Genomic DNA, 50,105 nt, shown 5'->3' with positions numbered 1-50,105 from the left:
GACCGGCCTGGCGCGGTCGAAACTGGTGGGAGGGGGCTTGCCCCCGATAGCGGCAGGTCAAGTGACAAATGTATCAACTGGCACTCCGTGATGGGGCAGACCCTCCCACATTTGTTTGTATTCCAGGCATAAAAAAACGCCGCGTACCTTGCGATACGCGGCGTTCCTCACATCAACACCTTAGGCTTGAATCACCGGGATGTTGGCGCTTGCAGCGATCTTGCGGAACTCGGCGATCTGGTCGAAGTTCAGGTAGCGGTAGACGTCGCTGGCCATGGTGTCCAGCTTGGCCGCGTAGCCCATGTACTCTTCGACGGTCGGCAGGCGACCCAGCGTGGAGGCGACTGCCGCCAGCTCGGCCGAGGCCAGGTAGACGTTCGCACCATCACCCAGACGGTTCGGGAAGTTACGGGTCGAGGTCGACACTACGGTCGAATTCGGCTCAACACGTGCCTGGTTACCCATGCACAGCGAGCAGCCCGGCATTTCCATGCGTGCGCCGGCCTTGCCGTAGATGCCGTAGTAGCCTTCTTCGGTCAGTTGGTGAGCGTCCATCTTGGTCGGCGGCGACAGCCACAGACGGGTGGGCAGCTGACCCTTGACCTGTTCCAGCAACTTACCGGCAGCGCGGAAGTGACCGATGTTGGTCATGCACGAACCGATGAACACTTCGTCGATCTTCTCGCCGGCAACGCTGGACAGCAGACGGGCGTCGTCCGGGTCGTTTGGTGCGCAGAGGATCGGCTCGTTGATTTCCGACAGGTCGATCTCGATGATTTCGGCGTATTCCGCGTCGGCATCGGCTTCCATCAGCTCAGGGTTGGCCACCCAGGCTTCCATCGCTTGAGCACGACGTTCCAGAGTGCGTGCATCACCGTAGCCTTCGCCGATCATCCAGCGCAGCAGGGTGATGTTGGAGTTCAGGTACTCGGTCACGGACTCTTTGGACAGCTTGATGGTGCAACCGGCGGCTGAACGTTCGGCCGAGGCGTCGGACAGCTCGAAAGCTTGTTCCAACGTCAGGTCGTTCAGGCCTTCGATCTCCAGGATGCGGCCGGAGAAGGCGTTTTTCTTGCCTTTCTTTTCTACGGTCAACAGACCCGATTGGATCGCGTAGTAAGGAATGGCATGAACCAGGTCACGCAGGGTGATGCCAGGTTTCATTTTGCCTTTGAAGCGCACCAGGATCGATTCCGGCATGTCCAGTGGCATTACGCCAGTGGCTGCGGCGAACGCGACCAGACCGGAACCGGCCGGGAACGAGATGCCCATCGGGAAACGGGTGTGGGAGTCACCACCGGTGCCGACGGTGTCCGGCAGCAGCATGCGGTTCAGCCAGCTGTGGATGATGCCGTCGCCTGGGCGCAGCGATACACCGCCACGGGTCATGATGAAGTCAGGCAGCGTGTGGTGGGTGGTCACGTCGATCGGCTTCGGATAGGCCGCGGTGTGGCAGAAGGACTGCATCACCAGGTCGGTCGAGAAGCCCAGGCACGCCAGGTCTTTGAGTTCATCACGGGTCATCGGACCGGTGGTGTCCTGGGAACCCACGGTGGTCATCTTCGGTTCGCAGTAAGTACCTGGGCGAACGCCTTTGCCTTCCGGCAGACCGCAGGCCTTGCCGACCATTTTCTGTGCCAGGGTGAAGCCTTTGCCGGTGTCGACAGGCGCTTCAGGCAGCTTGAACAGATCGGTTGGGCCAAGACCCAGCTCGGCGCGAGCCTTGTCGGTCAGGCCACGGCCGATGATCAGCGGGATACGGCCGCCGGCGCGGACTTCGTCCAGCAGCACCGGGGTTTTCATTTCGAAGGTGGTCAGGACTTCGTCGGTGCCGTGTTTGCAGACTTTGCCAGCATGCGGGTACAGGTCGATCACGTCGCCCATGTTCATGTTGGTCACGTCGAATTCAATCGGCAATGCACCGGCATCTTCCATGGTGTTGTAGAAGATTGGCGCGATCTTGCTGCCGAAGCAGAAACCGCCTGCGCGCTTGTTCGGCACGTAAGGAACGTCATCGCCGAAGAACCACAGTACGGAGTTGGTCGCCGATTTACGCGACGAACCGGTACCGACCACGTCACCGACGTAGGCGATCGGGAAGCCTTGGCCGCGCATCTCTTCGATCTGCTTCATCGGGCCGGTTTTGCCTTGCTCGTCCGGTACGATGCCTTCGCGGGCCATTTTCAGCATGGCCAGGGCGTGCAGCGGGATGTCGGGGCGGGACCAGGCGTCCGGGGCAGGGGACAGGTCGTCGGTGTTGGTTTCGCCGGTGACCTTGAATACGCGCAGGCTGATCTTGTCGGCCAGGGTTGGGCGGTTGCGGAACCACTCGCCGTCAGCCCAGGACTGGATCACGCCTTTGGCGTGTTCGTTGCCGTTGCGGGCTTTTTCAGCCACGTCGTGGAACGCATCGAACATCAGCAGGGTGTGCTTGAGTTGGGCGGCGGCGACAGGCGCCAGCGTGGCGTCGTCCAGCAGCTCGACCAACGTCACGATGTTGTAGCCGCCCTGCATGGTGCCCAGCAGTTCAACGGCGCGTTTCTTGTCGATCAGGGGGGAAGTGGCTTCGCCCTTGGCCAGGGCGGACAGGAAACCGGCCTTGACGTAGGCAGCTTCGTCAACGCCTGGTGGAATGCGGTTGGTGATCAGGTCAACGAGGAATTCTTCTTCGCCAGCCGGGGGATTTTTCAGCAGCTCGACCAGGCCTGCGGTTTGTTCGGCATTAAGCGGCTGGGGAACGATACCCAGTGCTGCACGCTCTTCGATATGTTTGCGGTAGGCTTCAAGCACAGTTATTACCCTCATCAGTGGTCCCACGGGACGCTCATCCAGAAATGAACGGCACGCATGCGCTCGGGGGCTTTTTGGGCCGCAAAGCCAGCGCTGCCGGCATTCCTTACAGAAGCTGCTTTCAAAGTTTTACGCCTGCAGAACGGAGCTGATGAGGGTTGGCGCGGTTTTTGACCTACCGGGGTCAATCCCGCGCCAATACCGTTCTGAAGGAACGACTGTGCTCGTGACGCTTTGAAAACAGCTTCCAGCGGATTATTGGCGCCTTACAAGGCCGGATGATTCTACGGCAAAAAAATTCTAAAGGTAAGTTGCCACCGCAAGTTTGCTGGATGATCAACCTTAGACAAAGGGCTAACATGGCAGACTGTTTCGCTGATTTGCGTGTCGTTGCCCATGCCCAACCAAACCATCAAGACCCCCTGCGTCGGCCTGTGCTCCACGGTTTACGGCGATCTCGTGTGCCGTGGTTGCAAGCGTTTCCACCATGAAGTGGTCCAGTGGAATGGCTATGACGAAGAACAAAAACGCGCGGTGTGGCTGCGGTTGGAGCAGCTGTTGGTGCAGGTGATGGCCGGCAAAGTGGAGATTTTTGACCCGAGAACCCTGCGTAGCCAATTGGAACAGCGCAAGATCCGCTTCGTGCCGCACCAGTCCCCGTATTGCTGGGCGTACCAGTTGATCGCCCGCGGAGCGCGGGTGATCAATAACCTGGAGGCGTACGGGATGGTGCTGTTGCCGGAGTTTCGCGACTGGCCCCTGCCGGACCTGCGCGATGCGATCGACCGTGAGTTCTTTATCCTGTCCGAGGCGCATTACCAGCGCTATATCGCGCCGGGGTTTCTGAGAGATGCGCTCGCCGACTGACAACACGAGTCCAGAATGTGGAAGGGGGATCAGCGTCAGGCTTTGTTTGCCAGCTCTTCCAAGTGATCCATCAGCGTCTGCGGCTTGAGCACCAGTACGTCGCCTTCTACCTTGTCGAGCACCACTTCCGCCGTATTGCCGATCAATGCGCCGGTCAGGCCGGTGCGCGCCACGGTGCCGATGATGGTGACGGCCGCCTGGTATTTGTGCGCCGCAAAGGGAATCAGCACATCCGCCGGGCCTTCCTCGATATGCAAGTGGCTGTCATCCACGTCGAACTCGGCCTGGAACGCTCTGCACTGCTCGCGATAACGCGCCTCGATGGTTTCCTTGAGTTGAAACGTCGGGTCCGCCGCCGACAGCATCGGCGACGGATGGGCGCTGATCACGTGCAACTGCGCCTTGGCCAGGCTGGCAATGTCAAAGCCGTGATCAATGATCGAGTTGTGCAGCGAGCGGTGCTCACCGTCGGTGTTGCCCACGTCGATCGCCGCCAGGATGACCCCGCCGGCCCAGGGCGTGGCGGTCTTGACCAACAGCACCGCCGTCGGGCAATAACGCAACAACTTCCAGTCCGCCGGCGTCAGCAGCGCCTTTTTCAGCGGGCTGTCGGGAAAGTGCTGCTTGATCACCAGGCCGCAACCTTCAGCCTGCTGCACATCGATGATGGTTTCATGCAGGCTTTCATTCCATGCCTGCTCGGTGGTCACGCTGTAACCGTCCTCCTGCAAACCGGCCTTGAGCAGGCTCAACAGCGCCGAATGCTCATGCTGCTTGTCGCAGACCAGCAAGTGCAGGTGTGCACCGGTCACCCCGGCAATCAACTTGGCGCGCTTGAGGGCCAGGCTTTCGGAATGTTCAGGCTCGATGACCACCAGGATGCTGCGGATGGCTTGCATGGTCGGGATCTCCAAAAGGGGGGGGCGTGGAATAACTATAGTTGCTGCCCGCGGCGCGTCATGTTGATGCACATCAAGGCCGGTGGCTGGTGGTCTGCCGCGTGGTCGGTATAATCGCCGGCCTTTTGTGATCCTTTGCCCGTGAGCCCGATGAACCTGCCCGAAATCCACGAATTCCTCGGTTGCCGCACCCCCGACGCCTGGGTCCAGGCCGCGCTGGCCGATCAGGAAACCCTGCTGATCGACCACAAGAACTGCGAATTCAAGGCCGCCAGCACCGCCCTGAGCCTGATCGCCAAGTACCATGGCCACGTCGACCTGATCAATATGATGTCGCGCCTGGCCCGGGAAGAACTGGTGCACCACGAGCAAGTCATGCGCCTGCTGAAAAAGCGCAAGATCGAGCTGCGCCAGCTGCACGCCAGCCGTTATGCCTCGGGTTTGCGCAAAGTGGTGCGCAGCCACGAACCGGTGAAGCTGGTGGATACTCTGGTGGTCGGTGCCTTTATCGAGGCGCGCAGTTGTGAGCGCTTCGAGGCGCTGGTGCCGCATTTGGATGAAGAACTCGGCAAGTTCTACTTCGGTTTGCTCAAAAGCGAAGCTCGGCACTTCCAGGGCTACCTGAAGCTGGCTTATCAGTATGGCGAGGCCCGGGATATCGCCCAGGTAATCGAGCGGGTGAGGGCGGCCGAGCAAGCGTTGATCGAGTCGCCCGATGTCGAGTTCCGCTTTCACAGTGGCGTGCCGGCCGTTTAAAAAAAATGTAAACGAATCCGTGCAAGCGCTGTTGCATTTTTATCAAGTGGAGTGGGTTATGCCGCAGTTGTTTTTTGAGCCTTCCTTCTGGAGTGCTACTGTGCTGATTTGTTGTTTAACGCCGAGTTTATGTGGGATGCTTTTTGGAACACCTAAAGGGCGTTTAAGAGAACGGGTTTGGCTTTACCGTGGAGCGGGTGTTGAAATTCTCTTCGTACTCCTACCGTTTGTATTTTACGGTATTGGGAATTCGTTAAACGGTTCGTATGCTCAGTTTATGGCAAGTCCGGAATTGCCAATGGCCGCAATGGTTCTTTTCGCCATGACCATATTTTCAATGTTAAAAGGTATTTATGCTTCCCAAGGAAGGGTCGCAATAGAAGCATTCTTGATAGGCACAGTTTTGTCGGTTTTTCTAATGATGTCCTGTGGTGCATATATATCTTGGCTCGCCTTTCGAGATTATGTATCTCCATGGTTTGGTGTCGTTAATAGTGTCTTGATCGTTGTGGCGGTTCTGTTTTCTTTTGCTATCACCGCGTCGATGTCCTTTTTAGCCAAATCACCAGAAAGCTTCGGCGCAGCAGGTGAAACGTGACGTTTTTGCGCATAGCACCCTGTGGATGACATTAAAAAACGCAGTTTATTTGTTAAAAGCGCTTTAAAACATGCAGCGTCGTCGACTGCTGCTGGACCGTTGATTCAGTTGTTCAGTTTGCTACCTATAATTCCCCGCTCTTCTATCCGCGACTGCACACTGAAAATACATGGAAAACATGGGGCCTGTCTGGTGCAGCAGGTATCGCAATGGCATGGCGGGCAGGTGCATGCTCTGGATTCGGAGTTGGGCGGGGCCTCGTTTCGGATGACGTGGGCGTATGCAGGCCCGCTGTGACGGTGTAGATATTGATCATTTTGCGACCGCGCACCTTTAAGCTCTTGGCATCGCCGCCCAGATTGATCGCATAGCCGCCACCGCCCTGGGTCTTGCGGCAGATCGAGCAGTAACAGCGCTGATAAGGGTAGGGGCGCGCACTGATGAGGCTGAATGTCACGGCGCCGCAATGGCAGGATCCTTCGAGCTGCATGGGAGGTCTCCACTGGCAAGGTGACTGTTAAGCCTAGATGTTTTTACGGCTGGGCGGCCGGGGATTTCTCACTCGCCCTTGAAGCGGATTGCCCGATAACGCGGCGCCGCCAGGTGCCAGGCAATATTGCCGCGCCACTGGTTATGCAGGGCCTGGGCGCAGACCTGCGCCTGTTCCTGGCTGCGCTCGTCAAATCCCAGCGTTGCAAGCCGTTCAGGCAATATGGCCTGGGCTTGGGAAAAGCGTTCAGCCCATTGCTCAATGCGTTGGGACACATCCTCAGTGGCCTGTTGCGCGGTAAACCCGCGAGTGTGTCTGAGGTGAGTCAGCAGGTTGAAAATATCCTCGTTGGGATCTTCCATGGTTGGGAACGAGATGACATCGTTGACCGCTTTGAACAGGTTCAACGCCAGGCTGCGAAGCTCCTGCCAGGGGGAGCTGTAGTAGAGGGCGCTGGGCAAGTTGATATTTTGTGCCAGGTAAGTGAACTCCAGGCACACCTGAAATCCACCGGCGTTTTGCCAAAGGCTTTCATAGCCGTCGGCACCCGGTTGAGTGTGGTGCAGCCGATGCACGAGCGCGACGGCGCACGGGGCGAGGTAATTGGCGTATTGCTCCGCGACGCGTTGTTTCCAGATCGGCGGCATCAGGCGGGCGGCCCTGTGCACGATATCGGCGAGTGCGCAGGCGAGTGGTTCGCGGCTCGCCGTGTTCGAGGTGAACGCTCGGGTGTACACGCCGCGAATCAGGCGTTCGAGGATGTCCGGGTCCTTGCAGTCCTCATCGGCGAGGTCGTCCTGGCAACTGAACCAGCCCACCAGATCGGACAGGATCAGCAGGATGTCCGCAGGCGCATCACTCCACATGTAACCGGCATAAGTGCCCGGTACGTAGATATCCAATTGATGGGCCGCATGAGGCGTGGCTTCCAGCCCCATACGGTTTAGCCACTGACGCGTATGGCTTTGTGCTTCGTCCGTGTATGGGCTCAATGGGAAAGCCGTTCCGCCAGACAATAACCCTGTCATCTCGTGTACCCGGTGACGCATGAAAGACGCTGACAGTTATTAACGTAGATGAGTCCGCGACCGGGCGTTATACGAATTTTGAATGGCGATGCGGCGGGCGCGGCGCAATAGTTCTGTGCGCTATGGTTGCAGTTTTTTATTGCCAAAAAAAAGCATGCGTGGCGCGTACGCCGCTAAGGTTAAAGGCAAGGAAGCAATGTCGAGGTAATGCGGTGGCCAGGTTGTGCGGTGGGTCTTTTACCGGTGAGTAAACTCATAGTGTTGAAGGATACCCATGAATAGCCCCGTCGCCGCATCGATGCCACCCGATATGCGCATGCCAAATCCCAGTGGATTGAGCCGTTCGCTTACCAGACCCAGTTCCATGGAAAACTCATTCGCACCGAGCTTGCCTGGGCGCTCGCCATGTTCTTTGGCGTCCCCTCGACGCAAGCGAGTGTGCTGTGCGAGGCGGTTGAGCTGATGAATACCGCTTCGTTGATACACGACGATGTGTTCGATGGAGATCACTTGCGGCGGGGGCAACCCTCGGTATGGTCAACGTACGGCGCGAACGTGGCAATTATTTCAGGCATGCACGGCTACCTGGCAGGCCTTCAGCATCTCGCCGTCCTGGATAACGTCACTGTCATGAATGCCGGCCTGCAGAGTCTTGAAGCCCTGCACATCGGTCAATACCTGGATGTTTCAGCGAGTGAAGGCAGTGTGTTGCCGACGCTGGACGAGTACAGGTTGATTGCTCAAGCCAATACGGGCTGCTTTTTGGTTTTCATCTTGGACGTCTGTCAAAGTTTGAGACCGTTGGATGCCCTGATCTATGGAACCCTGAAAACCTTGTTGTATGAGCTGGCTGTCTACTATCGGTTCGTCAATGATTATTGCGATGTAAATCACATCCCGCATTTTGCCAAAAAAGGCTTCGCAACGGACCTGGAAGGTGGCCCCAAGTCATTTCTAATGATACTCGCCAGGCGATCCTTGGCTAAAGCGAAGAGGTCTTCTGACGAAAAGAACGAAATCATCCGCGCCTGGGGTGATGCGGGCGTACTTGACCTGGCGCTGGCATTGATGGAAGGCGAATACGACCAGTTACTCCAGAACCTGGACCTCGTTCGACGGCATTGCGCCAAGCGCAACACCCAGCGGCTGGAAGCGTTTATCCGTGATATCCACTTCCAGCCTGAACCTGAAGACGATTACTACAAGCGCATCCTCAGGTAGCGGCTTATTGGTCCAGTGCACTCAGGATTGCATGCGCCACCTTCACCCGCTCGGCATTCGGGTAGTTCTTGTTCGCCAGGATGACCACGCCGATGTCCTTGCTCGGGACATACGCTACATAGGCACCAAAGCCGCCGGTAGAGCCGGTTTTGTTGAACAGCATATTGGCGGGCTGCACCTGGGGTTTGGCCAGCCAGTTGGCTTTGTGCGGCTCCATCGCCATGGGGGTCGAGTTACCGTCGGTCAACGCTTGCAACGTGATCGGGTAAGAGTAGTACTCCCAGCCCAGGGCCTGGGTCATGTCGTTGACGGTGTAATGACCGGTGTGGGTGGTGTCGATGGCCTGCTGCAAGGGTTTTTCCAGCGTGTCGGGGTGCATGTTGACCATCACGTAGTGCGCCAGGTCCTGGGCGCTGGTCTTGAGGCCATAGGCTTCGCTGTCCAGTGCGCCAGGGCTTACGCGCACCGGTTTCTGGTTCTTGTCATAGCCCTGGGCGTACAGCCCGGCCTTGTCGGCGGGGACGCTGACATAGGTGTTCTTCAGGCCCAGCCTTGGCAGCAGGGTCTTCTCCATGGCGACCTTGAACGGCTGGCCCATGCTTTGCGCCGTCAGGTAGCCGAACAGGCCGATGCTCGGGTTGGAATACAGGCGCTGCGCGCCCGGCGCGTAGGTGGGTTTCCAGTGCTGGAAGTAGTTGAGCATGCGGTCGGCGCTGTCGGCCGAGTCGGGAAACTGCAAGGTCAGGCCGCCGGGGGTGTAAGTGGCCAGTTGCAGCAGGCTGATCTGGTCGAAGGCACTGCCTTTCAAGGCGACAAGTGCTCGCTGGCCTTGTCCGATAGCTTGAGTTTGCCGGTGGCCTGGGCATAACCGCCGAGGGTTGCCGTGAACGTTTTGCTGACCGAGCCGATTTCGAACAGTGTGTCCTGGCTGACGGGTTGCCGAGTGTCCCTGGAGGCTACGCCGTAGTTAAAGTATTGCACTTGGCCCCTGTTCACCACGGCGACGGACAGGCCGGCGATGCCTTGTTGCTGCATCAGTGGTTCGACGTTATTGTCCACGACCGCACGCAGGTCGGTGGCGGCGACGCAAGACCCGGCACCGAGTAATAATGCGTAAAATAGGACGATTCGTGCATTGATAAAGGATTTTTCGTACATACAATCTGGCTTCCATATAAGTGACGGGCCGATGACCAAGGTCTTCGCGAACGACGCAAATCTAGGCAGAGTGCGACCCTTCGACAACCGATGATATCTCGCACCAGCCATTAGAAAAACTAAGGTTAAGACATGCTGCGATCCCATCTGCCCCTCAATGCCCTGCGGGCATTCGAAGCCTCGGCCCGGCATTTGAGCTTTACTCGGGCAGCCATCGAACTGTGTGTGACCCAGGCGGCGGTCAGCCATCAGGTCAAGAGTCTGGAGGCGCAGTTGAATGTCATCCTGTTCAAGCGTTTGCCCAGAGGGCTGATGCTGACCCGTGAAGGCGAAACCCTGCTGCCGGTGGTACACGAGTCTTTCGACCGCATCACCAACACCTTAGACCAGTTCGAAGGCGGGCATTATCGGGAGGTGCTCAGCGTGGGGGCGGTCGGCACCTTCGCGGTGGGCTGGTTGCTGCCGCGCCTGCCGGATTTCCAGAGTCGCAACCCGTTTATCGATCTGCGTCTGTCCACCCACAACAACCGTGTGGACGTGGCTGCCGAAGGCTTGGATTACGCGATTCGTTTCGGTGCGGGCGCCTGGCACGGCACTGACGCCTGCCAACTGTTGGTGGCGCCGTTGAGCGTGCTCTGCGTGCCGTCAATCGCCGAGCAACTGCGCACGGCGGACGATCTGTTGAAACACACCTTGCTACGCTCTTACCGCGCCGATGAGTGGAACCTGTGGTTCCAGGCCGCAGGGTTGCCCGCCGATACCGTGATGCCGCGCAGCATCGTGTTTGATTCCTCGTTGGCGATGATGGAAGCGGCATTGCAAGGGATCGGCGTGGCGTTGGCGCCGGCGATGATGTTCCCCCGGCAGCTGTCCACCGATGTGATTCGCCAACCGTTCGATGTGACTATCACCACGGGCAGCTATTGGTTGACGCGCCTTCAGTCGCGGGCGCAGACGCCCGCGATGGCGGCTTTCAAGGACTGGTTGCTCGAAGCGTCTTCGCTTTAGCTCAGATATTTGCGAAACCAGCCCAGTGTGCGCTCCCAGGCCAGGTTCGCCGCCGCTTCGTCATAGCGCGGCGTCGAATCATTATGGAACCCGTGATTGGCGCCCTTGTAGATGAATGCCTCATAGGTCGTGCCTGCCGCTTTCAACGCTTGCTCATAGGCCGGCCAGCCTTCGTTGATCCGTGTATCCAGCTCGCCGAAGTGCAGCATGATCGGCGCCTTGATCCGCGGCACGTCCTGGGCCTGCGGCTGGCGCCCATAGAACGAAACGGCCGCGCCCAGCTCGGGATAGGCCACCGCCGCCGCGTTGGTCACGCCGCCGCCGTAGCAGAAGCCGGTGATGCCGACTTTGCCGGTGCTGCTGTCGTGCTGCATCAGCCATTCGATGGCCGCGAAGAAGTCGTTCATCAGTTTGGTCGGGTCGACGGTCTGTTGCAGGGCCACGCCTTTTTCATCGTTACCGGGGTAGCCGCCGACCGAGGTCAGGCCGTCGGGGGCCAGGGCGATAAATCCAGCCTTGGCCAGGCGTCGGGCGACGTCTTCGATATACGGATTCAAGCCACGGTTTTCGTGGACCACCACCACCGCCGGCAACTTGCCCGCAGCCTTGGCCGGGCGCACTAGATAGCCGCGTACCGTGCCGTTACCTTTGGGCGAGGGGTAGGTGATGTAGTCGGCGACAATGTCCGGGTCGGTGAATTTAACCTGCTCGGCCAGGGCATAGTTGGGGCTCAGCGCCGCCAGCAGTGCCGAGGCGGTCAAGCCGCCGAAGGTGAACAATGCCGCGCGGTCGAGAAACTCGCGCCGGTTGAGCTTGCCGTGGGCATAGCCGTCGTAGAGTTCCAGCAGTTCGGGGGCAAAGTCCTTCGCGGTGAGACGAGTCATCGGTGCAATCCTCGATTGGCGGTGGCAATCAATGTAGACCAGGTTCAGCCGTTGCGGCCATGGGCGGCGGCGGCCAGCTGCCCGGTGTCGACGCGCACGAACACCGAATCACCGATTGCGGTGAGCACGTCGCCCGCGTATACCTCGCAGATCACGCGGGTTTTGCGCCCCACGTCGCCTTCGACCCGCGCGCGCAGGGTCAGGGGGACGCCCATGGGGGTGGGTTTGATGAATTTGATGCCCAGGTTACCGGTGACGCAATCGATACGCGGCAGGCTGCCGGGTTCGCGGTGTTCGGCCTGGTAATGGCAGGCCATGGCGGTCCAGTTGGAATGGCAGTCCACCAGCATGGCGATCAGGCCGCCATAGACCAGGTCCGGCCAGCCGGTGTACTGGGCGTCGGGTTGGTACTCGGCGATGACGTGGATGCGGTCTTCATCCCAGCGGCTCTTGAGGTGCAGGCCGTGGGGGTTGCTGCTGCCGCAGCCGAAGCAAATGCCTTCCGGGGCCGTGATGTCTTGTAGGGACGGGACGTGCATGCAAAGTCCTTGTGGTGGTGGGTGGCTACTCTGTTTAGCAGGACAAGCGCCGGATGGGAATACAGTCAACCTTTTGCGGAGCGGTGCATGAAACGTCGAATTTTAGCGGTTGCCCTGGCTTTGGGTTGTATCGCCAGCGCTCAGGCCGTGGAGTACAAGGACGTCAACCCCACCGCCAGTCAGATCAGCTTTACCTACATGCAATTGGGGCAGCGCGTGTACGGCACGTTCGGCCAGTTCGAGGGCACGTTGACCTTCGACACGCAGAAACCGGAGGCGGCGCATGCAGTGCTCAAGATTCAGCTCGCCAGCATCAATGCGGGCAGTGACGAGGCCAATGACACCCTGCAACGCCCGTCCTGGTTCGATACGGCGACCTATCCGGTGGGCGTGTATGAATCCACCGGGGTCAAGGCGCTGGGCGGCAGTCGTTTTCGTATCAGCGGCAACCTGACCATCAAGGGCGCCACGCGCCCGGTGGATGTGCAGGTGCTGCTCAAGGAGCAGGATGGCATCGGTGTCTTTGACGGCGAGTTCATCCTTGACCGTGGCGACTTCAAGATCGGCGAGGGGGAGTGGGCCGGTAACAGCGTGGTCTCCAACGACATCCACATCAAGTTCAAGATGGTTGCGCCACAGCGCTAGCGGGCGAAGCGCTTGGCGCCGGCCACGCAGCCGATCACGGTAACGGTCACCAGTACCATGCCCAGGCTCACCTGTTCGTGCAGCAGGCCCGCCGCCAGCGCCAGGCCGAAGAACGGTTGCAGCAATTGCAACTGGCCAACGGCGGCAATGCCGCCCTGAGCCAGCCCGCGATACCAGAACACAAAGCCGATCAGCATGCTGAACAAGGCTACATAAGCCAGGCTGAGCCAGGCCGGCAGGCTGATGCCGGTAAAGTCGGACGGTGCCAGCACCAGGCTCAGCGGCAGCACCACCGGCAGCGACACCACCAGCGCCCAGCAGATCACTTGCCAACCGCCCAGGCTGCGCGACAGCGTGGCGCCCTCGGCGTACCCCAAGCCACACACCAGCACCGCCAACAGCATCAACAGGTCGCCGGCGGGCGCGGCGCTCAAGCCCTGGGCGACCGCGTAACCCATCACCAGTGCGCTGCCCAGTATCGAGAACAGCCAGAACACCGGACGCGGCCGCTCGCCGCCACGCAGTACGCCAAAGAGCGCGGTGGCGAGGGGGAGCAAACCGATGAACACGATGGAGTGCGCGGAGGTCACGTATTGCAGCGCCAGGGCGGTGAGCAGCGGGAAACCGATCACCACGCCGAGGGATACGATCACCAGCGGGCCCCATTGACGGCGTGTGGGACGCTTCTGCTTGAACAGCCACAGCCCCAGCAGCCCCAGCACGGCGGCGATGGTGGCACGGATCAGGGTGAGAAATACCGGGTCGAATTCCATCACGGCCAGGCGTGTCGCGGGCAGCGAGCCGCTGAAAATCAGCACGCCGATAAAACCGTTGATCCAACCCTGGGTGCTGCTGTCCAGGCTGCCGAGGGGGGAGGTGCGTTCCATGGTGGGCGTCCGAAATAAGAAAAGATTGCGTAAGAGCCATCCTAGGATTGAAGATTAAGACAATCAAAAAATTGTCATGGATACAGTGCCCATGCCCCGCGCCCGCTACAAACGGCTGGTTGACGCCTTTGCCGAAGCCATCCGCTCGGGGCAAACGCCCGCCGGCACGCGTCTGCCCACTCATCGCCAATTAGCGGCCGAGCATGGCCTGGCCCTGGTCACCGCCAGTCGCGTGTACACGGAGCTGGCGGCCATGGGCCTGGTCAGCGGTGAAACCGGGCGTGGCACCTTTGTGCGCGAGATCTCGCTGCCGCCGGGGCAGGGCAGCGGGCAGATGGCGGTGGCGGCCGGCATGCTCGACCTCAACTTTAATTACCCCGCGTTGCCGGGCCAGGCCGAGTTGCTGCGCACGGCGTTGCGCCAGTTGGCGCTGTCCGGCGACCTGGAGGCACTGCTGCGTTATCAACCCCATGCCGGTCGTTTGCATGAGCGTGTGGCGATGGCTCGGCACTTGTCATGCCGGGGTCTGAGTGTGGAGGCCGCGCAGGTGCTGGTGGTCGGCGGCGCCCAGCATGGTTTGGCGGTGACCTTGATGGCGCTGCTCAAGCCGGGGGATGTGATCGCCGTGGACGCGTTGACGTATTCGGGGTTCAAGGTGCTGGCCGAGACCCTGCACCTGGAAATCGTCGCCATCCCCGTGACCGCTCAGGGGCCGGACCTGGATTGCTTGCACGCCCTGTGTCGCAAGCGCCCGGTGCGCGCGGTGTACAGCATGCCGACCTTGCACAACCCATTGGGTTGGGTCATGGACCTGGCGCAGCGCGAACGACTGGTCGCCATCGCCCGTCAGCATAACCTGATGATCATCGAGGATGCGGCCTACGCCTTTCTGGCCGAAGACGCACCGCCACCGCTGGCGAGCCTGGCACCGGAGCGCACGGTGTATGTGGGCGGGTTGTCGAAGAGTGTCGCCACCGGGCTGCGGGTGGGGTTTGTCGCCGCGCCGATTGCCTGGGTAAAACAGCTTGAGCGCGCGATCATGGCCACCACCTGGAACGTGCCCGGTGTGATGAGTGCCATTGCGGTGGCCTGGCTCGAAGATGGCACGGTGGCGCAGTTGGAGGCGCAAAAGCGCCAGGACGCCCAGGCGCGTCAGGCGTTGGCGGCGCAGGTGCTGAAGGGGCTGACGTACATCAGCCACCCGTCATCCTACTTTTTGTGGTTGCCGTTGGCGGAGGACGCCCGCGCCGATCAAGTCGCCATGGCCCTGCAGCGCGAGGGGGTGTGCGTGTCCACCGCCGAGCCATTCGCCGTCTCGGCCCATGTGCCCCACGCACTGCGCCTGGCCTTGGGCTCGGTGGACATGCAGGCGCTGCGCGGGGCGTTGCTCAAGGTGCGCCAAGGGGTGGCGTGGTGATCTCGCTGACGATCAGAATTTGAACGCCTGGCGACCGATCAACAGCCAGTGGCCTTTCTGCTTCTGCCAGACCTGAAAGTTCTCGATGTCGGTGGGCACTTCGACGCCACTGTTTACCGCCTGGGCATGAAAGTGGTTGCGCACCAGGGCGGTATCGCCTTGCAGAGTGATGGTCTGTTTTTGCATTTCCAGGGTCTTGAAGCCACTGCGACCGGTCTCGATATCGGCAATGAACTCCTGTTTGTTCTGGATCTTGCCGCTGGAGTGGCCGTAAGTCAGCTTCTCGGCGGTGAGGGCCTGCAGCTGTTTGATGTCTTTATGCAGCATGGCTTGGGTCAGGTGGTCGACCGCTTGGGCGACGTCTTGATCGGCAGGAGCGGCGGCCACGTAGCCGCTGAACAGGCACAGAAAACCGATCAGCGCTTTGACGTTTTGCATGGAGGGTTCCTTATTGTTGTTGGGGGTGTGCGACCGTTTTGGTCGTCGTACAACCATGCAATATTTTATTGTTAGAAGGAAAGTAAAATTTGAAATAACCGGTAAAGTCGCGTTTTTTATTCTTGTACGATGTCTCAACACACTGAGAATTTTCATCAAAGCCAGTGCTGGCACTTCCTGACGATCTGGCCACTGGCTATGCTGGTGCCGAGATTAAAACTGCCCGAGCACACAAATGGATTTTGACTGGCACAGCAACCCCATCACCCGCGCCACGCCGGTGACCCCTGGCTATAAAAATACCCAGAACGTACGCCGCTTCATGCTTTTGCACTGTGGCCCCACGTTCAAATTCGATCGCCCGTTCATGGCGTGGATTCGCGACGAAACGCCCAAGACGCTGGGTGACGTGGTGGATGAGTGGCTACGTCGCAATGCGGACTCAGGGGCGTGATGACGTCCGCCCTCGGCGTGCTGGTCAACTACCTTCTTCATCTGCTGCCTGGCCTGCTGTTATTTGGCGTGTGGTGGGCGCTTACGCCACGCTCATTGGCGGCGATGCGTATCCTGATCTTGCTGGCGGCGTTTGTGCTGATGCGCGATGCGATGACGCCGTTGGGGCTGTGGGCGCTCGGCAGCGACCTACAGATCGCCTTTTCGGCCAATACCCTTGTGTTGGGCGCATTGGGTTGCCTGGCGCTGCTATTGATTGTGTTGCTTGCAGGGGTGGCGCCCGAATTGTGGCGACTGGTTGTGTGGGTCAAAGGGCGTGGACTGGCAGGCGTGGTGGTTGGCCTGGCGGTCGGCTGTCTGATTGGCGTGCCGCTGCGGCTTTATCAGGCGATCGATGGCGCGGCGATCCCCGGTTACTGGGCGTGGTTGCCCGGCATGGTGGTGCTGGTCTATGGCGCCAACGCGTTGGAAGAGGTGCTGTTTCGCGGTTTTTTGCAGGGCTATCTCGAGCAGCAGGTGAAACCCCTCAGGGCTGCCTTGATCAGTGGCGTGGCCTTCGCGGCTTGCCATGCCTTCCTGGCGCTGAGTGTTACTCAGTTGGGGTGGCCAGTGTTGCTGTTTACCCTGCTGGAGGGGTTGGCCTGCGCCTTGGTGGGTATGCGCTACGGTGTGCTGGCGTCAACGCTGACCCACGGTACGGCAATCCTGTTGATTGCCGTGCCCTATAGCAGCTGATTTGAAATCCACTCAAGCCTGTGTAGATACCCCTGCCCATCGCAGGCAAGCCCGCACACCTGCGGATCGCGTTTATTCCTCTGCCAACGGCGGTGTGCGCGGTGGCACCAGGCGCTTGCTGCCGGTCGCTTCAAACGCCGCCGCAAAACGCAACAACGCCGAATCATCATAAGCACGCCCGGCAAACGTCAGCCCCACCGGCATGCCGATATCCGCCATCACGCCCATCGGCACGGTGACGGTGGGCACGCCCAGGTGGCGGATGGCGAGGTTGCCGTTGGCCACCCAGATGCCGTTGCTCCAGGCAATGTCGGCGCTGGCTTCGTTCACGTCGGCGTCCGCCGGGCCGACGTCGGCGACGGTGGGGAAGAGCACCGCGTCCAGGCCCAGTGTGTCCATCCAGTCTTCCAGGTCGATGCGCCGGGTTTGCTCCAGGCCGTGCAGGCCGTCGGGAAGGCTGCTGATATCGTTCCACGGCGTGATGCCGCGCTGCGCCATGCGCACGTACTCGTCCATGCCGGCGGCGAGGTCGTCTTCGCGGTTGGGCAGGGTGCCGGGGTCGTGGGGGAAAATCTGCGGGCCGTCCACATCCGCCAGGCGATTGAGCGCCGGGTCGTTGTTGGCGCGCAGGAAATCGTCGAACGCCCAGGCTGACAGTTCCCATAACTCATCGTGCAGGAATTCCTTGGACACCAAACCACGGGTAAATACCGTCGGCGCGCGGGACGGTCGCCTTCGCAGTTGGACACCAGCGGGAAGTCCACTTCAATGACGTTGGCGCCGGCAGCTTCCAGCGCCTGGCGCGCGGCTTGCCACAAGTCGATCACGCTGGCGCGGGTGTTGATCTTCTGCCCGGTCGGCCCGCCGATGCCGGGGTGTTCGCTGGTGCCGGCGTCGGGGTCGGCATTGATGTACATGCGCGGCACGCCGAAGCGTTTACCGGCGAGGGCTTTAGCGCCGACAGCCAGCTCGGCATAAGAAGCCGGGCGCACCGAGGCGACGCTGGGGATCGGCACCCAGGGTTGCAGGCGCCACAGGTCACCACGGGTGTCCGGGTCTTCGGCGACCACCACGTCGAGCACTTCCAGCAGGTCGGCCATGGTGCGCGCGAACGGCACCACCACGTCCATGGTCGGAGTCAACGGCCAGTTGCCGCGCACCGAAATCACCCCGCGCGACGGGGTATAGGCGCACAGGCCATTGTTGGACGCCGGGCCACGTCCGCTCGACCAGGTTTCTTCCGCCAGACCGAACGCGGCAAAGCTGGCCGCCGTTGCGGTGCCAGCGCCATTGGACGAGCCAGAGGCAAACGGCGCGGTGAGGTAGCGGGCGTTGTAGGGGCTTTCGGCGCGGCCATACACGCCGCGCTGCATACCGCCGTTGGCCATCGGCGGCATATTGGTCTTGCCCAGGCAGATCGCGCCGCCGGCCCGCAGGCGTTCGATGGTGAAGGCGTCGCGATGCGCAACGAGCTTGGCAAACGCCGGGCTGCCGGAGGCCGCGGTCAGGCCTTTGACCAAGTAGCTGTCTTTGGCGGTGTAGGGAATACCGTCCAATGGCCCCAGGATTTCGCCCTTGGCGCGGCGCGCATCGGACGCCTCGGCTTCTTCAAGGGCCTGCGGGTTGCGCACCACCACGGCATTCAACGCGGTGGCGGTCTGCGGGCCGTCGTAGGCATCGATCCTGGCCAGGTAAGCCTTGACCAGTTCAACCGCGGTGGTCTGGCCGGATTCAAGCGCAGCGCGCAATTGGGCAATGGAGACTTCGGTAACTTGCATGACGTTTTCTTCGCCGCCTTCAGTTGTGATATCCCCGCAGTCTACGTACAGATATTTCACAAAACCAGCGCGGCATAATCGGCGTAGGCGCCGCGCATCACCTGCCAGGTCGCGTCGTCTGCGGGAATCAGGTGCTCGATGCGCAACGAGGTCAGGGTGATGTCCTGAGGCATACCGAAGGTGGTGAAGGTCGACAGAAAGCTGAACTCGCCCCGGCTTGAGCGGATGCGTGTGAGTACCAGCGGCGGCATTTCATCGGGCAATTCGGTGTGGGTGGGCTGCGGCAGGTTCGCCAGCAACGCGGCCAGTCCCGGATTGCTCAGCGCTTCGCGGGTTGCCCGTTGCCAGGCCAGGGTGCGGATCTCTTCGGCGTTGAGCAGGTGATCACCCAGGCCGCCCGGCTGCAGCAAGGTAGTCAGCAGGTTCAGACCATCGGCCGCCTGCGCCGGGATCCCTACCAACTCAAACAGCACAGCGGTGCCGGCGTTCGCCGCCAGCACCTGCCACTCGCTGCCCAACAGGATCGCCGGCGCGGGGTTATTGGCGTGCAGCACATGGCTGAGCGCTTCGCGAATCGCAGCCATGGCCGGCGAGGCGAGCGGGGTGGTGGTGTAGCGGGGGGCGTAACCGGCGGCGAGGAACACGCGGTTGGCGTATTCCAGTGGTGTGTCCAGTGCCGTCAACAGCGTGTGCAAGGTAGCCGCGCCAGCCTTGGCGCGGCCGGTCTCGATGCAGCTGAGATGGCGCTGGGAAACCCCAGTGATCAAGGCCAGGTCGCGTTGGCTCAACGTGGCCTGTCGGCGTAACTGGCGCAGGTATTCGCCGGCGGTAACAGGGTTGTCCATGGCGTGTCGATGACCTCCGAGGTCATTGCGAGGGGCCAAACCTTATCACTAAGGTGGGCCTCGATCACCTCAAGGAACAGACCATGCCCAGACCCTCTATCGCTCTGGCCGCTTTGCTCGGGTTTTCGCTCTACACCCTGGTTACGCTGCTCACCGCCGAGCAATCGCTGTTGGCCTTTGGATGGGCGTTGATGTCACGGCCGGACACCGCGCAGGTGGTGATTGACCTGTACCTGATGGCGATACTGGCGTGTGTCTGGATGTACCGGGATGCACGGCGGCGAGGGCGGTCGGTGGCCTCGGTGGTGCCATACTTTGTGTTGACGGCGGTGTTTGTGTCGGTGGGGCCATTGCTTTACATCGTGGTGAACGGGGTTCGGGATGAATGACCCGTCCTATCCACCCACCGAATACCGTGATTGCCGGCGTTGCGCAGGCACCTTCGGAGCATTATTGGCGAATGGCCGTTGAGGCGCTCAAGCACCGTCCAGCGGCACCGTCACACGAAACACGGTGCCGTGTTGGCTGTCCGACTCGACCTCGATCAAGCCCTGGTGGGCCGCGACGATTTCGGAGGCGATAAACAGACCCAGCCCCAAGCCTTCGGTCGGGCCATGCTCAATCACCGAACGTTGGGAAAAGCGCCCCATGGGGTTGAAAATGAAGGGCAGTACGTCCGTCGGGATCGGATTGCCGTGGTTGTGCACGCTGAACACGCAGGTGTCTTGCGTGACGGTCAGCGTCACCTTGATGGGTGAGTGCCGATCGCCGTGATGCACGGCGTTGCTGATGAGGTTGGAGAACACCTGCTCCATGCGTGCGCCGTCGAACCGTCCAGCCACCGGGGCGTGTGACTCAAACCGCAGCTGCGCCTGCGGATCGAACGCCTGGATCTCGGCCACGATACGCTCGCAGATCGGCGCCAGGTCGACCTGCGTGCGCCTGACCGGAATGCCGGGGCCCATCTGGCAGCGCGTCAGATCCAGCAGGTCGCCGACGATCTGGCTGGCGCGCTGGACGCTGGTGTAGATCTGCGTCGCTACTCGGGTATCGCGTTCGCCACCTGATGGTGAGCGCCTGAGCATGTCGGCACCGAGCAAAATCGCGCCCAGCGGTGTGCGCAAGTCGTGACCGAGAATGCCGAGGAACACATTGCGCGAAGCTTCTACCGCCCGCGAATAGCTGGCGATGGATTCGGCGAGGGCCTGGTCGATGGCTTCATGAAAACGGTTCATGTCCTCCACATCCAGTGCCGTACCGCCCTTGATCTGCTTGAGCCATTGGCGCAGCACGCTGGTGCGCAGCGCACGGTACTCGGACACCATCTGGTCGATGGAGAACCCCGCCATCAGGCGTGTCACCGCGTGGGTTTCGGCAGGGGTTTCCTCTTCTTCCTGGGGCGCCAGGCCCTGGGCTTTGTCCAGCTGTTCCTGCACGGTTTGCGTGGTACGCAGGTCCTGGACGATGGCGTGCAGCATCTGCGCGGCGTGATCGCGCAGACCCTCCTGGTCCAGGGCGGCGCCCGGAGTCTGGATGGTGCTGGCGAAATCTTCCCAGTCCTGCAGGATCGGCTCGAGGTTGCTAAGGATAAAATCTGACAGGCGCATGCGGTAATCCTTGCAAGTGGCGATACGCAGAGACGCGCGCGGAGCTGCCAAACAGGGATTTAAGCACGATTTAGTCGGTGTGACGCTGCGCAGTGCGAGAGCGCTGCGCAGCGGGTCGGTCACACGCCTTTGGTCGACGGCAGCAGGATCGTCAGGATGCCCACCAGCGGCAGGAACGAGCACAGCTTGTAGACGTACTCGATGCCGTGGTTATCGGCGAGCAACCCCAGCAGGGCCGCGCCGATCCCGCTGAAACCGAACATCAGGCCGAAGAACACACCGGCAATCATCCCCACATTGCCCGGTACCAGTTCCTGAGCGAACACCACGATGGCCGAGAACGCCGAGGCCAGGATAAAGCCGATCACCACGCTGAGCACGGCGGTCCAGAACAGGTCGACGTAGGGCAGGGCCAGGGTGAACGGCGCGGCACCGAGGATGGAGAACCAGATGACTTTCTTGCGCCCGATGCGGTCGCCGATCGGCCCGCCGAAAAAGGTGCCCGCGGCCACGGCGCCGAGAAACAGGAACAGGTACAGCTGGGAGCTGGCCACCGACAGGCTGAACTTTTCGATCAGGTAGAAGGTGAAATAGCTGGTGAGGCTGGACATATAGAAGTACTTGGAAAACACCAGCACGGCCAGCACCACCAGCGCAAAGGTCACGCGGCCTTTGGACAAACCATGGGTGGCCTTGCCGCCTTGCTTGAGCTTGAACAGGTTGAGATGGTTGCGGTACCAGCGGCTCAGGCCGTACAGCACCAGGATCGCAAACACCGCAAACAGGCCGAACCAGGCGATATTGCCCTGGCCGTAGGGAATGATGATCGCCGCCGCCAGCAGCGGGCCCAAGGCGCTGCCGGTGTTGCCGCCGACCTGGAAGGTCGACTGCGCCAGGCCATAGCGGCCGCCGGAGGCCAGGCGTGCCACGCGCGAGGTTTCCGGGTGGAAGGTTGACGACCCCACGCCCACCAGTCCCGCCGCCAGCAGGATCGCCGGGAACGTACCGACAAACGCCAGCATCAGGATGCCGATCAAGGTGCACACCATGCCGGCGGGCAACAGCCAGGGCTTGGGATGGCGGTCGGTGTGGTAACCGATCCACGGTTGCAGCAGCGAGGCGGTCAGTTGGAAGGTCAGGGTGATCATCCCCACCTGGGTGAACGTCAGTCCGTAGTTGGCCTTGAGCATCGGGTAGATCGATGGCAGCACGGCCTGGATCAGGTCATTGATCAGGTGCGCCAGGGCGCAGGCGCCAAGGATGCGCATAACCAAGGGGCTGACATGGGGTGTACTGGTTGCAGCAGCGGGTGACGCGGTGAGTGTCGACATGCAGGCATTCCATACAAGGCAGCGAACAGGGGCAACCAGTACTTAAGCCGGCCGCCCATTTCAAATTGTTTCGGGGTTTATGCTAGATTCGCACAAAATGCCTGTCTCACGAAATCGGGGCGGCAACTGTCGCAAAAAGGGCGAAATGATCAAATCCCTGGATAAATTCCTGCAAGAGATCGACGAGGGCGATTGGGCCGTGATCAGTTCGGCCACCGATTACCCGGAAAACTGGGTGATCCCCGACCACAGTCACGAGAAGCATCAACTGCTCTACGCCACGGAAGGCGTGATGGTCGTGCATTCGGCGCAGAACCAGTGGACGGTGCCGCCCAATCGCGGCTTCTGGATGCCCTGCGGGCACGTGCATTCCCTGCGTTGCGTGGGGCCGCTGAAAATGCGCAGCGTGTTTGTCCGCGCCGACAGCTTCCCCAACCTGCCCACCGAGACCAAGGCGGTGAGCATCTCGCCATTGTTGAGTGAGCTGATCAAGGCTTCGGTCAGCCTGAAGCCGCCCTATGCCGAGGACTCGCGGGATGCGCGGATCATGCACCTGATCCTCGACGAACTGGCCCTGTTGCCCGCTTTGCCGCTATCCCTGCCGCAGCCCGCCGACCCGCGCATCCAGCACATTTGCCTGGCATTGCAACAGGACCCCGGCGATGCCTCCACGGTCGCGCACTGGAGCGAACGCCTGGACCTGGACCAGAAAACCATCCAGCGCCTGTTTCGCAAGGAAACCGGCATGACCTTCGGCCAATGGCGCCAGCAGGCGCGTTTGCTGCTGGCATTGGAGCGCATCGCGGTGGGGGAGAAGATTATTGACGTAGCGCTGGCGCTCGGCTACGACAGCCCGAGCGCGTTTACCAGCATGTTCAAGAAGCAATTTGGCAAGACGCCGAGTCACTTTTTCAAATAGCTCTGGGTTTGCCGCATGTCTTGCGTAAGTAGGTCAGTGAACGCGTCGACATCCATCGGCCGGCTGAGGAAGTAACCCTGGCCCTCCTCACAGGCCACGGCCTTGAGCATGGCCAGGTGCTCGGCGGTTTCGATGCCCTCGGCGGTCACCGTGAGGGCCAGGGCGCGGCCGAGGCCGACGATGGCCTGGATGATGGCTTTGTCGTCGTCGCTGTCCTCCAGGCGAGTGAGGAAGCTGCGATCGATCTTCAGCCCATCGAACGGAAAGGCGCGCAGGTAGCTCAGGGAGGAGTACCCGGTGCCGAAATCATCCATGGCAATGCGAATGCCGAGTTGCTTGAGGGTGTGCATCACCTCCAACGCGCCGACGGCGTCTTCGAGCATCACGCTCTCGGTCATTTCCACTTCCACCCGCGCCGGGTCGATGCCCGAGGCATCCAGCGCGTCGCGTATGCGCTGCACCAAGTGGCCGCGCTTGAACTCGATGGGCGACAGGTTCACCGACACAAACAGGTGGTCCGGCCACTGCGCGGCACAGGCGCAGGCGGTTGCCAGTACCCAGTCGCTGAGCGACAGGATCAGCCCCGACTCTTCGGCAATCGGGATGAAGGTGTCCGGGGCAATCAGCCCGCGCACCGGGTGTTGCCAGCGCACCAGCGCTTCGGCGCCGACCATTTGCCCATCGGCAATGCGATAACGCGGCTGGAAGTGCAGGCGTAACTCCCCGTGCGTTATCGCGTAGCGCAGGTCGCTTTCCAGGCGGCGACGCTCGATGATTCGCGCGTTCATCTCGCCCGAATAAAAGCGCCAGGTATTACGCCCGGCGGCCTTGGCTTCGTACAGCGCGATATCGGCGTAGCGCAGCAGCTCGGTGACCTCGCTGGCGTCATTGGGTGCTAGCGTGATGCCGATGCTGGCGCTGATAAACACATCCTGATCCTCAATGCGAATGGCCTGCTCGATCGAGCCGATCAAACGTCGACACAGGTTTTCGACGTCGTCCTGCGTGCCGGCATCGGTCAGGATCAGCACAAACTCATCGCCGCCGACCCGCGCGACCAGGTCGCCATGGCGCACGCAAGCGCTCAGGCGGCTCGACACTTCATTGAGCACGCGGTCGCCGGCGGCATGCCCGAGCAAGTCGTTGACCGGCTTGAAGCGGTCCAGGTCCAGGCTGAGCATGACCAATGGGCGTTCCGGGGGCGGCAGCGCTTTGAGTTTGCTGTCGAGGAAGGCTTGCAGGCGCGTGCGGTTGGGCAAACCGGTCAGGGCGTCATGCAGAGACAGAAACTCAATACGCCGGCGCGCCTCGACTTCTTCCGTCACGTCGGTGGCCGTGCCGCGAAACCCGCCACAGGGCATTTGCCGCGCCGACAAGCGGGTGGTGCGCTCTTGCCCCTGAGCGTCCAGGTACAGGCATTGCACACTGAGGTCGGGGCGGCGTCCGGGCGTGCACAACCACTGTGAGAGCAAGCCGTCTTCGGTCTCCAGCAGGTCGTTCATGGCCGCGCCGATCCACGTATTACGGGCCAGCCCGGTCACGTTTTCGAAGCGTTCCGACAAATACGTAAAGCGCCAATCGGCATCGATCTCCCACACCCAATCGGAACTGGCCTCGACCACATCGCGAAAGCGCGCTTCGCTGGTGGCCAAGGCGTTCTGGCTGTTTTGCAACGAGTCATGGCTGGCATCGAGGGCGAGGGCGGCCGCGGTGCTGCGCCGCAAAATCACCCAGGTCATCAGGCACACCAGCAACGCGGCCAGGCCCAGCAGCGGCAGGGCCACGCCCATCAAACGCTTGCCGGGCTGCTCCGGCTGCCAGTACAGGCTGCCCGCGCTGCCTTTGTCGCCAAGCGGCAGGGAGACACCCTTGGCGATGTCGGCGGGTGTGGCGATGTGCAACTTGGCCACGCCGAAGTCATTGCCGATGACACCGAGTTTGGCGCCGTCGAGAATGTTGACAAAAATCAGCACCGAGGCTTGCCGGTCATCGGCGACCACCGTCGGGTCGGTGCCCGGCGTGATGGCGGCGGCGGCCACCAGTGCCGGGCTGCCGCGCACGTTGATGAGGGTGCTCATCGATGTTTCGTTTTCAATCCCCGCCCGTGCCTGTTCAAGAATGGAGGTCATGGGCTGGTCGAGCCACTCGCTGATCTCAATGGGTTGCTGTTCGCCCTCGATCACCGCATACACGGTGTGGTCGGCGTCGTTGACCACGAACACACCCTGAAAACCGAAATCATGAAACAGCGTTGCGCCGACATTTGCGCGCGTATAGGCCCAGTCTTTGTCTACCTGCAGGTGCAGATGCTTGTAGGCATCGCTCCAGAATGCGTAGTCCTTGACCATCAAACGCATGTTTTTTTCCATGGACTGCATGGCTTTGCCGCTATGGAATGCGCTTTCAGCCTCCTCCGAGCGATCCATGTCATGGGCGAGGTAGATCAGCGAGTACGCCGCGGCCGCAAAGACACCGGCCAGCAGGATCATGAAATTGAACAGTGAGGTGCGCGTCAGCGACAGGCTGGTGCGAGTGGAGAGCGAGCGAACGAGAGGGGCGAGAGAGTTGGGCATTAGTTTGCGCAGGGCCTCGCGGCAAGTCAGGGGTTTGACAGGCTATCGGCGGCCCTGGGGAAATATTTAACCCATCAGGCGTTGCAGCAGTGTACTGCGTGGTCACTGGCGCGTTGTGCCATCCGCGCGAGCAGCGCCGCCACGCAGAGCAGCGCCGCGCTCAACTCAAACGTCGCCTGATAGCCGCTGAAGTCAAATACCACACCACCCATCGTGGCGCCTGTCGCGATGGCCAACTGAATGATCGCCACCATCAAACCACCCCCGGCCTCTGCGTCCTCGGGCAGGGTGTTGGCCAGCCAGGTCCACCAGCCTACCGGTGCGGCAGTGGCCACCAGGCCCCAAGCGCCTAGCAACAGAGTGGTCAGCAGCGTCGAACTGCCGAAGGCGACCAACGCCATCGCAATCAGGGCCATCAATACCGGGATAGCGATCAACGTGCGGTACAGGCTGTGCTTGAGGAAACGCTCAATCAGGAACGTGCCTGCCAGGCCGGTCAGGCCCAGTGCCAACAGCACCAATGACAGCCCGGACACGCTCACCTGTGTGACGCTCTCCAGAAACGGCCGCAGGTAGGTGAACAGCATGAACTGGCCCATGAAAAACACACTCACGGCCAGCATGCCCATCACCACGGGCGCCTGCTGCATCAAACTCAACACGTTGGCGGTTTTTGCGCTCGTGCGGGCCTTGATCGGTGGCAGGCTTACCAGCAGCCATACCAGCGCAATCACCGCCACCGGCACCACGCAAAAAAAACGCCCCGCGCCAGCCAATCATGCCACCGAGAAAACTGCCCAGGGGCGCGGCAATCACCGTTGCCAGTGCGTTGCCGCCGTTGACCATGGCCAACGCCCGCGGCACCTGAGCCTCGGGCACCAAGCGCATGGCGGTGGCGGCCGACAGCGACCAGAAGCCGCCGATGGCGATGCCGATCAGCGCGCGGCCCAGCATGAATACCAAGTAGTTCGGCGCGAACGCCACGACCGTGCCGGACATGATCATCAACAGTGTCAGCGCCATCAGCAGGCGCTTGCGGTCAACCCGTGCCGCTACGGTGGCAATCATCAGGCTGGTGAGCAAGGCAAACAACCCCGACACCGAAATGCCCTGGCCGGCCTGGCCCTGGGTCACGCCGAGGTCAGCGGCCAACGGGGTCAGCAGGCTCACCGGCATGAACTCCGAGGCAACCAGTGCAAACGCCGCCAGGGACAGGGCAAGCACCGCGCCCCAGCGCGGTGCCTGTGAGTCATGAACCATCACTTGAGATGACTGTTGAAGAAGGCGGTGAGCTTGGCGAACGGGATCAGCTCGACCCGATCATAAAGGTCCACATGACCCGCGTTGGGAATGATCACCAGCTCCTTGGGCTCGGCCGCACGTTGGTAGGCGTCCTCGCTGAACTCCAGGGAATGCGCGTTGGCGCCGGCGATCAGCAGCAGCGGGCGCGGAGAGATCGTCTCGATGTCGTTGAACGGGTAGAAGTTCATGAACTTCACGTTACTGGTCAGCGTCGGCATGGTGGTGGTCTGCGGCGATGCCCCGGCGGGTGTGACCTGGCCGCGCGGTGTGCGGTAAAAATCGAAAAACTCGTCGCCGATCGGGTTGCCGGTCAGTGTCAGGGGCGTGCCGCCGGTGTAGACGGTTTCGCCACCCTGGAATTCCACATACCGCTGATTGGCTGCCTGCAACAGGATGTGGCGGCGTTGCTCCAGGCTCAGGCCGTGCTTGAGGCCATTGCGATTGGCCGCGCCCATGTCATACATGCTGACCGTGGCGATAGCCTTTAGGCGTGGGTCGATCTTTGCCGCGGCGATGGCGAAACTGCCGCTGCCGCAGACACCGATCACGCCGATGCGTTCGCGGTCGACAAGGGGGCGGGTGCCGAGGAAGTCCACCGCTGCGCTGAAATCCTCGGTGTACAGGTCGGGCAGCACGGCATTGCGCGGCGTGCCGGCGCTTTCGCCCCAGAACGACAGGTCCAGCGACAGCGTGACGAAACCCTGTTCGGCCATTTTGCTGGCGTACAGATTGGCGCTCTGTTCTTTGACGGCGCCCATCGGATGGCCGACGATCAGGGCGGCGTTTTTCGACGACGGTGCAAGGTTCTTCGGCACGAACAGATTGCCCGCAACCTGCATGCCGTATTGATTGTTGAAGGTGACTTTTTCAACGGTCACCTTGTTGCTTGTGTAGAAGTTGTCGGCACCGTTGGACATGTCGGCTCCCAGAGCAGTAAAAGACGTCACCAGCAGACCCAGGGTGAGCAAGAGGTGTTTCATGGGTGGATCCTTGAAGGGGTTGGTCCGTACATTTTCCCCTGGGCGGGCACGGTTCTGTAGGGCATTACCCTGGATTACTTGCCTGATCCTCTGAGTCTGCGGCATTGCGGCAGACGCCCAAGGGTGGGTCGGGGTAAAGTCCGATGATCAGAAAAGGGCCTGCCATGAAGATCAATCAATCGCCGCTGGATGCGCTGGTGCAGTCCATTGGTTCAAGGGTCACCGCCCCCGGCGACTGCCCGACGCCGATTCCGGGTCTGGGTTTTTACCGGCGTGAGCACCCTCAGGCACCAGTGGTGTGCATGGCCGAGCCGTGCATCGTGCTGGTCGTCCAGGGTAGGAAGCAGCTGTGGGTGGGCGGCGAGGGCTACCCCTACGACACCTCACGTTTTTTGGTGACATCGCTGGATATTCCGGCCAATTCCGAAGTGCTTGAGGCCAGCGCCCGGCAGCCCTGCCTGGGGCTGACCTTCGGGTTGGACCTGCGCATCCTGGCCGAACTGATCGCCCAGAGTGAGCTGCCGCCCCAGCGGGAACGCTCGGTACTCAAAGGCGTGGGGATCGGTATGGTCACGGACGGCCTGCTGGAAGCGTTTGCGCGGTTGGTGGCATTGCTCGACGAGCCACAAGCCATCCCAGTGCTCGCCCCGTTGATTCAGCGCGAAATCCACTACCGGCTATTGCAGAGCGACCAGGCCGGTCGCTGCGCCGGATCTGTGCGGTGGACGGGCAGGGTTACCGGATCGCCAAGGCCATCGACTGGCTCAAGCTCAATTATGATGCGGTGTTGCGCGTGGAAGAATTGGCGGCGCGGGTGCAAATGAGCGCGGCGACGTTTCATCATCATTTTCGCCAGCTCACGGCAATGAGCCCGTTGCAGTACCAGAAGTGGTTGCGCTTGAACGAGGCTCGCCGGTTGATGCTCAACGAGCATCAAGACGTGTCCAGCGCGGCGTTCAAGGTGGGCTACGAAAGCCCGTCGCAGTTCAGCCGCGAGTACAGCCGGCTGTTCGGCGTGCCGCCCAAACGCGACATTGCCGGGTTACGCGGCAAGCCGATGCTCAGTGATCAGTCGCGGTCAAATTAGCGAAAAAAATACAGCCGATCAGCCGGGCGAACAGGCTCAGGGTTTCCGGCAGGTTGGGGTCGTCGAACAGCATCGCGCGGGAATCCAGCGCGCAGAGTGCGCCGAACAGGCGGCCGTCGGGCAGGAAGATCGGTGCACCCGCGTAACTTTCGATTGCGTATTGCTTGACCACGGGCCGCGCGGCAAAGCGGCCGTCTGCGCTGACCTGGGGGATGAACAAGGTCTGGGGGTTGACGCAGAACTCGCTGCACAGGGTGGTTTCCAGGTCGAGTACATCGTCCACGTCGATGCCCATTTCCATGGGGTCGTACGCCGAACACACGATCCATTCCTGGTCAGTGAACTTGGCGATGCCGGCAAATCGCATGTTGGTAAGACGCGTGACCAATTGCAGGATGCTGGTGGTGGCTTCTATTTCGGCAATCGCCGCGCGTTCTTGCGCGCTGAGTAGCGATTGTGGGGCGGTGACGCTCGCAAGCATGCTGGACACTCCTTTAACGCGGTGGCCTCGGCCACCACGCAGGGTCAGGGTTTAGTTGATACGTGGATGTTGTTGCACCAGGTTCTTGCGCTTGGCTTCCAGTTCGGCAATCTCGGCATCGATGTCTTCGATCTTCTGCTCGATATTGTCGTGGTGTTCCTGCAGCAACTCCTTGGCTTCTTCCATGTCCGACGCCGCCGGTGCCGCGCCACGCAGGGGCTTGTTGGCGGTTTCCTTCATGGTCAGGCCAGTGATCAGGCCGACCACGGCGAACACCATCAGGTAATAGGCGGGCATGTACAGGTCGTTGGTGCTTTCCACCAGCCAGGCCACGGCGGTCGGGGTGACACCGGCGATCAACACCGAAACGTTGAACGCGCTGGCCAGTGCGCTGTAGCGCAGGTGAGTGGGGAACATTGCCGGCAATGTCGAGGCCATCACGCCGATAAAGAAGTTGAGGATCACCGCCAGGATCAGGAGGCCGGCGAAGATCAGGCCGATCTTGCCGCTGGTGATCAGCATGAACGCCGGAATGGACAGAAACAGCAGGCCGATACTGCCAGTGATGATGAACGGCTTGCGGCCGATCTTATCGCTGACAAAACCAATGAACGGCTGCACGAACAGCATGCCGACCATGATCGCGATGATGATCAGCACGCCGCTGTTTTCTTTGTAGTGCAGGTTATGCGACAGGTAGCTGGGCATGTAGGTGAGCAGCATGTAGTACGTCACGTTGGTGGCTGCGACGATCCCGATGCAGGTCAGCAGGCTGCGCCAATGTTGGGTGGCGACTTCCTTGAACGAGACTTTGGGGCCGTGGCTCAGGCCTTCGCGGTCGCCTTGTTCAAGTTTGTCCATATGCTGCTGGAACGCCGGAGTTTCCTCCAGCGCGTGGCGCAGGTACAGGCCGATGATGCCCAGGGGCAGGGCGAGGAAGAACGGCAGGCGCCAGCCCCAGGCTTCGAAATCGGCTTCACCCAGGACGCTGGAAATCAGCACCACCACACCCGCACCCAGTACGAAACCGGCAATGGAACCGAAGTCCAGCCAACTGCCGAGGAAACCGCGCTTGCGGTCCGGCGCGTATTCGGCGACGAAAATCGACGCCCCGGTGTATTCGCCGCCGACCGAGAAGCCTTGGGCCATCTTGCACAGCAGCAACAGGATCGGCGCCCAGATACCGATGGACGCATAGCCGGGGATGAGGCCGATGGCGAAGGTACTGAGCGACATGATCACGATGGTCGCGGCGAGGACTTTCTGCCGCCCGTATTTATCGCCGAGCGCGCCGAAAAACAGGCCGCCCAGGGGCCGAATCAGGAACGGCACCGAGAACGTACCGAGTGCGGCGATCATTTGTACGCTGGGCGAGGCGTCCGGGAAGAACACCTTGCCGAGCACATAAGCGACAAACCCGTAGACGCCAAAATCGAACCATTCCATGGCATTGCCCAGGGCGGCGGCGGTGATCGCCTTGCGCACCTTGGTGTCGTCGACAATGGTGATGTCATTCAGCCCAATGGGCTTGACGCTTTTTTTTCGTAATTTCATGCGGACCACTCTAAAACCGAACAGGGGAGGTGCTATCACCGCGACAGCACCGCTCTGTCAGTTCAGATACAAGCGCAGGTGAAATAATTCACCTGCAGGCGTGTTTTTTCTCGATTGACGAAAAATCGCTTTTGTCATCCTACAACCGGGTTTTCTTGAAACGTCTGGTAACCAAGCAATGCCTAGACAATTCGCGAATTTTCAGATTGACACCCCGATGGCGGCCCGATATAAAAGCCACAGTTGTACGACGACATATGACGTTACGTATGTCCTACCTAACAAAAATAAAAGTGATGCCATGAATCTGAACGAGCCCATCAGTGCCCATCGTGTTGGCCAGGCGGTCGGCAACTATCGCTGGACCATCTGCGCGATGCTGTTTTTCGCCACCACCGTCAACTACCTTGATCGCCAGGTTCTCAGCCTGCTGGCGCCGCAGCTGTCGACGCAGTTTGGCTGGAGCAACACCGACTACGCCAACATCGCGGCGGTGTTCCAGTTTGTGTATGCGATTTCGATGCTGTTCGCCGGGCGCTTTGTCGACAAGATCGGCACCAAGGCCGCCTATGTGATCGCGATTGCGATCTGGTCCACCGGCGCGATCATGCACGCGTTCTCAGTGCCGATGGGCGAGGGCATCGCTGCCGTCAGCGGCGCCATCGGGCTGGCGGTGATTCCGGTGTCGATTGCCGGTTTCATGCTCTCCCGCGCAGTACTGGCGATTGGCGAGGCGGGTAACTTCCCGATTGCGATCAAGGCCACCGCCGAATATTTCCCGAAGAAAGAACGCTCCCTGGCCACTGGCATTTTCAACTCCGGTGCCAACGTCGGCGCGATCCTGGCGCCGATCTGCGTGCCCTTGATTGCCGGCATGTGGGGCTGGGAAGCTGCCTTTATGGTCATCGGCATGCTTGGCTTCGTATGGGTGGCGGTGTGGGCGGCGGTGTACGAAAAGCCCGAGCAGCAAAAACGTCTTTCGGCCGAAGAACTTGCCTACATCCGTAGCGATCAGACCCTGCAGCCGTTCGCCAAGGCGCCCGCCGGCGCGGTCGAGAAAAAAGTCTCGTGGTTCAAGCTGCTGACCTACCGCCAGACCTGGGCCTTTGCCTTCGGCAAGTTCATGACCGACGGCGTGTGGTGGTTCTTCCTGTTCTGGCTGCCCACCTACCTGTCGGCGCAGTACGGCATGAAAGGCGCCGATATCGTGATGCCGCTGGCCGTGCTGTACAGCATGACCATGGTTGGCAGCATCGGCGGCGGCTGGTTCCCCAGCTACTTCATGGCGCGCGGCGATGCGCCGTATGACGGGCGCATGAAGGCCATGCTGGTGATCGCATTGTTCCCGCTGGTGGTGCTACTGGCACAGCCGCTGGGCTATATCAGCTTCTGGGTGCCGGTACTGCTGATCGGCGTGGGCGCCTCCGCGCACCAGGCGTGGTCGTGCAATATCTTCACTACCGTGTCCGACATGTTCCCGCAGAAAACCGTGGCCTCGGTGGTGGGGATTGGTGGCATGGCCGGTGGTCTCGGCGGCGTGGTGATGACCAAGATCGGCGGCTGGGTGTTCGATTACTACAAGTCGATCAACGACATCCACACCGGCTACATGATCATGTTCGCTATCTGCGCGCTGGCGTATCTGGTGGCTTGGAGCGTGATGAAGAGCCTGGTGCCGCGTCACAAGGAAATTACTGATCTGTAAAAAACCAGCGAGTAGCGAGGTTTTTCGATGGGGGAGGGGCGGTGCGGCAATTCGACTTGGCCCCTCCCACATCTGGATCGCCATCAGGCAGACAGGCATCAGCGGTTACTGAGTCCGCGTCACCCGCCACACGGTGTTGGCCAGGTCATCGGCGATGATCAGCGCGCCTTTGGGGTCCACCGTCACCCCCACCGGACGCCCGCGGGTCTTGCCGTCGTCTCCGCGAAAGCCGGTCGCAAAATCAATCGGTTCGCCCGAAGGCTTGCCATCACGGAAAGGCACGAAGATCACCTTGTAGCCCACCGGGTTCGGGCGGTTCCAGCTGCCGTGCTCGCCCACAAACACCCCATCGGCAAACTTCTCGCCCATGGCCGGGATGGAAAAGTCCACGCCCAGTGCGGCCACGTGGGAGCCCAGGCTGTAATCCGGCTTGATCGCGGCGGCGACTTTGGCCGGGTTCTGCGGTTGCGCGCGCGGGTCGACGTTCTGGCCCCAGTAGCTGTAGGGCCAGCCGTAGAAGGCGCCTTCACGCACCGACGTCAGGTAATCGGGCACCAGGTCGGGGCCGAGTTCGTCACGTTCATTAACCACTGTCCACAGTTGCCCGGTGCCGGGTTGAAGGGTCAGTGCCGTGGGGTTGCGCAGGCCGGTGGCGTAGGGTTTATGCGCGCCGGTGGCAGCGTCGATCTGCCAGACCATGGCACGGTCGATCTCCACTTCCATGCCACGCTCAGTGATGTTGCTGTTGGAGCCGATGCCCACATACAGCTGACGCCCGTCGGCGCTGATGGCCAGGGATTTGGTCCAGTGATGGTTGATCTGCGCCGGCAAGTCGGTGACCTTGGTCGGTACGCCGTCGGCTTTGGTCTGGCCATCGGTGTAATTGAAACGCAGCAGTGCATCCTGGTTGGCCACATACAGCTTGCCATCGGCATACGCCAGGCCGTAGGGCGCGTTGAGGTTGTCGGCGAAGACTGTTTTCAGTTCGTAGGTGCCGTCACCGTCGGCATCGCGCAGCAGGGTCAGGCGGTTGCCGCCCTTGACCTGGGTGTTGCCCTGGGCCTTGATCACGCTGGCGATCACATCCTTGGGCTTGAGCTTGGCCGCACTGCCGCCACGGCCCTCGGCGATGAGGATGTCACCGTTGGGCAGTACCAGGGTCTGGCGCGGGATGGCCAGGTCGGTGGCGATGGCGGTGATGCTGTAGCCCTCCGGCACCTTGGGTTTCTGCTCGCCCCAGGGGGTTGGCTCGGCGATTTTCATGCTCGGTACCAGGCTGCTCTGTTGCTCCGGCAGCTTGGGATCGGGTCCGCGGGCCTGGGTCTTGTCACCTTCGCCACCGCAAGCGCTCAACAGCAGGGCCGCAGTCAGCAACGTCAACGTGTGCGACGTTTTCATCGGGCACCTCCCGAACGCAGGCCGGTCCAGGTCGCCGCAAGCGTCAGTACGCTCACGATCGCCGACAGCACCAGGCCGGCGGGCATCATCGCGTAGGCGTCCTTGGCATGCTGGAAGGCGTTGATCAGCCCGAGCACCCAGGTTGCCAATACCAGTAGAAAGTACACGAGCGGTTGCCCTGCCTTGTGTTCGGCGCGCACCAGATTGACCAGCGCAAACAACAGCGCGAGCCCGGCAAACACCAGCGCGCCGGCGATCAGCCACGAGGCGAAGTTGGCCCATTGAATCTGGTAGGTCTGGCCGTAGGCAATGTCACTGAGCAGGGCGCCAAGGAACAACGGCACGGTGCCCGCGAGCAACGTCGCGTGCAGCGGGCCTGGCGTGGGTCGATAAGTTGCGAGGGTAGTCATGGTGGCGGCGGCTCCTTGTTGTTTTCCAACGTTATCAACGCCCCAGGTCGGGGCAGCACATAGGAAGTGAACGCAGCGCCAGTAGGAAAGTTCAGGGCAATTGACGCTGAAATGTTATGAAACAGCGTCAAAGATGGCATGCTTCAAGGCCACACAAAGGAAAGCACCCCATGCCGACCCTGCACCTGCTGTGCGGCAAGATCGCCTCGGGCAAGTCAACGCTTGCCAACACCCTCACCGCTGAACACGGCGCGATACTGCTCGGCGAAGACCATTGGCTTGCGCAGTTGTACCCCGGTGAAATTCTGTCACTGGCCGATTACCTGCGCTGCGCCCAGCGCATTCGTGGCGTCATGGGGCCGCTGGTCATCAATCTGCTGGCGTCAGGCAATAACGTGGTGCTGGATTTTCCGGCCAATACCCTGAGCCAGCGCGAATGGCTGTTTGGCCTGGCCCAGGCGGCCCAGGTGCCGCACCGCCTGCACTACCTCGAACTTGACGACGACACGTGCCGCGCACGGCTGCATGCGCGCAATGCGCGCGGTGAGCACGATTTCGCCGCGACGGATGCCGAGTTTGATCTGATCACGCGCCATTTTTGTGTGCCGAGTGAAGAGGAGGGGGTGGTGATTGAGGTGCATCGCGCATGAGAACTGCGGCTACGGGCCTGGATGCGGACGGCTTTATCCTCACTGTCTCGGATCGACCGGTGCAGCGTCAATACCAGCCACTGCTTGCCGATGTTTGCGCTTCGCTCCCGCAGGCGGGCATCGGGTTGGACGGGATTTATCTTTACGGCAGCGTCGCGAGAGGGGATGCCGTACCCGGTGTTTCCGACCTGGACCTCACGTTGGTGCTGCACGAACCGGCAACTGCGCAGGTGTTGGAACAATTGGAGGCGATCCGCCACGAACTGGAGCAGCGACATCCCCAGGTCACCAAGATCGATTTCGATATCGGCAGCCGCTCGCAGGTACTGGCGGCCGAAAACAGACATAGCTGGGGCTACTGGCTCAAGCACCATTGCCGTTGCATCTGGGGCAACGACCTGTCGCAGCACTTCGAGCGGTTTCGGCCGTCCCGTGAAATCGCCCTGGCGGTGAACGGTGACGTTGAACAGGTGCTGGCCGGGTACCTTGCCCGCATCGCACGCGTCGATACCGAGCAGGTGCGCCTTCGCCTGCAGCGTGAAGCCTCGCGAAAACTGATCAGGGCCACGCATGCCGTGTGCCTGGATGATGCATCGTCATGGCCGCAAACACTTGAAGAGCATGCAGCGATGTTCGTCCGATGTTATCCGGCCAAAGTGACCCAGATAGCGTTCTTTTTGTTCGAAGCCAGAAACCCTGAGGCTGAGGCCGGTCACTTTTCTAGCCGGCTTCAAGCTTTTCTGAGCTGGATGGTTTCACTTCAAAAATAGCCACCGCCGGCCTGGGTTGTTGCCAACGTTCTACGACTTGAAACGCCCCACTAGCCCATTCAGCTCATCCGACAGGTCCGACAACCGCCCCGAGTCGTCCTGCGCCGAGTTGGCCAGGCTTTCCACCAGCCGTGCTTCGTCGTAGATCTGCTGGATATGCCGGTTGATCTCCTCGGCCACGCTGTGTTGTTCCTCGGCGGCGGCGGAGATCTGCAGGTTCTGGTCGCGGATTTCGTTGACCGACAGTTCGATCCCCTCAAAGCTGCCCCGTGCGCTTTCGATGGACGACACGCTGGCCTTTGACAGGTCCAGGCAACTGCTCATTTTTTGCGTGACTTCTTCGGTCTTGCTGCCGAGGGTGCCGAGCAGGTGTTCGATCTCGCCGGTGGAGTCCGAGGTGCGCTTGGCCAGTGCGCGCACTTCGTCGGCCACCACGGCAAAGCCACGGCCCTGATCACCGGCGCGGGCGGCTTCGATGGCGGCATTGAGTGCCAGCAGGTTGGTCTGTTCGGCAATCGCACGGATGGTGCCGAGGATCTGGTTGATGCTGCGGCTACCGGCTTCCAACTCGACCATGGCCTGGGACGATTCGCTCAGGCGCCGGCCCAGGCGGTTGACGTTGTCGGTGGTGACCTCGATCTGCTGCTTGCCCTCGGCCACGCGGCGGTGGCCGTTCTCGGCCGACTCGGCGGCGCTGCTGCAAGAGCGGGCCACTTCGTTGGCCGTGGCGACCATTTCGTTGAACGCGGTCGACACCAGTTCCACCGCTTCGCGCTGGCGTCCGGCGGCCTCGTTCATGTTATGCGCCACCTCACTGTTGACCTTGGAGGCGTTCTGCAAGTTGGTCGAGGCGGCGCCGATGTGCTGGATCAGTTGGCGAATGGCCGCGAGAAACTTGTTGAACCAGCCCGCCAGTTCGGCGGTTTCGTCCTTGCCTTGCACCTGCAGCGAGTGGCGCAGGTCGCCCTCACCCTCGGCGATGGACTGCAAGCCGGTGCTGACCTGGCCGATGGGTTTGACGATAACCTTGGAAAACGCCGCCGCGAGCAACCCGAAGACCAGCACCAGCACGCCGACGATGATCGCGGTGATGTAGGTCATGCGCGTGGCTTCGGCCATGACTTCGTTGTGTTCGATCAGGCCGATATAACGCCAGCCCAGGCCAGGGGAGGTCCACACGTTGGCCATATAGCGCACGCCATTGATCTCGACTTCGGTAGAGCCCTGCGCTGTATCCGCCAGGTGCGCATAGGCCGCGCCGAGGTCCTTGAGCGGTTTGAAGCTATGGGCCGCGTCGCGCGGGTCGACCAGCACCACGCCGTCTTCGATCAGCATCACGTAGCCGCTTTCGCCAAGCTTGATGCTCTTGACCAGCTCTGTGAGGTTTTTCAGCGACACGCTGACCACGAACACGCCCTTGGCTTTGCCGGCGTTGTCCAGCAACGCCCGCGCGGTGCCCACCAGGGCCACGTCGTCTTTGTCGTAGTAATACGCCGGGGTGCGCACGGTTTTGCCGGGGCTGGCCATCGCCGCCTTGTACCAGGGGCGCGCGCGCGGATCGTATTTGGCCAGTTGCGGGTCATCCGGCCATTTGACGTAGGTGCCGTCTTCCAGGCCGATGGACAGGATCGCCGCCGCCGGGTGGGTGGCGCCAAAGCGCGCGAAGCGGTCGATCACCGTTTGCGCCGGCGCGGGCATCGGCTGGCTCGCCGCGTCGGCGGGCTGGTAGTTCTTCAGCGTATCGATAGATGTGTACACAGGATCGGTGGCCATCTGATCGACGTTTTGCTGCGTGCCGTCGAAGAACTGGCGGATGTTGCCATCGATCTGGCGGATTTCCCGGGTACTGCCGTCGATGAACTGATCGACCGCCTGGGTCCGTGTGTTCATCACAGAGATCACGGCCACCAGGCTTACCGGGATAAACGCAACCGAGACAAAAGCCAGCACCAGCTTATTCTTTATTTTCATCGAGACGACCATCGGCGTAGAGGGCGGTTAAATCGTCACGTTCTATAAAAAGAACACCGGCGATTTGCTATCAATGATGTCTCGGCCCTGACTGGATAAAACTTTAGGGTTTTTTGTACACAATACAAAACCCGATTGTTCTGTATCCAATCAATACACATCACGCAGATAACGTTTCTGCTCGCTCAACTGACGCCAGTACTCGATGGCACTCTCGGCGCCAAGCCCGCCGTGGGTTTGCGCCACCTGGCGCAATGCCTGGTCGACATCCTTGGCCATGTGACTGGCATCGCCGCAGATGTAAAGCCTGGCGCCGTCCTGCAACCAGCGCCACAGCTCGGCGCCCTGTTCGCGGATGCGGTCCTGCACGTAGATTTTTTGCGCCTGGTCACGGGAAAACGCCAGGCTCAGATGGGTGAGCAAACCGTCGCGCTGCATGCCTTGCAGTTCGTCCTGATAGTAGAAGTCGCTGGCGGCGTGCTGTTCGCCAAAGAACAACCAGTTGCGCCCCTGATGCCCCAGGGCGCGGCGCTCCTGCAAAAACGCGCGGAACGGCGCTACGCCGGTCCCGGGGCCGATCATGATCATCGGCATATCGCCGTCGCGGGGTGCGCGGAAGTGTTTGGACGGCTGCACGAACACCGGCACCTCGCCGTCACCGACACGGTCGGCGAGGAAGGTCGAGGACACGCCCTTGCGCTTGCCATAACGCACCGCCGCCACGGTGAGGTGGACTTCCCGCGGGTGCGCCTTGGCACTGGAGGCGATTGAATACAGGCGCGGTTGCAGGCGCCTGAGGGTGCCGAGCAACTCGTCCGCCGAACAGTCGATGGGGTAGTGCTGCAGCACATCCACCAGTTGCCGGCCCCACAGCCAGTCGTTCAGTTCGCTCTTGTGCTCGGGCCGCAGTAACTGCTCAAGACCTGGGTTGGCGCTGCGCTCGGCGATAAAGGCAAGGGTTTCGCTGCTGGGCCGGGCGATTTCGAAATGCTGGGTCAGGGCCTGTTGCAGCGGCACGTCGCCGAAGGTGTCGATGTTCACCGTGGTGTTGGCGTCAAGGCGCGTCAGGTCAAGCAATTCGCTGACTAATTCCGGGCAGTTGCGCGGCCGCACCCCCAGAGCATCACCGGCTTCGTAGGTCAGCCCGGAGTCCGCGAGGTCGAGGGCGAACTGGCGGGTTTCCTTATGTGGGCTGTGGGGGTTCAGGTGCCGGTTGAGCAGCAGCCGTGAGCCATGCAGCTTGGTTTTGCCGGCAGGTGTGGCTTGGATGATGGACTTGGTCGGGTGCAGGGTTTGCTGCAAGCGCATCAGCCAGGCATCGGCGCGCTCTTCGAATTCGGTGTCGCAGTCCACCCGCTCCAACAGGCGCGTGGCGCCCAATTCCAGCAGCCGCTGGTCGAGGCGCTTGCCGTGCTTGCAGAACTGCTCGTAATTAGGATCGCCCAGGGCCAGCACCGCAAAACGCAGGGACTCCAGGCGTGTCTCGACGGTGCTGAGGCTGTGCCAGAACGCTTCGCCATTGTCCGGCGCGTCGCCGTCGCCGAAGGTGCTGCTGATCAGCGCCAGGTTCTGCGTGCTCGCCAACTTGCTGGCCGGGAAGTCCGCCATCGCGCTGAGCTCCACGCTGATGCCGGCCTCCCGCAGGCGTTTGGCAAACCGTTCGGCCAACGCTTCGGCGTTGCCGGTTTGCGAGGCCCACAACAAGGTGACATCGGGGGAGGGCGCTGGGGTGGTTTGTGTGCGACTGAATAGCCCCCCGAGCAAGCCGTCCAGCCACACGCGCGACGCCTGGGCCAACGGTGCGCTCGCCGGCATCACCGGCACCCCTTGGGCCTGGCGGCCGACGCCGACCGCAGGCCGCTGAGGAACCCGGCGAGGTAGGTGCGCTCGCTCTCACTCAGGAGCGGCGCCGGCACGTTGCGGATACCGGCAAGTTCGGCGAAGGCGTCCAGGCGCGACATGGCGAGGTTCTCTGCAAGGTCAGGATGGGTGGTGCCCGGTTGGTCGAGGAACTGGTGGTCGATCAGCTCGACCCGCGCCAGGGCAACCGCGCAGCACTTGAACTCGGGCTGCAGCGAAATCGGGTCGACGGCGTCGTGGGTCACGGCGTTGATCGCCAGGTGTTCGCCAAACACATCGTTCCAGTGAAAGGGCGCAAAACAGCTGCCGGGGCGTACGCGGTCGGTGATCACCGCGGGCAGCACCGCGCGGCCACGCAGGGAGCGCACCTCTATCGAATCCTTGGCCTTGATGCCCAGGCGTGCCGCATCCTCCGGGTGAATTTCCACGAACGGGCCGGGGTTGAGCTTGTTCAAGGTGGCGACCTTGCCGGTCTTGGTCAGGGTGTGCCACTGGTGCTGCACGCGGCCGGTGTTAAGCACGAAGGGGAAGGCGTCGTCGGGCATTTCCGCCGGCGGCAGGTGCGGACGCGCGAAGAACTGAGCTTTGCCGCTGTCGGTGGCGAAGGTGAGGGTGCCCTGATCAAGGTAGCGGATGGGGTTGCGCGCCGGTGCATCGGCCGCGGCGAGCGGCCATTGCAGCGGTTGTTCACGCAGGCGCGAGTAACTGGCGCCGCGAATGTCGTAGCCGGTCTTGGGGTTCCAGGCGCGTTTGATCTCTTCAAACACCTCGCTGGCGCAGGCGTAGGTGAAGGCGTCGGCAAAGCCCATTGCACACGCGACCCTGGCGATGATCTGCCAGTCGGGCAAGGTGTCGCCGGGCGCCTCGACGGCTTTTTGCATCAGGGTCAGGTTGCGTTCGGAGTTGATCATCACCCCTTCGGCCTCGGCCCACAGCGCGCCGGGCAGCAGGATGTCGGCGTAGCGGTTGGTCTCGGTGTCGAGGAACGCATCCTGGGTGATCACCAGTTCGGCGCTACGCAAGCCGTCGATCACGGTCTGCCGGTTCGGCACGCTGGCCACCGGGTTGGTGCAGATGATCCAGCAGGCCTTGATCTGCCCGGCAGCCATTTCTTCGAACATCGCCACGGTGCCGCCGCCGGCCTCGCGCGGCAGGCTGTCAGGGGGGATTTGCCACAGGTCCTCGATAAAGGCGCGATCGGCTTCCACCAGCATCGAGCGTTGCCCCGGCAGGCCAGGCCCCATATAGCCCATCTCGCGGCCGCCCATGGCGTTGGGTTGGCCGGTGAGGGAAAACGGCCCGCTGCCGGGGCGGCAGATCGCGCCGGTGGCCAGGTGCAGGTTGCACAGGGCGTTGGTGTTCCAGGTGCCGTGGGTGCTCTGGTTCAGCCCCATGGTCCAGCAACTCATCCACTCGGCGGCCGCGCCGATCCAGTCGGCGGCTTGGCGAATATCCGCTTCGGCCAAACCGGTAATCCGGGCGACGCTGTGCGGCGGGTAGTCGTCAAGGAAACCTGGCATAGCCTCCCAGCCCTCGGTGAACGCGGCAATGAAGGCCGGGTCGGTGTGGCCATTTTTCACCAGCAGGTGCAGCAGGCCGTTGAGCAAGGCGAGGTCGGTGCCCGGTTTGATCGGCAGATACAGGTCGGCCTTATCGGCGGTGGCGCTGCGCCGTGGGTCGACCACGATCAGCTTCGCACCGGCCTTGACCCGGTCCATCATGCGCAGGAACAGGATCGGGTGACAGTCGGCCATGTTCGCGCCGATCACAAAGAACAGGTCGGCGCGCTCAAAGTCATCGTAGGAGCCGGGTGGCCCGTCGGCGCCCAGCGACAGTTTGTAGCCGCTGCCGGCGCTGGCCATGCATAGGCGCGAGTTGGATTCGATATGGCGGGTGCGCACGAAGCCCTTGGCCAACTTGTTGATCAGGTATTGCGCCTCCAGCGACATCTGCCCGGACACGTAGAACGCCAGCGCATCGGGACCATGGGTGTCGAGGATGCCGCGCAGGCGGCCGGCGGTTTCGCTGATGGCCGTGTCCATGGCCAGGCGTACCGGGTCGTGGTCACGCTGCTCACGCAGGTAGGCATTTTCCATGCGCCCTGAATCGGCGATGGCCTGCCCGCAGGTGGTGCCCTTGGTGCACAGGCGACCGGCGTTGGTGGGGTGGGCCTTGTCGCCGATCACCTTGACCACTTTATTGTGTTCGACCTGCATGACGATGCCGCAGCCCACCCCACAATAAGGACACACGCTGCGTACGTTCTGGTTTGCCATCCGTCACCCTCGATACTTTTTTTGCCCGACAACAAAAAAGCGCCCTGCACCCCTCCGTTTGGAACGGGGGCTGCACGGCGCCTTTGTCGTGTGTGGGCAATCAGCGTTGATTGCTCTTGACGTGTTCCTAGCAAGTCACGCGCCAGCTTCTATTTCAATTGGATAACGCACCGTGGCGAGGGCGCTTGCTCCCGTTCGACAGCGCAGCAGTAGCCCGCTTTAAGGGCGCTTCGCAGCCCAGCGGGAGCAAGCTCCCTCGCCACGCAAACGCACTTTTATGAGGCGAGGTGCACCAGAGGGAGGCGCAGTCAAAGGCGATCTGGCAGGGGTAGGCAGCTTTAGTGGCCGTGCATGCGGCTCCGTGACCAATTGGCACAGAGCCTGCAAGCTCACCCTCAACCCCACTCGGTCAACGACGATCGACAGGCCATACAGGTCATGGGCATAAAGCGATGGATCCGGCGATGTCGTCCGAACCGATCCCGCCAAAGAACAGGCAAAGACGCCTGGAACCGCAAGGTTTCAGGCGTTTTTTTTTGCTTTTTTTAACCGTGATGAGTGTTGTCGGGTGCTGATATGAATTTCAAGAACGCCAATCTGAAAGCGCTGAAAACCCTGGTCGTCGTTGGCAATGGCATGGTCGGCCACCACTGTGTTGAGCAATTGATCGAGCGCGGTGCGCTGGAGCACTACCATCTGCATGTGTTCAGCGAAGAGCCGATGCGTGCCTACGACCGTGTGCATTTGTCCGAGTACTTCACCGGCCGCGATGCCGAGTCGCTGGCGCTGTCCGAGGCGTCGTTGTACCAGACGCCGGGCATCACCTTGCACTTGGGCGTGCCGGTACTGGAAATCGACCGCGCGCGCCGCGAGGTGATCACCGCCCAAGGCTGCGTGACCTACGACACCTTGGTACTGGCCACCGGCTCTTACCCGTTCGTGCCGCCGATTGAAGGCGCCGAAGGCGATTCGCGCCTGGTGTATCGCACCCTGCAAGACCTTGATGCCATTCGCGCCGCGGCGGCCAATGCCCGGCGTGGCGTGGTGGTCGGCGGTGGCCTGCTCGGCCTGGAAGCGGCCAATGCCCTCAAAAGCCTCGGCCTGGAAGCTCACGTGGTGGAATTCGCGCCGCGCCTGATGCCGGTGCAACTGGATGATTTTGGCGGCTTGGCGCTCAAGACCCAGATCGAGCGTTTGGGCGTCGGTGTGCACCTGTCCCGCGCCACCCAGTCGATCAGCGCGGGCGAGCAGTACCGCTACCGCATGAACTTTGCCAATGACGAATTCCTTGAAACCGACCTGATCGTGTTCTCCGCCGGTATCCGCGCCCAGGATGCCCTGGCGCGCGAGGCCGGTCTGGAGATCGGTCCGCGTGGCGGGGTGGCGATCAACGACGAATGCTTGAGCTGCGACCCGCACATCTATGCGATTGGCGAGTGTGCCTCGTGGAACGGCAGCCTGTTCGGTCTGGTCGCACCGGGCTATCAGATGGCCCGAGGCGTCGCCGCGCTGTTGTGCGGGCAGGCCGCCGAGCCTTTTGTCGGTGCCGATATGTCGACCAAACTCAAACTGCTCGGCGTCGATGTAGGCTCCATTGGCGACGCCCATGCCCACACGCCGGGCGCGCGCAGCTATCAGTTCATCGACGAAGCCAGCGCCAGTTACCGCCGGCTGGTGGTGGACGCCAGCGGCAAGCACGTGATCGGCGCGGTGCTGGTCGGCGATAACAGCTACTACGACACCTTGCTGCAATATATGCAGAACGCTATTGCGTTGCCGGCCGAACCGGCCAGCCTGATCCTGCCGTCGTCCGCCGCGCGCCGACCCTGGGCCCTGGCGCGTTGCCGGAATCGGCCACCGTCTGCTCGTGCCACAACGTCAACAAGGGCGCGATCTGCTCGGCCATCGATGCCGGTTGCAGCGACCTCGGCCTGCTCAAGTCGCAGACCAAGGCCTGCACCGGTTGCGGGGGCTGCGCCGGCCTGCTCAAGCAAGTCTTCGAGCATGAGCTGATTGCCCGTGGCGTCAGCGTCGACAAGAGCCTGTGCGAACACTTCGCCTATACCCGTCAGGAGTTGTACGCCCTGGTACGCGTGGAAGGGATACTCACCTTCGAGGAACTGTTGGCCAAGCACGGTCGTGGCCATATCGGCTGTGATGTATGCAAACCGGCGGTGGGCTCGATCCTGGCGTCGTGCTGGAACCAGCCGATCATGGACGCCTCGCTGGTGCCGTTGCAGGATACCAACGACACCTTCATGGCCAATATGCAAAAGAACGGCACCTACTCGGTGGTGCCGCGCATTCCGGGCGGAGAGATCACTGCCGACAAGCTGATCGTGATCGGTGAAGTGGCGAAGAAATACGACCTCTACACCAAGATCACCGGCGGCCAGCGCATCGACCTGTTTGGCGCGCAACTGCATGAGCTGCCGGACATCTGGGCCGAGCTGATCGCCGCCGGCTTCGAAACCGGGCATGCCTACGGCAAATCCACGCGTACGGTGAAGTCTTGCGTGGGCAGCACCTGGTGTCGCTACGGCGTGCAGGACAGTGTGAAAATGGCGCTGCTGATCGAGGACCGCTACAAGGGCCTGCGTTCGCCGCACAAGCTCAAGTTCGCGGTGTCCGGCTGCACCCGTGAGTGCGCCGAAGCGCAGAGCAAGGATGTCGGCGTGATCGCTACCGAGAAAGGCTGGAACCTCTACATCGCCGGCAACGGCGGCATGCGCCCACGCCATGCCGAACTGTTCGCCACTGACCTCGACGACGCCACGCTGATCCAGTACATCGACCGCTTCCTGATGTTCTACATCCGCACCGCCGACAAGCTGCAACGCACCTCGGTGTGGCGCGAAAGCCTGGAAGGCGGCCTGGATTTCCTCAAGGACGTGATCCTGCACGACAGCCTGGGCCTGGGGGCGGAGTTGGAAGCGCAGATGCAACTGGTGGTCGACCGCTACGAATGCGAATGGGCCAACGCCCTCAAGGACCCGGAAAAACTCAAGCGCTTCCGCACCTTCGTCAACGACAAGCGCCCCGACCCGGACATCCACTTTGTCCAGGAACGCGGCCAGCGCCGGCCGATCATGGCCGCCGAACTCAACCTGATTCCCGTCATCGAGGAGATTGCCTGATGAGCCAGCTCAACACTCAGCGACACCTGGCCACCTGGAAAAGCGTGTGCAACGAGACCGACCTGGTGAGTCATTCCGGCGTGGTGGTATGGCTTGATGGCGCGCAGGTGGCGCTGTTCTACCTGCCCGACAGGCAGGGCCAGACGCTGTACGCCATCGACAACCACGACCCGGAATCCGGCGCGAACGTGATCGGGCGTGGTCTGGTGGGCAGTATCAAGGGGGACCTGGTGGTGGCTGCGCCGATTTACAAACAGCATTACCGCTTGCAGGACGGCCAGTGCCTGGAGGCGCCGAACCAGCGTTTGCGGGTGTGGCCGGTGCGGTTGAATGAGGGGGTGGTTCAACTCGGAGTCAACTGAGGCAACGCGGTCCAAATGTGGGAGAGGGCTTGCCCCCGATGAGCTGGGTATCTACACAACTTGAGCGAACCCTTGCTACGCGTGGTCCCGTTAAAATTGTGTGGATACCTATGCCCCGATGAGGGTGTGTCAGGGGTTACTGCTTCCAGGCCCCTGGATTCACCAGATTTTTTGGCTTTTCACCGGCTAGCGCCGCCAGCAGATTATCCACCGCACACCGGGCCATCGCTTCGCGCGTCTCATGCGTCGCCGAACCGATATGCGGCGTCGCCACCACATTGTTTAACCGTAACAACGGCGAGTCGTGATTCAACGGCTCGCGCTCGAACACATCCAGCCCCGCCGCGCGAATCGTGCGCTGCTGCAACGCCTCGACCAGTGCCGCCTCATCCACCACCTTGCCCCGCGAGATATTGATAAAGATCGTCTCCGGGCCCATCAGCGCGAATTCTTCAGCGCCAATCAGCTTTTCGGTTTCAGCCGTGAGCGGCAGGGTCAGGCAGACGAAATCGGCCTCCTTGAGCAAGTCTTGCAGGTTGCGGTACTGCGCGCCAAAGCGTTCTTCGACCCGAGGCTTGGGTGAATGGCTGTGGTAGATCACCGGCATGCCGAAACCGAAGTGCCCGCGCTGGGCCAGGGCTTCACCGATGCGGCCCATGCCGATGATGCCCAGGGTCTTGCCGTGCACGTCGCTGCCGAAATGCGCCGGGCCGATGTTCTTGTGCCATTGGCCGGCGCGCACCATGTCGGCCAGTTCCACTACGCGCCGGGCGGTGGCCAGAATCAGTGCAAAACCGGTGTCGGCGGTGGTTTCGGTGAGCACATCGGGCGTGTTGCTGAGCAGGATGCGGCGCTCGGTCAGGTAATCGATGTCGTAGTTGTCGACGCCCACCGAAACGCTGGCCACGGCTTCCAGCTGGGGTGCCAGGTCGAGTAGCCGTGCGTCCAGGCGCAGGCTTGCCCCCAGCAGGCCGTGGGCGGTAGGCAGGGCATCGCGCAGCTTGGCCAGGCCGGTTTCATCCAGTGCGTCGATCAGCGTGACCTCGACCTGCTCATGCAGGCGAGCCATGAGCGGGGCAGAGAGTTTTTTGTACAGCACGACAGACTTTTTCATGAGGTTTTTACCTTCAATTCCAGGGTTGGCGCCGGAGTGCGGTCACTGGCGCCGGGCTTAAGGAAAATCGTCAGCACCACCGAGAGCATCAGCGCGCCGCTCATCAGCAGGTACGACGCGCCGGGCGAACCGGTGCTGCTATTGAGGTAACCCACCAGGTACGAGCCGCCGAACGAGCCCAGGGCGCCCATACTATTGATCAGCGCCATGGCGCCACCGGCGACGTTGGCCGGCAGTATCTCCGGGACGATGGCGAAAAACGGACCATAGGGTGCGTACATGCACGCCCCGGCGATCACCAGCAGGGTGTAGGACCACCAGAAATGTTCGGCTCCCAGCACGTAGGACGCGTAGAAGGCAATCGACGCAATCAGCAGCGGCGGCCAGACAAAACGCTTACGTTTTTGCAGCTTGTCCGAACCCCAGGACACCACCAGCATGCCGATCACCGCCGCCAGGTAGGGCAGCGCCGAGAGCCAGCCGGCTTCGACCATGTCCATCTGCAAACCGGCCTTGAGGATCGACGGCAACCACAGCACGAAGCCGTACACGCCAATGCTCCAGCAAAAGAACTGCAGGGCGAGAATGATCACCTTGGGCGAACGGAACGCCTCGGCGTAGTTCTTCACGGCCTTGATCCCCACCTGCTCGGCGGCGAGAGCGGTTTCCAGGCTGTGCTTTTCGGCGTCGCTCAGCCACTGTGCATCCTTGGGACGCTCGTCGGCCAGGCGCCACCAGATAAACGCCCACAACACCGCCGGCAGGCCCTCGATGATAAACATCCAGCGCCAGCTGAAATGCTGCACCAGATAGCCCGAGACCACCGACATCCACAGCATGGTCACCGGGTTGCCGAGGATCAGGAAGGTGTTGGCCCGCGAGCGTTCGGCACGGGTGAACCAGTGGCACAGGTACACCAGCATGGCCGGCATCACGGCGGCCTCGACCACCCCGAGCATGAAGCGGATGACGATCAGCATGTAGGCGTTGGACACCACGCCAGTCAGCGTGGCCAAGCCGCCCCAGAGGATCAGGCTGACGAAGATCAGTTTCTTGACGCTGCGCTTTTGCGCATAGATCGCCCCCGGCACCTGGAAGAAAAAGTAGCCAAGGAAAAACAGCGCGCCGAGCAGAGAAGACATGCCCGGCGTGATCATCAGGTCTTCGGCCATGCCGGACGCGGCGGCGAAGCCGTAGTTGGCGCGGTCCAGGTAGGCCAGGCTGTAGGTGATGAACACGATAGGCATGATGTACCACCAGCGGCGGGTGGCGAGTTTCACGGTTTCCATGGGGTTGCTCCTGAGCTTGTTGTAGTTGTGGCAACAGGTAACGGGTCACGCAACGGATCGGGTGGGTAATTCAGCGCGGGTCGGCAAACCCTCCATATCGCCGCGGCTCTGCACGGCGCGGCTGCCGATCCAATTGCCGCGCTGCACGGCCTCGGGGAAGCTTGAGTTTTCCAGCAGGGCGCTGATCATGCCCACCGCAAAGCCATCGCCGGCGCCCACGGTATCCACTACTTTGGCCACCGGTACGGCGGCGACAAAACCCTGGTCCATATGGGTGCGATAATAGGCGCCCTCGGAGCCCAGCTTGATCGCCACGGCTTCAGCGCCCTGGTCGAGATAGAACGCGGCGATGTCTTCTGGGTCGTCGAAACCGGTCAGCAGGCGACCTTCGCCCAGGCCCGGCAACACCCAGTCGGCCAGAGCGGCCAGGGCGTTGATTTCGCGGATCATCCGCGCCTGGCTGGCCCACAGGGACGGGCGCAGGTTCGGGTCGAATGACACGCTGCGCCCGGCCTTGCGCATTTGCGTCATCAGCTCGAACGACAGTGCGCGGGTGGCGTCGGATAGCGCTGGCGGAATGCCGGTGGCATGCAAATGGCGGGCTTGCAGCAGCGTCGGGTGGATGGCGTCGATGGACAAGTGGCTGGCCGCCGAACCTTTGCGAAAATACTCCACTTGAGGGTCTGCGCCGGCTTCTTCACGGGACTTGAGTTGAAAGCCGGTGGGGTGCAGTGGGTCGACGGCCACATGGCGGCAATCGAGCCCTTCTTTAGTCAAGGTATCGACCACAAAGCGCCCGAGGGAATCGTTGCCCACGCGGCTCAGCCACGCCACGTTGAACCCCAGGCGCGACAAGCCGATGGCGACGTTGCTGTCGGCGCCGGCAATGCGTTTGTGAAACTGCCCGACCTGGGCCAGGTCGCCAGTCTGTTCGGCGACAAACATCGCCATGGTTTCGCCAAACGAGAGGATATCGATCTCAGACATGGGCGTTCTCCACATGGGGTTGGCCAAGGTGGGCCAGGGTCACGACCTGTTGTGCGGTGACTTCGATCAGGTCATCGCCCTGCAACGGAAATTCCACCGCCCGGGTAATACCTTGAGTCATGTGTTTGAGCAGTTGTTCCCACAGATGCAGGTCGGTGGCGCCCGGCGCAAGGCCAAGAGCTTGCCGTCGGCGCGACGGGCCACGGCCTTGCAGTGCAGGTAGTCCACATGCCGGCCCAGCAAACGCGCGGCGGTGAGCGCGGATTGGTCTTGCCACTGCCAGTTGCCGATGTCGAAGGTCATTTTCACCGGCAGGCCCAGGCGTTCGACTTCGGTGAAAAACCGTTGCATCGGTTCAATGCGCCCGCCGTGCAGGGTCTGGTCGTTTTCCACCAGTAGTTTGACCGGGTGGCGATTGAGCAGGGCGTGCAGGTTTTCCAGGTCGTTGGTGTCGGTGAAGTAACCGAGGGACACCTTCAGCCAGCCCGAACCAAAAGCCTGGGCACGGTCCAGGGTAGCGGCCAGCTCTGCATTGGGCTGGGCACGGCCGGCGACCCACAGCTCCAAGGGCGAGGAAAATACTGATTCCAGGCCTTGTTCTGCAGCGGCCTGGGCCAGTTCGGTCGGTTGCTCGGTGGTGAGCAGTTCTTCACGCCATTCAATGCGCTGGGCACCGGCAGCGCTCAGCAGCGCGACAAAACTCAATTGGCCCTGCTGGCGAACCAGGTCGGCGCCGTAGCTGGAAAGGCTGATGGAGACGGGGTATTTATGCATTGTTGTTTACCTCTGAAACCGGTTTCATTTTCATGCGCAGAACAAAATGTGGGAGCGGGCTTGCTCGCGAATGCGGTGTGTCAGTTAGCTTGGAAGTGGCTGACACACCGCATTCGCGGGCAAGCCCGCTCC

Annotated in this window: 36 protein-coding genes and 9 pseudogenes; 17 read left to right on the top strand and 28 right to left on the bottom strand. The window is 61.5% G+C overall.

The genetic code is table 11. From position 1 onward, the window contains the following. Positions 1-180: 180 nt before the first annotated feature. Positions 181-2,790, bottom strand: coding sequence for a bifunctional aconitate hydratase 2/2-methylisocitrate dehydratase (acnB, locus tag JWR98_RS08065; protein ID WP_078733003.1), 2,610 nt, complete (start codon positions 2,788-2,790; stop codon positions 181-183). Between the two features lie 396 nt (positions 2,791-3,186). Here acnB and JWR98_RS08060 point away from each other — a divergent pair, with 396 nt between their 5' ends. Beyond that, the gene (locus JWR98_RS08060) at positions 3,187-3,657 is read left to right on the top strand and encodes a DUF1289 domain-containing protein (RefSeq protein ID WP_205489708.1); all 471 of its coding nucleotides are present in this window, start codon (positions 3,187-3,189) and stop codon (positions 3,655-3,657) included. 35 nt (positions 3,658-3,692) lie between these two features. Here the strand turns inward: JWR98_RS08060 and JWR98_RS08055 are convergent, their stop codons facing one another. After that, a complete protein-coding gene (locus tag JWR98_RS08055; RefSeq protein ID WP_078733005.1) occupies positions 3,693-4,556 on the bottom strand; it encodes a universal stress protein in 864 nt (287 codons plus the stop codon). Positions 4,557-4,706: 150 nt separating this feature from the next. Between JWR98_RS08055 and JWR98_RS08050 the strand changes: the two genes are divergently transcribed. Both JWR98_RS08050 and JWR98_RS08045 read left to right on the top strand, forming a co-directional pair. Then, positions 4,707-5,312, top strand: a complete 606-nt coding sequence (locus JWR98_RS08050; protein WP_078733006.1) for a MiaE family protein — start codon at positions 4,707-4,709, stop codon at positions 5,310-5,312. Positions 5,313-5,331: 19 nt separating this feature from the next. Beyond that, complete coding sequence (locus tag JWR98_RS08045; protein WP_205489706.1) at positions 5,332-5,910, top strand: hypothetical protein; 579 nt, start codon at positions 5,332-5,334, stop codon at positions 5,908-5,910. A 301-nt stretch (positions 5,911-6,211) separates the two neighbouring features. Here the strand turns inward: JWR98_RS08045 and JWR98_RS08040 are convergent. The 3 genes and pseudogenes from JWR98_RS08040 to JWR98_RS29730 form a co-directional block, all read right to left on the bottom strand. Then, positions 6,212-6,400: pseudogene (locus JWR98_RS08040) on the bottom strand (GFA family protein); the annotation flags it as partial. Between the two features lie 68 nt (positions 6,401-6,468). Next, positions 6,469-7,392: a terpene synthase family protein gene (locus tag JWR98_RS08035; RefSeq protein ID WP_225908631.1), complete on the bottom strand. Its 924-nt coding sequence runs from the start codon at positions 7,390-7,392 to the stop codon at positions 6,469-6,471. A gap of 273 nt (positions 7,393-7,665) precedes the next feature. Next, entirely contained in the window at positions 7,666-7,794 is a 129-nt protein-coding gene (locus JWR98_RS29730) for a hypothetical protein (protein ID WP_263974304.1), read from the bottom strand. On the opposite strand from JWR98_RS29730, the gene JWR98_RS08030 reads away from it, so the two are divergent. Beyond that, entirely contained in the window at positions 7,762-8,649 is an 888-nt protein-coding gene (locus JWR98_RS08030) for a polyprenyl synthetase family protein (protein ID WP_341869745.1), read from the top strand. The two genes, JWR98_RS29730 and JWR98_RS08030, sit on opposite strands and share 33 nt — an antisense overlap. A gap of 4 nt (positions 8,650-8,653) precedes the next feature. Here the strand turns inward: JWR98_RS08030 and ampC are convergent. Beyond that, positions 8,654-9,807 (bottom strand): annotated as a pseudogene (gene ampC, locus JWR98_RS08025) (class C beta-lactamase). Positions 9,808-9,939: 132 nt separating this feature from the next. Here ampC and JWR98_RS08020 point away from each other — a divergent pair. After that, the gene (locus JWR98_RS08020) at positions 9,940-10,815 is read left to right on the top strand and encodes a LysR family transcriptional regulator (protein ID WP_205489705.1); all 876 of its coding nucleotides are present in this window, start codon (positions 9,940-9,942) and stop codon (positions 10,813-10,815) included. On the opposite strand, the gene yghX is transcribed toward JWR98_RS08020, so the two are convergent. Both yghX and JWR98_RS08010 read right to left on the bottom strand, forming a co-directional pair. Next, positions 10,812-11,699, bottom strand: a complete 888-nt coding sequence (yghX, locus tag JWR98_RS08015) for a YghX family hydrolase (protein WP_078733011.1) — start codon at positions 11,697-11,699, stop codon at positions 10,812-10,814. The genes JWR98_RS08020 and yghX overlap by 4 nt on opposite strands. 44 nt (positions 11,700-11,743) lie before the next feature. Beyond that, a complete protein-coding gene (locus JWR98_RS08010) occupies positions 11,744-12,238 on the bottom strand; it encodes a PaaI family thioesterase (protein ID WP_078733012.1) in 495 nt (164 codons plus the stop codon). Between the two features lie 87 nt (positions 12,239-12,325). Here JWR98_RS08010 and JWR98_RS08005 point away from each other — a divergent pair, with 87 nt between their 5' ends. Further along, complete coding sequence (locus JWR98_RS08005; protein ID WP_078733013.1) at positions 12,326-12,883, top strand: YceI family protein; 558 nt, start codon at positions 12,326-12,328, stop codon at positions 12,881-12,883. On the opposite strand, the gene JWR98_RS08000 is transcribed toward JWR98_RS08005, so the two are convergent. Then, on the bottom strand, positions 12,880-13,770 hold the full coding sequence (locus JWR98_RS08000; RefSeq protein ID WP_078733014.1) for a DMT family transporter: 891 nt from the start codon (positions 13,768-13,770) through the stop codon (positions 12,880-12,882). The two genes, JWR98_RS08005 and JWR98_RS08000, sit on opposite strands and share 4 nt — an antisense overlap. 91 nt (positions 13,771-13,861) lie before the next feature. On the opposite strand from JWR98_RS08000, the gene JWR98_RS07995 reads away from it, so the two are divergent. Then, positions 13,862-15,187, top strand: a complete 1,326-nt coding sequence (locus tag JWR98_RS07995; protein ID WP_205489704.1) for an aminotransferase-like domain-containing protein — start codon at positions 13,862-13,864, stop codon at positions 15,185-15,187. Positions 15,188-15,199: 12 nt separating this feature from the next. On the opposite strand, the gene JWR98_RS07990 is transcribed toward JWR98_RS07995, so the two are convergent. Next, on the bottom strand, positions 15,200-15,625 hold the full coding sequence (locus JWR98_RS07990; RefSeq protein ID WP_003174294.1) for a nuclear transport factor 2 family protein: 426 nt from the start codon (positions 15,623-15,625) through the stop codon (positions 15,200-15,202). Between the two features lie 235 nt (positions 15,626-15,860). Between JWR98_RS07990 and JWR98_RS07985 the strand changes: the two genes are divergently transcribed. Both JWR98_RS07985 and JWR98_RS07980 read left to right on the top strand, forming a co-directional pair. Beyond that, positions 15,861-16,079: a DUF6434 domain-containing protein gene (locus tag JWR98_RS07985; RefSeq protein ID WP_078733016.1), complete on the top strand. Its 219-nt coding sequence runs from the start codon at positions 15,861-15,863 to the stop codon at positions 16,077-16,079. Further along, complete coding sequence (locus tag JWR98_RS07980; protein WP_205489703.1) at positions 16,079-16,813, top strand: CPBP family intramembrane glutamic endopeptidase; 735 nt, start codon at positions 16,079-16,081, stop codon at positions 16,811-16,813. Before JWR98_RS07985 ends, JWR98_RS07980 begins: the two co-directional genes overlap by 1 nt. A gap of 72 nt (positions 16,814-16,885) precedes the next feature. On the opposite strand, the pseudogene JWR98_RS07975 reads toward JWR98_RS07980, so the two are convergent. Further along, a pseudogene (locus JWR98_RS07975) lies at positions 16,886-18,591 on the bottom strand (amidase). 56 nt (positions 18,592-18,647) lie between these two features. Further along, positions 18,648-19,436: a helix-turn-helix domain-containing protein gene (locus JWR98_RS07970; RefSeq protein WP_205489701.1), complete on the bottom strand. Its 789-nt coding sequence runs from the start codon at positions 19,434-19,436 to the stop codon at positions 18,648-18,650. Positions 19,437-19,519: 83 nt separating this feature from the next. Between JWR98_RS07970 and JWR98_RS07965 the strand changes: the two genes are divergently transcribed. Beyond that, a complete protein-coding gene (locus JWR98_RS07965; RefSeq protein WP_205489700.1) occupies positions 19,520-19,825 on the top strand; it encodes a DUF2834 domain-containing protein in 306 nt (101 codons plus the stop codon). An 87-nt stretch (positions 19,826-19,912) separates the two neighbouring features. Here JWR98_RS07965 and JWR98_RS07960 read toward each other — a convergent pair whose 3' ends face one another. Then, positions 19,913-21,043: a sensor histidine kinase gene (locus tag JWR98_RS07960; protein ID WP_078733022.1), complete on the bottom strand. Its 1,131-nt coding sequence runs from the start codon at positions 21,041-21,043 to the stop codon at positions 19,913-19,915. A 119-nt stretch (positions 21,044-21,162) separates the two neighbouring features. Beyond that, complete coding sequence (locus tag JWR98_RS07955; RefSeq protein WP_078733023.1) at positions 21,163-22,374, bottom strand: MFS transporter; 1,212 nt, start codon at positions 22,372-22,374, stop codon at positions 21,163-21,165. Positions 22,375-22,471: 97 nt separating this feature from the next. On the opposite strand from JWR98_RS07955, the gene JWR98_RS07950 reads away from it, so the two are divergent. Continuing rightward, the gene (locus tag JWR98_RS07950) at positions 22,472-23,293 is read left to right on the top strand and encodes an AraC family transcriptional regulator (RefSeq protein ID WP_078733024.1); all 822 of its coding nucleotides are present in this window, start codon (positions 22,472-22,474) and stop codon (positions 23,291-23,293) included. Here the strand turns inward: JWR98_RS07950 and JWR98_RS07945 are convergent. From JWR98_RS07945 to JWR98_RS07935, 3 genes and pseudogenes are all read right to left on the bottom strand, one after another. Further along, entirely contained in the window at positions 23,278-25,866 is a 2,589-nt protein-coding gene (locus tag JWR98_RS07945; RefSeq protein WP_078733025.1) for a bifunctional diguanylate cyclase/phosphodiesterase, read from the bottom strand. The genes JWR98_RS07950 and JWR98_RS07945 overlap by 16 nt on opposite strands. 74 nt (positions 25,867-25,940) lie before the next feature. After that, positions 25,941-27,126: pseudogene (locus JWR98_RS07940) on the bottom strand (MFS transporter). Then, positions 27,126-28,148, bottom strand: a complete 1,023-nt coding sequence (locus JWR98_RS07935; protein ID WP_078733027.1) for an alpha/beta hydrolase — start codon at positions 28,146-28,148, stop codon at positions 27,126-27,128. The pseudogene JWR98_RS07940 and the gene JWR98_RS07935 overlap by 1 nt, the downstream one beginning before the upstream one ends. Positions 28,149-28,312: 164 nt before the next feature. Between JWR98_RS07935 and JWR98_RS07930 the strand changes: the two are divergent. Next, positions 28,313-29,235, top strand: a pseudogene (locus JWR98_RS07930) (AraC family transcriptional regulator). On the opposite strand, the gene JWR98_RS07925 reads toward JWR98_RS07930, so the two are convergent. After that, positions 29,210-29,716 carry a GAF domain-containing protein gene (locus tag JWR98_RS07925; RefSeq protein ID WP_141063960.1) on the bottom strand — a complete coding sequence of 169 codons (507 nt, stop codon included), beginning with the start codon at positions 29,714-29,716 and terminating at the stop codon, positions 29,210-29,212. The pseudogene JWR98_RS07930 and the gene JWR98_RS07925 sit on opposite strands and share 26 nt — an antisense overlap. 51 nt (positions 29,717-29,767) lie before the next feature. After that, positions 29,768-31,270 (bottom strand): glycine betaine/L-proline transporter ProP, encoded by a 1,503-nt coding sequence (gene proP, locus JWR98_RS07920; RefSeq protein ID WP_078733030.1) that lies wholly within the window; start codon positions 31,268-31,270, stop codon positions 29,768-29,770. 301 nt (positions 31,271-31,571) lie between these two features. Between proP and JWR98_RS07915 the strand changes: the two genes are divergently transcribed. Then, the gene (locus JWR98_RS07915; protein WP_205489699.1) at positions 31,572-32,975 is read left to right on the top strand and encodes an MFS transporter; all 1,404 of its coding nucleotides are present in this window, start codon (positions 31,572-31,574) and stop codon (positions 32,973-32,975) included. 105 nt (positions 32,976-33,080) lie between these two features. Here JWR98_RS07915 and JWR98_RS07910 read toward each other — a convergent pair whose 3' ends face one another. Next, complete coding sequence (locus tag JWR98_RS07910; protein WP_205489698.1) at positions 33,081-34,373, bottom strand: PQQ-dependent sugar dehydrogenase; 1,293 nt, start codon at positions 34,371-34,373, stop codon at positions 33,081-33,083. Then, on the bottom strand, positions 34,370-34,783 hold the full coding sequence (locus JWR98_RS07905; protein ID WP_078733032.1) for a DUF2231 domain-containing protein: 414 nt from the start codon (positions 34,781-34,783) through the stop codon (positions 34,370-34,372). The genes JWR98_RS07910 and JWR98_RS07905 overlap by 4 nt, the downstream gene beginning before the upstream one ends. A gap of 170 nt (positions 34,784-34,953) precedes the next feature. Between JWR98_RS07905 and JWR98_RS07900 the strand changes: the two genes are divergently transcribed. Then, the gene (locus JWR98_RS07900; RefSeq protein WP_003174272.1) at positions 34,954-35,433 is read left to right on the top strand and encodes a P-loop nucleotide/nucleoside kinase family protein; all 480 of its coding nucleotides are present in this window, start codon (positions 34,954-34,956) and stop codon (positions 35,431-35,433) included. Continuing rightward, a complete protein-coding gene (locus tag JWR98_RS07895; RefSeq protein ID WP_078733033.1) occupies positions 35,430-36,203 on the top strand; it encodes a nucleotidyltransferase domain-containing protein in 774 nt (257 codons plus the stop codon). Before JWR98_RS07900 ends, JWR98_RS07895 begins: the two co-directional genes overlap by 4 nt. A gap of 30 nt (positions 36,204-36,233) precedes the next feature. Here the strand turns inward: JWR98_RS07895 and JWR98_RS30115 are convergent, their stop codons facing one another. The 3 genes and pseudogenes from JWR98_RS30115 to JWR98_RS07885 all read right to left on the bottom strand — a co-directional run bounded on the left by JWR98_RS30115 (position 36,234) and on the right by JWR98_RS07885 (position 42,310). Next, complete coding sequence (locus JWR98_RS30115) at positions 36,234-37,001, bottom strand: methyl-accepting chemotaxis protein (RefSeq protein WP_408637309.1); 768 nt, start codon at positions 36,999-37,001, stop codon at positions 36,234-36,236. An 87-nt stretch (positions 37,002-37,088) separates the two neighbouring features. Further along, a pseudogene (locus tag JWR98_RS30110) lies at positions 37,089-38,093 on the bottom strand (cache domain-containing protein); the annotation flags it as partial. 231 nt (positions 38,094-38,324) lie between these two features. After that, positions 38,325-42,310 (bottom strand): annotated as a pseudogene (locus JWR98_RS07885) (bifunctional nitrate reductase/sulfite reductase flavoprotein subunit alpha). Between the two features lie 576 nt (positions 42,311-42,886). Between JWR98_RS07885 and nirB the strand changes: the two are divergent. Further along, positions 42,887-45,447 (top strand): annotated as a pseudogene (gene nirB, locus JWR98_RS07880) (nitrite reductase large subunit NirB). After that, positions 45,447-45,809: a nitrite reductase small subunit NirD gene (gene nirD, locus JWR98_RS07875; RefSeq protein ID WP_078733036.1), complete on the top strand. Its 363-nt coding sequence runs from the start codon at positions 45,447-45,449 to the stop codon at positions 45,807-45,809. The pseudogene nirB and the gene nirD overlap by 1 nt, the downstream one beginning before the upstream one ends. Before the next feature lie 136 nt (positions 45,810-45,945). Here nirD and JWR98_RS07870 read toward each other — a convergent pair whose 3' ends face one another. From JWR98_RS07870 to JWR98_RS07855, 4 genes and pseudogenes are all read right to left on the bottom strand, one after another. Then, positions 45,946-46,923 (bottom strand): NAD(P)-dependent oxidoreductase, encoded by a 978-nt coding sequence (locus JWR98_RS07870; protein WP_078733037.1) that lies wholly within the window; start codon positions 46,921-46,923, stop codon positions 45,946-45,948. Beyond that, a complete protein-coding gene (locus JWR98_RS07865; protein WP_205489696.1) occupies positions 46,920-48,212 on the bottom strand; it encodes an MFS transporter in 1,293 nt (430 codons plus the stop codon). Before JWR98_RS07865 ends, JWR98_RS07870 begins: the two co-directional genes overlap by 4 nt. Before the next feature lie 45 nt (positions 48,213-48,257). After that, positions 48,258-49,199 carry a sugar kinase gene (locus JWR98_RS07860; protein WP_205489694.1) on the bottom strand — a complete coding sequence of 314 codons (942 nt, stop codon included), beginning with the start codon at positions 49,197-49,199 and terminating at the stop codon, positions 48,258-48,260. Then, a pseudogene (locus tag JWR98_RS07855) lies at positions 49,192-49,973 on the bottom strand (sugar phosphate isomerase/epimerase family protein). Before JWR98_RS07855 ends, JWR98_RS07860 begins: the two are co-directional and overlap by 8 nt. Between the last annotated feature and the right edge of the window lie 132 nt (positions 49,974-50,105).

The organism is Pseudomonas lactucae (assembly GCF_016937615.1).
Classification (GTDB): domain Bacteria; phylum Pseudomonadota; class Gammaproteobacteria; order Pseudomonadales; family Pseudomonadaceae; genus Aquipseudomonas; species Aquipseudomonas lactucae.
Note: the sequence above shows the minus strand (reverse complement) of the source record. Positions and strands in the feature narration are given on the sequence as shown.

What these genes read in the sequence shown, in the direction of transcription:
- JWR98_RS07900 (WP_003174272.1), top strand. Translation starts at nt 34,954, where the DNA reads ATGCCGACCCTGCACCTGCTGTGCGGCAAGATCGCCTCGGGCAAGTCA.
- JWR98_RS08020 (WP_205489705.1), top strand. Translation starts at nt 9,940, where the DNA reads ATGCTGCGATCCCATCTGCCCCTCAATGCCCTGCGGGCATTCGAAGCC.
- JWR98_RS07955 (WP_078733023.1), bottom strand. Translation starts at nt 22,374, where the DNA reads ATGTCGACACTCACCGCGTCACCCGCTGCTGCAACCAGTACACCCCAT.
- JWR98_RS08055 (WP_078733005.1), bottom strand. Translation starts at nt 4,556, where the DNA reads ATGCAAGCCATCCGCAGCATCCTGGTGGTCATCGAGCCTGAACATTCC.
- JWR98_RS07870 (WP_078733037.1), bottom strand. Translation starts at nt 46,923, where the DNA reads ATGAAAAAGTCTGTCGTGCTGTACAAAAAACTCTCTGCCCCGCTCATG.
- JWR98_RS07910 (WP_205489698.1), bottom strand. Translation starts at nt 34,373, where the DNA reads ATGAAAACGTCGCACACGTTGACGTTGCTGACTGCGGCCCTGCTGTTG.
- JWR98_RS08060 (WP_205489708.1), top strand. Translation starts at nt 3,187, where the DNA reads ATGCCCAACCAAACCATCAAGACCCCCTGCGTCGGCCTGTGCTCCACG.
- proP (WP_078733030.1), bottom strand. Translation starts at nt 31,270, where the DNA reads ATGAAATTACGAAAAAAAAGCGTCAAGCCCATTGGGCTGAATGACATC.
- JWR98_RS07985 (WP_078733016.1), top strand. Translation starts at nt 15,861, where the DNA reads ATGGATTTTGACTGGCACAGCAACCCCATCACCCGCGCCACGCCGGTG.
- JWR98_RS08050 (WP_078733006.1), top strand. Translation starts at nt 4,707, where the DNA reads ATGAACCTGCCCGAAATCCACGAATTCCTCGGTTGCCGCACCCCCGAC.
- JWR98_RS07970 (WP_205489701.1), bottom strand. Translation starts at nt 19,436, where the DNA reads ATGGACAACCCTGTTACCGCCGGCGAATACCTGCGCCAGTTACGCCGA.
- JWR98_RS07935 (WP_078733027.1), bottom strand. Translation starts at nt 28,148, where the DNA reads ATGAAACACCTCTTGCTCACCCTGGGTCTGCTGGTGACGTCTTTTACT.
- JWR98_RS07950 (WP_078733024.1), top strand. Translation starts at nt 22,472, where the DNA reads ATGCCTGTCTCACGAAATCGGGGCGGCAACTGTCGCAAAAAGGGCGAA.
- JWR98_RS08000 (WP_078733014.1), bottom strand. Translation starts at nt 13,770, where the DNA reads ATGGAACGCACCTCCCCCCTCGGCAGCCTGGACAGCAGCACCCAGGGT.
- JWR98_RS07905 (WP_078733032.1), bottom strand. Translation starts at nt 34,783, where the DNA reads ATGACTACCCTCGCAACTTATCGACCCACGCCAGGCCCGCTGCACGCG.
- JWR98_RS07915 (WP_205489699.1), top strand. Translation starts at nt 31,572, where the DNA reads ATGAATCTGAACGAGCCCATCAGTGCCCATCGTGTTGGCCAGGCGGTC.
- JWR98_RS07995 (WP_205489704.1), top strand. Translation starts at nt 13,862, where the DNA reads ATGCCCCGCGCCCGCTACAAACGGCTGGTTGACGCCTTTGCCGAAGCC.
- JWR98_RS07865 (WP_205489696.1), bottom strand. Translation starts at nt 48,212, where the DNA reads ATGGAAACCGTGAAACTCGCCACCCGCCGCTGGTGGTACATCATGCCT.
- JWR98_RS08005 (WP_078733013.1), top strand. Translation starts at nt 12,326, where the DNA reads ATGAAACGTCGAATTTTAGCGGTTGCCCTGGCTTTGGGTTGTATCGCC.
- JWR98_RS07965 (WP_205489700.1), top strand. Translation starts at nt 19,520, where the DNA reads ATGCCCAGACCCTCTATCGCTCTGGCCGCTTTGCTCGGGTTTTCGCTC.
- JWR98_RS07960 (WP_078733022.1), bottom strand. Translation starts at nt 21,043, where the DNA reads ATGCGCCTGTCAGATTTTATCCTTAGCAACCTCGAGCCGATCCTGCAG.
- JWR98_RS30115 (WP_408637309.1), bottom strand. Translation starts at nt 37,001, where the DNA reads ATGAACGAGGCCGCCGGACGCCAGCGCGAAGCGGTGGAACTGGTGTCG.
- nirD (WP_078733036.1), top strand. Translation starts at nt 45,447, where the DNA reads ATGAGCCAGCTCAACACTCAGCGACACCTGGCCACCTGGAAAAGCGTG.
- yghX (WP_078733011.1), bottom strand. Translation starts at nt 11,699, where the DNA reads ATGACTCGTCTCACCGCGAAGGACTTTGCCCCCGAACTGCTGGAACTC.
- JWR98_RS07980 (WP_205489703.1), top strand. Translation starts at nt 16,079, where the DNA reads ATGACGTCCGCCCTCGGCGTGCTGGTCAACTACCTTCTTCATCTGCTG.
- JWR98_RS07895 (WP_078733033.1), top strand. Translation starts at nt 35,430, where the DNA reads ATGAGAACTGCGGCTACGGGCCTGGATGCGGACGGCTTTATCCTCACT.
- JWR98_RS08010 (WP_078733012.1), bottom strand. Translation starts at nt 12,238, where the DNA reads ATGCACGTCCCGTCCCTACAAGACATCACGGCCCCGGAAGGCATTTGC.
- JWR98_RS07990 (WP_003174294.1), bottom strand. Translation starts at nt 15,625, where the DNA reads ATGCAAAACGTCAAAGCGCTGATCGGTTTTCTGTGCCTGTTCAGCGGC.
- JWR98_RS07945 (WP_078733025.1), bottom strand. Translation starts at nt 25,866, where the DNA reads ATGCCCAACTCTCTCGCCCCTCTCGTTCGCTCGCTCTCCACTCGCACC.
- JWR98_RS07925 (WP_141063960.1), bottom strand. Translation starts at nt 29,716, where the DNA reads ATGCTTGCGAGCGTCACCGCCCCACAATCGCTACTCAGCGCGCAAGAA.
- JWR98_RS07860 (WP_205489694.1), bottom strand. Translation starts at nt 49,199, where the DNA reads ATGTCTGAGATCGATATCCTCTCGTTTGGCGAAACCATGGCGATGTTT.
- JWR98_RS29730 (WP_263974304.1), bottom strand. Translation starts at nt 7,794, where the DNA reads ATGGAACTGGGTCTGGTAAGCGAACGGCTCAATCCACTGGGATTTGGC.